Consider the following 56,960-nt stretch of genomic DNA (forward strand, 5'->3'; position numbering starts at 1 on the left):
CTAACCAAGCCCATCAAGTAGACAATGCCATTTTCGGTGACAACCTTGACGCGTAGCCCCTCAATTGACTTGTCACTTAAGAGTTTCAGTTTAACGCGGCTGGTTAGGTAGATGTCGTTACTGCGTACAATCGTCGAGCTTGGTCCTGCAATCTCAAGTTCGTTATGGATGCGTTTGACTTCACGTGTCTGCCCAACGATCTGCTCAGCCTCTTGGCGAACATTCTCATTAGGTACCTGGCCCGTTAATAGCACTTGGCCGTTAAAGCTTTTCACATTGATGTGAGATTGAGCCAGTGGTGCCGATCCTTTACTTAGGTTGACCATAACCTTTAGCTCAATGGCTTCATCTTCAATGATGTTACCCAGTGTGCGATTTCCAACGTCTTCGCGAATCGGCTCCTCACGTGATGAGCTTACGATGGTAGAACAACCCGTTACTAGAGTTGTTGTCATCACAAGAGTGGCTAGGACTTTTTTCATGGCAAGTTAAGCTCCAAAAAGTTGATATTCAATAAGATCGAGAAGGCATTGAAGAGTCAGCATCTGTGCCAGGTGGATCGCTGGATCGTCCTCTGCTGCTACGCAGATCTCAATCTCTGTTGGCTCAAGTAGCGCCGTAATATTTCCGCCGTCTCGACCCGTGATCGCGATCACCTGCATTTCGCGGTCGTGTGCCGCTTGAATTGCTTGAATGAGGTTACGATCATTACCTGAAGATGAGATTAATACTAAAACATCTCCGGGTTGACCCAATGCCTGGATTTGGCGCGCATAGGTTTGAACATAGCCAGACTCTTCTGCGGTACCGGTAGTGACACCGGAGTCAGCCCCCAGAGCGATGGCAGGCAGGCCCGGGCGCTCTTCACGAAAGCGCTGCATAAGCGTCGTTGTGAAGTAGTTAGCGATCGATTGACTCGCGCCATTACCGGCACAGATGATTTTGTGCTCTGACATTAAACAGGCTAGCAGCTGTTCAGAAGCGTCAGCAATCACCGGCGAGTAGTGCTCAATGGTTTGAGCGCTAATGCCTAAGGCGGTGTGTAACTGATTGACGATTCTCTCTTCGAGTTCCATATGACTACTAGCTATCGGGTCTAAAGGCATCTTTATACCATAGACAGTTGCTTATCTCGCCCCCTGTAGTGAGAGAAATGACATCAAATCTAAAGTTGTGGTTTGCATAACGTCTATTTTGACCGATCCAGAGATGTGCGGCTTTAATCAGTTTGCGCTTTTTGCTGGCCGTGACGCTCTCGGCGCCCGACCCATAATGGGGGTTTGATCGGACTCTTACTTCAACAAAAACAATCGTTTCGGAGTCCAGCATTACCAGATCAATCTCCCCAAAACGGTAATTCACGTTTCGGTTTAGATATTTTAGACCCTGTTTGCGAAGATACTGTTCTGCGATCTGTTCGCCCTGGTTGCCGATGGTTTTGCGGTTCATAGTCTCATCCTTGAGTCGTTATGAACTTAGTTTAGCTGAACCTCTTGAGTCTGCATGTTGATAGTCTCTGGCTGAGGCTCCTCCGCAGTGTCACTTTCTAAGAGCTTGGCTTCAGGTATCTGTGGTTCGCCCAATAAAACGGGTATACCTTGATCAAATTGAGCCCAGAGTAACTGACGATTAAATCGTCCTGATGGGTCTAGGCTCAATTGGCCTGTCTCCCCCTGCACCGTGAGCTCTGGTGAACTCTTTAGCTGACTTAGAAAGGGGTAGACTTTGACCGCGTCTGAACCCAGTGCGTAGAGGCGTCCAAGTCGACTCCCGCTGTCGGGTCTCTCGAGTGCTAATGAGAGGTTCAAAGCTGTCGTTGGCTGAAGTAACCAGGGTTGGTCTGGGAATTGGATGCGATTAAGGTCGACGTCCCTTGTCTCGTTAAAGTTTCCTTCAAAGTGGTGCGAAGTCGCATAAATGGGGTAATCACCAGCAAAATGGAATGCGAGCATTGGGGTCAGTTGGCGTGCATCCTGTGGTTGAGCGGCCAGCAGAATGGCATCAATATCGCGTCTTGGACGCTCATCAAACTCCAGCGACTCGCCTAATAGTTTTTTAATCGCGTTGTATCGCTCAGTACTTTGATCCGTATTGAGCAGTTGGCTGACCTGAGTAGAGAGATCGCCATTCAGCTCATAACTCAAATCGGCAACGGCTTCTGCGCCGCTAGATTCTAGATTTTGTCTGAAATCATCCGCTAAACGAGCGCCCCATGCCGCGGCTGGGGTGATCAGTGCAAAGCGTTTGTGTCCTTCTAGAGTGGCTCTGGTGACAACCTGTTTGATCTCTTGGTCCGAACCTAGATCGAGTTGAAATAGGTTGTCAGTCAAACGGTCAGTTCGGTTAAAAGTTATAAAAGGGACTGGAAGCTTGCCGTTGTTTCCCAGTTCATCAATCAATTTACCGCGCAAGGGTCCAATCACTAGGTCGGCTTGCTGCTCAACTGCATAGGCGACGATGCTCTCAGCACTGGCACCCTCTGTATCGATGCTTACTAACTCAGGAGCTTCAAGTCCACGTTGTGAGCGTGATTTAAGCGCAGCAATAACGCCCTCTGAAATGATTCGAGCCGGCTCAGCCAAGGGGCCGCTGAAGGGTAGGGCAATGAGGATTCGTTTGGCAGAGATGACATCGCCATCGAGAAGAGACGCGAGAGCTGCAGGTGGCGTATTACTTGCAGGGTGTTTGTCCCAGAGTGTTCGCCACTGTGAGGCGACTTCGCGTTGGGCTGTTAAATCGTTGATATTGGCAAGCTGCAGCGCGAGCTCAATCCACCCTTGGGTAACAAATCCATAGTTTGAGAAGTTGGCCGCAACCAAAGTTTCATTGTCGACTTGGTTAATCAGTGCCCAGATTTGGTCGTTGACACTCTGCTGTTGATCGAGCGAGAGCTCGTTAAGTTCACTCAGAGATAAAACAGCGCTGAGCGGGTTGTTTTGCTGTTCGAAAATGTCTGCTTTGAGCAGTGCGATCTCAACACGCTGTTCGCTGTTAAGTGTGGGAAGGTTTTGATCCGTTAAGCGGTTCAGCGCTGACCCACTATCACCCAGCTTAAGGTAGGCTTTTGCCTCTAATTGAACGACATTGAAAGCGTTATTACTGTTGATGCCTGCTAGATTGATGACTGACAGACTGTTAGCCGCCTCTTTGTAACGTTGCTGATCAAATAGCAGGTTAGCGGCTTTCAGGCGGAGTTCAGCAGCCTGATCGCCACGAGAATTGATCGCTTGCAGCAAAATGTCTGCGGCCGTGCTTGCCTGCTTTGGCGAATCCGGTGTTTTATCGACGACAGTTGGTTTTTCTAGTTGAGGAGTACAGCCTGCCACTAGTAAAGCTAATATTGCGCTTCTTCCTAACAACTTCAATGCGTTGCTCATGTTATAGTCCACACCCTGTAACTCAAATCGGATGGATATCATATGTCTTTGCCAACCCTGTATGTTGTGGCAACGCCCATTGGAAATCTTGCGGACCTTACGCCTCGTGCGCAGCAAGTGTTAACCGATGTCGACCTTGTTGCGGCTGAGGATACTCGCCATACAGGAAAGCTTCTGCAGCACTTTAACATTAAAGCGAACTTGATATCAGTACATGATCACAATGAGCGCCAACGCGCGGGATTGATTATTGATCAGTTGGCGGCTGGAAAGAGTGTTGCTCTGGTTTCTGATGCGGGAACTCCGCTCATTTCGGATCCCGGTTTTGTTCTAGTACGGGCCGTGAAGGAGGCTGGTTACTCCGTCTCACCGATTCCTGGATGTTGTGCCTTTGTTGCCGCTTTAAGTGCCTCTGGTATGCCTTCTGATCGCTTCTCATTTATCGGCTTTCTACCGGCTAAAACGGGCGCTCGAGTCAAAGCGTTAGAGCAGTTGTCTGATCGTGAAGAGACGCTGATTTTTTATGAATCGACCCACCGCATCGTCGACTCCCTAAAAGATATGCAGAGCGTCTTTGGTGATCAACGAATGGTTGGGGTGGCTCGAGAGATTACTAAAACGTTTGAGACTATTCACTCTGCCCCCGTAACAGAACTGATTGAGTGGATGTTGGCTGACGCTAACCAGCAGCGTGGCGAGTTCGTCGTGATGGTTGAAGGGGCTGTCAAAGAGGAGGGCTCTTTGAATGAAGAGACTCTTCGCGTACTCAATTTATTGGCTGCTGAATTGCCTCCTAAAAAGGCCGCTGCCATCGCTTCAGAGATTACGGGCGTTGGAAAAAAAGAGCTCTATCAGCAGCTAATTTCCTAGGGGGCAGTTTCGAAGCGTGCTATGCTTCACTCTGAGTCTTTTAGACAGTCGCCGCTCTGCTTGCAGAGGGGAGGAAAGTCCGGGCTCCATAGGGCAAAGTGCCAGATAACGTCTGGGCGGCGTGAGCCGACGGAAAGTGCAGCAGAAAGTATACCGCCTAAGCGCTTCGGCGCCGGTAAGGTTGAAAAGGTGCGGTAAGAGCGCACCGCGTGGGTGGCAACACTCCACGGCGATGGTAAACCCCACTCGGAGCAAGACCAAATAGGGACCTGTTAGGCGTGGCCCACGCTAGGTCCGGGTAGGTCGCTGGAGGTTAGGAGTGATCCTAATCCTAGATGAATGACTGTCCACGACAGAACCCGGCTTATCGAAAGACTCATCCAATACCGAAAAGGCCGCTCTCAAATAGAGCGGCCTTTTTATTGGTCACTACCGCCTAATCTTTATATTTTTTATGGCACTCTATGCACTGGTTTCTGAGGGTGTGTAGTGTGTCTTGAAAACGCTTCAGATCGTCTGGAGTCTCTTCTGATAGTTGCTCGGTGGTTGCAACAAACTCCGCCATCATCGATTGAAATTCAGAACCCTCGCTCCAGATCGATGCATTAGCATCACCCCAGGGGGCTTTAGGTTCAAACTGGGAAGGTAATGGCTGTGTCGCTTTGGCTAGATTGGCCGAATACTTCTTGATCAGCTCTGGTTGAAAAGAGATTCGTTCTTTGGCCATATCGTCCAGTGGTGAAAAGTTACGCCGTACCTCTTTAAAGCTGTCAGTACGAAGCGAATGCCACTCTCTAAAATACTTCCCATCGGTCTCTTGGGTGTAGTGTTGGTAACCCAAATCGGATAAACCGATCATTGCCAGTAAACCGATCGTGATGATGGATATTTTTCTGTTCATGTCATTTGCCTGAATTGAGCTCTATTCATAGATTACAAATTTCGCTAGGGTAGCAACCCGTTTTGCGTTTGTGCCGTATACGATACCTCATGCGTAGCCGTTCAGGCAGATAATTTAACAATAGGTGTTAGGGTTTTGGTTAACGTTGGTTTTTTGGATGGTGGTGTAGGTCAGGAGATCTTTCAGCGTGCAGGTAAGCCGCGACACGCTCTCTGGTCTGTTGAAGTTATGATGAACCAGCCTGATATTGTTCGTGAGGTGCACTCGGATTATCTTAGTGCTGGTGCGAGAACACTCTGTCTAAATACCTACACCGCGACCCCAACTCGTCTCAAGCGAGCGGGTGTCACTCACCCTATTGAGTCCATCTACAGCTTGGCCAGCAAAACGCTAGAATCCATTCGTGAATCCTCTGACACTCATTTTGATATTGCAGGTGTGTTGGCTCCGATTGAGGGGAGCTATTTACCTAATCCGCCACGCAGCTACAAAAGTCTGTTAGATGAGTTTCGATTGATCTGTGCGCTTCAGCCAGAGGTTGATCTGTTAATGATCGAAACGATGAGCAACTCCACCGAAGCGCGCGCTGCATGCCGAGCGGCACAAGAGACTGGCAAGCCTTTCACTCTTGGTATTCGTGTTGAACCGAATGGTCTGTTGAGGTCAGGGGAGTCGATAGAGGATCTCTTAACCGCTGTGAAAGAGTTTGATCCGAATGGGTACTGGATCAACTGCTCTGCACCCGAGGAGGTGCCTTCAGCATTGAAACAGATCGCTGACCATCACAAACCCTTTGGTGCCTACGCTAATGGCTTCTCATCTGTTGAGCCCCTGGCTGCTGGTAACTCGGTTGCAGAATTGATGGAACGTAAAGATCTTACCCCGCATCAGTATGCCGAACTGGCTCTGGATTGGTTTGATACTGGTGCCCGGTTAATCGGTGGTTGTTGCGCGATCTCTCCCAAGCACATGCAGCAGACAGCTGAGCTGCTCTCTCTTCAGGGTGCGCAGTTGGTGCCGGTCTCACAGATCCTAAAACCCTAATCGCTACAACGCCACTAGGCGGTCGCTAGGTGTGCACCATTATGGTGCATAACCCTGCCCATTGACTGTGCATTTTTGGTGCGCACACTAAATCTATTTATATTTTATTCAATAAAAACATAGGTTTATATTTTCTGGTACCCTGTTTGCAGTAGCTTCATAACAAATATTTAGATGAACTGTTATGAGTCGACTACTGCTCTCTACCGATCTGGATGGAACCCTTCTAGATCACTACACCTACAGCGCCGCACCCGCGGACACACTTTTTCCGCTCTTAAATCGGCTGAATATCCCTTGGATTTTCAATACCAGTAAAACAGCACCTGAGTTGATTGCGCTGCGAAGCCAGTTGGCCAACCCACACCCCTTCAGTGTAGAGAACGGTGGAGCTATTTATCTGCCCAAGGGGAGTCAGCTAGCAGCTGATTTGGAGATGCAAGAGCACCTCGGGTTTAACGTTATCAATCTTGGTCTGACACGCTCTGAAATTTTGTCACGAGTTGAGCCTTTCAGATCGCAGTTCAACTTCTATGGTCTGTCGGAGATCTCTGCTGATGAGATGGCTGCTTTGACGGGGCTTTCGCTTGAACGGGCAGAGTTAGCTCTGGATAGGAACTTCAGCGAACCCCTGGTCTGGAGAGACTCTGAAGAGCAGCTTCAACGTTTTGCGCTATCTCTAGCGAAGGTGGGTATCCAAGTCGTTAAAGGGGGGCGTTTTGTCCACCTGCAAGGTGAAGTATCAAAAGCGCTCTCTCTTGAGTGGTTGATCGATCAGTATCAAACGCTTTGGAACAGCAGTGTCGAGAGTGTTGCGCTGGGTGATGGTGAGAACGATCGCGCGATGCTTGAGATGGCGGATATTGCCATACAGGTACGATCTCCCGTTCATAGCTTTCCAGTCATTAATGCCTCAGGTGAGGTGATTCAAACAGATCTTTGCGGGCCAGAGGGTTGGTATCAAGCGGTTAAGGCTTTGATCACTGATCGATTCCCCGATGCATTTTAATTTAGGAGTATTTCATGGGCGATTTTTATCAAAACGGTATCATTACAACGCTGCATAATTTGTCAGATAGACCGGTTGAGGCGCTTGAATCAGAGTTGCTGGAGTTCTCTAAGCAGCGGCCAATGGGGTTGATCCTACCCTGTCTCTACTCGGAGTTGGAGACCGAAGCGATGCCCAATATTCTTGAGCATCTCAAGCAGGTCCCCTACCTGTCACAAATCGTGATCGGTCTAGATAGGGCCGATGAACAGCAGTACCGTGACGCCTTAAAATTCTTCTCTGATCTTCCACAAAATACCAAAGTGCTCTGGAATGATGGTCCACGTCTGCGTGCCGTTGATGAGACTTTGCAAAGTCATCAGCTATCACCCGATCAACCCGGTAAGGGGCGGAACGTTTGGTTCTGTATGGGGTATGTATTGGCATCGGGTGTTGCCGAGTCTGTGGCAATGCATGACTGTGATATTTTGACCTACGACCGTTCACTGCTGGCGCGACTTATTTACCCAGTTGCCAATCCCAACTTCAACTACGAGTTCTGTAAAGGGTTCTATGCGCGGGTAGCAGACGGCAAGATTAATGGTCGGGTCAGTCGATTGTTGGTAACCCCGTTGTTAAGGGCATTGAAGAAAGTGTGTGGGCCGCTCGATTATCTGGAGTATCTAGACAGTTATCGCTACCCCTTGGCGGGCGAGTTCTCGTTCAGACGCGATGTGATAAATGATATTCGTATCCCATCCGATTGGGGTCTGGAGATTGGCGTATTAAGTGAGATGACTCGTAACTACTCTAATAACCGCCTCTGTCAGGTTGATATTGCCGACATCTACGATCATAAACACCAGGACATCTCGCTCGATAATGAGAATGCCGGACTCTCTAAGATGTCGATCGACATTACCAAAGCGGTGTTCAGAAAGTTGGCGACCAATGGCATTGTCTTTAATCAAGAGACTTTCCGAACCATCAAAGCGACCTACTTCAGGATTGCTCTCGATTTTGTAGAGACCTACCGCAATGACGCACTGATCAACGGTTTGAAGTTAGATGTTCACCACGAGGAGCAGGCTGTTGAGTTGTTCGCTCAAAACATTATGAAGGCGGGAACTCACTTCTTGGATCATCCAATGGAGACCCCTTTTGTACCAAGTTGGAACCGCGTGATAAGCGCCTGCCCAGATGTGCAGCAGATGATTTTAGAGGCGGTCGAAGCGGATATGAGCGAATTTGGGGAGGGTTGATCATGACAACACTAAACCACACTCCGCTTGAGCAGCGCGTAGCCGCACATCTTAATGCTCTCTACCCTGATAGGGATATTCATGAGCTGACCCAGCAGTGTCTAGAGGTTATGCAGGTCTCAGTGGATACTCCCTCTCCTGAGCCACATCGCAATATATGGGATCAGTCCGATGTCATGCTGATCACTTATGCTGACTCGCTTAGGAGAGAGGCAGAGGTGCCTCTTAAGACATTGAATGACTTTGTAAAGAATCGTCTAGCAGAGAGTATCTCGGTAGTTCATCTGCTGCCCTTTTTTCCATTCAGTTCCGATGATGGTTTCAGTGTCATGGACTACACCACGGTCAATCCTAGCTGTGGAGATTGGTCTGACATTCGATCCATGACCCAATCTTTTAAGGTTATGGGTGATCTGGTCATTAATCACTGCTCAAGTCGCAGCCTATGGTTTGAGAACTACAAAAAAGGGATTGATCCAGGGGCGGGCTACTTTTTTGAAGCCGAGCCGGAATGGGATCTGTCGCAGGTGGTGCGTCCCAGAACTTCGCCTCTACTTAAAGAGGTGCGTACTGTGAATGGCGAGAAGCACGTTTGGTGCACATTCAGTCACGATCAGGTTGATCTAGACTTTACCAATCCAGATCTACTGCTAGAGATTCTCTCGATCATACATCTCTATCTGGAGCAGGGGATACGTTGGTTCCGTCTAGATGCGGTGGCTTTTTTGTGGAAGGTGCCCGGAACCAGCAGTATCAACTTGCCAGAGACGCATGAAGTTATAAGGCTGCTACGACTGCTCATAGAGCACCACTCGCCGGACGCGGTCATCATTACCGAGACCAATATTCCTAATTCGGAAAACCTTACCTACTTTGGTAACGCCAATGAAGCACATCTGATCTATAACTTTTCACTTCCTCCGTTGCTGATTAATACCCTGGTGACAGGAGATTGCACTCATCTGAAACAGTGGTTGATGACCATGCCTCCCGCCCAATATGGCACAACCTATCTCAACTTTATCGCGTCACATGATGGTGTTGGCTTGCGACCGACTGAAGGGCTGCTGAGCGAATGGGAGATCGACAACCTAATTGGCACCATGCAGAGGTTTGGTGGTCGAGTTAGTTGTCGAACGGACGCCGAAGGAAACTCCAAGCCTTATGAGATCAATATTAGCCTTTGGAACGCTATGGCGGGCACGCATCAGTCGGGTCCTGATGGGCTTCAGTTTGCACGCTTTATCTGTGCAGCAGCAGTAATGATGGCGCTTGAGGGGGTTCCGGCTTTCTACATCCACTCACTGCTAGCGACCGAGAATGATGTCGAACGCATCGAGCATACGGGCAGCTTTAGATCGATCAATCGTCATGTGTGGGATGCTGATCGTTTAGAACAACAGCTCTCTGCAGAGACCCATCACAAAAAGGTGTTCGAAGCGATGCAAGCTCTACTGAAGGTTCGTCGAAAGCAGCCAGCTTTTCACCCCAACGCGACTATGTACACCTTGCACACAGGGGAATCGCTGTTTGCCTTCTGGCGTCAAAGTATCAATCGCTCCCAGAGTATTTTTGCCGTCTATAACATCACCAATGAGCCGCAGACCTTTAATTTGTCGCAGTTGAATCTGGTGATCACCGATGAGTGGATAGATCTCGTTAGTGGAGAGGTGTTTGATGACCGACTGGCACAAGTGACACTGCGCCCCTATCAATATCTTTGGTTGACCAATAAACCAGCCTAATTCTTTCAGTTATTTGGCGCATCGCATAAGCTTGACCTATTAGGGGTTGAGTAGAGCGATGATGCCAATGAAAGCCATAGTGTTTAGTGCCAGAAAAGATGAGAAGCGTTACCTGATCAACGCCTTTGGGGCTTCAGGTCATGAGGTGATGTTTGAAGAGGTACACCTTAATCGAAAAACAGCCGAGTTGGCGGTTGGTTTCGATGCGGTTGTCGTGTTCGTCAATGATCAGTTGGATGAGTCCTGTCTTGAAAGGTTGGCAGAGCTCAGCGTAAAAACAGTGGCGCTTCGTTGCGCAGGTTATAACAACGTCAATTTAGATGCCGCTAAACGCCTTGGTTTATCAGTTGTACGAGTGCCGGCCTATTCGCCATATGCGGTGGCTGAGCATGCTTTAACGCTTCTGATGACACTCAATCGACACGTTCACAAAGCCTACAATAGAGTGCGAGAGGGTAACTTTTTGCTGGATGGCTTGGTGGGGCGTGATATTCATCGCAAGACGGTCGGGGTAGTTGGCATCGGTAATATTGGTTCGGTCTTCTGCCAAATTATGAAGGGCTTTAACTGTCGTCTATTGGCCTATGATCCTAATCCCTCTCAAGATCTAATCGAGCAGGGCGTTGAGTACGTAGAGCTTGATAGTTTGCTAGAACAATCAGATTTTATATCGTTGCACTGTCCGCTTACGACTCAGACGCATCATCTGATTAGTGAGCGTGCTTTGGCACTGATGAAACCTAAGGCTATGTTGATCAATACCTCTCGTGGAGGTCTGGTTGATACCAAGGCGGTCATTAATGCACTTAAACAGGGTGGATTGTCGGGTCTAGCTATCGATGTTTATGAGGAGGAGGCGGATCTCTTCTTTGAAGATCAGTCTAATCAAGTCATTGCGGATGACGATCTGATGCGCTTGATGACCTTTCCCAATGTCATCGTAACTGGTCATCAGGCCTTTTTGACCGAAGAGGCATTAACTAACATTGCTCAGACAACGGCGAACAATCTAACTTGTCTGGAGCAAAAAGCCTCTTGTGAGAACCAGCTTGTTTAAAGGTAACCCATGATAAAAACCGTTTTTCTTGATCGATCAACGCTTGGTCCGACGGTCTCAATAACCAAGCCAAGTTTTGCTCATGATTGGATCGAGTATGATCGTACCGCGCAGTCTGAAGTGGTCGAGCGCCTGCGTGGCGCCCAGATTGCGATCTCTAATAAGGTGCCCATTCGTGCCGAGGCTTTTGAGCAGCTGCCTGACTTAAAGTTAATTGCCGTTGCCGCGACAGGTTATGACGTGATTGATGTGGAAGCCGCTCGTGCACATGGGGTTAGTGTGGTGAATGTCCGAGGCTATGCGACTAATACCGTCCCAGAGCATGTTTTAGCCCTCATGTTTGCACTGCGTCGTTCTATTGTTGGTTATCGTCAAGATGTGATTGATGGTGAGTGGCAGAGAGCTCAGCAGTTCTGCTTTTTTAACCACCCGATCAAAGACCTTGCTGGCACAACCATGGGAATCGTCGGTCGGGGTGCTTTGGGTAGCGCTCTGGGGCGTCTCTGTTCGGCACTTGGAATGAAGGTTCTCTATGCTGGACGTAAAGGTGAACAACACCCGCCTGAGGGTTACACCCCCTTCGATCAATTTCTGGCTCAAAGTGATGTGATCTCCCTTCACTGCCCGCTGACCCCTGAAACGCGTGGATTGATTGGTGTGGATGAGTTTGCGCAGATGTCTCGACAACCTATCCTGATCAATGCTGGTCGGGGTGGTTTGGTGGATGAACAGGCGTTAGTTGAAGCGATAAACAGTCAGCAGATTGCTGCAGCGGGCTTCGACTGCTTAACCTCTGAGCCAATCAATGACGACCACCCGTTTCACGCTATCCTCACCAGGCCAAATTTCATAGTGACACCTCATGTTGCCTGGGCAAGTGAAGAGGCGATGCAGACTTTATGGGATCAGTTGATCGGTCATATCGATAATTTCCACAAAGGTGAGCCAAGCAATTTGGTGAACTGATTCTCCTCTCTGGAAGATGTTCTCATGGCGGATGTCAGGCTGAAGGCCTGACACCGTCACTCCGTAGTTATTTTCTTGCACCGGCGACTGGCTTTAGCCTGTCACCCGCTCTCTTATTACGCGCGATATTTCTACTACCGCCCCGCTTTTACACCCCTAATAGATGAATTTATATCCACTTTTTTGAAGTTGCATTGCGGCTTGTGTGGGGCTATAGTGGCGTTGAGTGGTAAAAGGTGGGTTAAAGTGGGTCATTGTGGAGAAAAGGTGGGGGAGCCGGCTCTTCACGTGAGTGGTGATTTAAGTCGCAACTCAAGAGATTCACAGATAGGAGTGGTAACGAATGTTCCGTGGGGTCAACAAAATCAATTTGGATGCGAAGGGGCGCATGGCATTGCCTGCGCGCTATCGCGACCAAATTGCTGACTGCTGCGAGAACCAGTTAGTAGTTACCATCGATACAGAAACTCGCTGTCTACTTCTTTATCCGTTACCGGAGTGGGAAATCATTGAGAAGAAGATTGAGTCTCTACCAAGCTTTAACCCCGCGGCCCGCCGCATCCAGCGTCTGTTGATAGGTCATGCTACTGATCTTGAGCTGGATGCGAACGGCCGTTTTCTATTACCACAACCCCTTCGTGAATATGCGCAGATGGACAAGAAGTTGGTACTTCTTGGTCAGGGCCGCAAATTTGAGATCTGGAGCGAAGACCAGTGGTTAGCCGCTCGAGATCAATACCTGGCTGAGACCGATGAGTCGAGCGCTCTGCCAGATGATCTTCAAACGCTTTCGCTTTAGGGGGTGACTCAATGAGTGACTCTTTCAAGCACATCACAGTCCTTCTGAACGAAGCGGTCGACGCGCTGGTGCAAGATCCAGCTGGAATTTATGTCGATTGCACCTTTGGTCGTGGCGGCCACAGTGCGTTGGTGTTAGAGAGATTGAATGAAGAGGGTCGTTTAATTGCTATCGATAAAGACCCTGAGGCGATCGCTTTTGCTCATCAACGTTTTGCGGATGAGCCGCGTTTCTCAATTGAGCATGGCTCCTTCTCACGACTTCAATCCTTTATCGAAGCGCGTGGTTTAACGGGCAAGATTTCTGGCGTTTTGATGGATCTGGGTGTTAGCTCACCGCAGCTGGACGATCCCAAGCGTGGCTTCAGCTTCCAGAATGATGGTCCATTAGATATGCGGATGGATACAACGTCTGGCGAGAGTGCCGCGGACTGGATCAATCGTGCCTCTGAAAAAGAGATCGCCGATGTTCTATTTACCTATGGCGAAGAGAAGTTTGGTCGTCGCATGGCGGCGGCGGTTGTTCGTGAGCGAGAGATAGAGCCTATAACCACAACGGCTCGTTTGTCCTCGATCATTGCAGAAGCTAACCCTAAATGGGAGAAAGGCAAGAACCCAGCGACTCGTGCCTTTCAGGGGATTCGAATTCATATCAATAAAGAGCTTGAAGATGTTGAGCAGGTTCTTGATCAATCCCTAGAGGTGCTTGCTGTTGGTGGGCGTCTTGCAGTCATCAGTTTCCACTCGTTAGAAGATCGAATTGTTAAGCGCTTTATTCGTACTTATGTGAAAGGGGATGAGCATCTTCCTGCAGGTATACCGGTTACGCAGGATATGTTGAATCAACGGCTGAAGGCGATTGGTAAGGCGGTCAAAGCGGGCAAGGATGAGGTGTCTGATAACCCACGCTCCCGAAGTGCGGTGATGAGAATAGCGGAGAAACTCAAATGATCCCATTCTCTATACCCTTCAAGGATAGGCTGGCCATAAAGCAGAAGCCAAAGCAACAAACTAAAGAGCTGCCCATGTTAGAACTTGGTCAGCTTTTTGCACCTCTGGTCTCTGGCTTTTTATTGATTGCTTTCATCTTTATCTCAGCCTTGGCGGTGATCTACACCGCTTACGACTACCGTCGTCTGTTCAATCAGCATCAGGTCCTGGTGCGTCAAAGTGACGAGCTACGCATTGAGTGGGGGCAGCTGTTGCTAGAGCAGTCGGCTTGGGGCGCAAACAACCGAGTTGAAGTGTTGGCAGAGCAGCGCTTAGGCATGAAGATGCCTAAAGCTAATGAGATTAGGCTGGCGATCGATGAGTAACGAAGAGGTGGTACAGACTCAAGCGGCAAAAGGCTGGCGGCTGTGGTTGGTCTTCATTGCGCTCGTGCTAATCTCTGGTGTGATTGTCGCTAAGATGGTGTCGCTCTATACAGCGGAGCAGGCGTTTCTGCAGAAGCAGGGTGATGCTCGATCGCTTCGCACTCGCTTAACGCCTGCGCATCGCGGCTTGATTACCGATCGCCATGGTGACCCCTTGGCGGTCAGTGCACCGGTGGCGACCATTTGGGCTGACCCTAAAGAGACTGATCTACAAAATTCAAACTTGCCTCAGTTGGCTCGTCTGTTGAGTCTTAACCCGCAATCACTACTCAACTCTCTAAAAGAGAATCCATCACGCCGCTTCATGTACCTTAAACGACAGGTGACGCCTGAATTGGCAGAGCATGTGAATGATCTCAATATTCGTGGTATCCATGTCGATCAAACCTTCCGTCGCTTCTACCCGACCGGCGAAGTGTCAACTCACTTAGTTGGGTTCACAAATGTGGACGGAAAAGGGCAAGAGGGCTTTGAGTTGGCCTTTGATGAGATGCTGCATGGCGAACCTGGTCGAGCGCTGGTTCTTCAGGATCGCAAGGGACGCACCATCAAACACCTAAAATCTCTGCAGGAGGCAGATCCAGGTGAAGATTTAGCGCTCAGTATCGATCTGCGTTTACAGTATTTAGCCTACCGTGAGCTCAAAGACGCGGTTCAGACGCATAAGGCCGATTCGGCATCGGCAGTTATTCTCGATGCTCGTACTGGTGAGGTATTGGCCCTAGTTAATCAGCCCTCTTACAACCCGAACGATCGCCGAAATTTAAACCCTAACGGGCTGCGTAATCGTGCAGTTACCGATATTTTTGAACCGGGCTCAACGATGAAGCCGATCACAGTTGCCGCCGCCTTAATGAGTGGCGATTACCAGTTTGAAGATGTGATCGATACCTCCCCAGGTTATATCCGAGTTCGAGGTTCATCCATTCGTGACCACCGTAATTACGGTGAATTGGATATGACAGGCATCATCACCAAATCGAGTAACGTCGGTGTCGTTAAGCTGGCGCTATCGATGGAGAGTGACGCGGTTCGTAACCTGATGTTTAACATGGGACTGGGTCAGCCCACCAATACCGGTTTTCCAGGCGAGCGCTCAGGTGTGCTGCCTTTCCTAAGTGAACGTCAAGAGGTAGAACGTGCGACCTTGTCCTACGGATATGGTCTATCGGTGACGCCGCTGCAGTTAGCTCAATCGTACATTCCCTTCGCGAATCGGGGCGTCAAACTGCCTGTATCACTTTACAAGTTGGACGAAAAGCCCAAGGGTGAGCGCGTGATGCCAGCCGAGGTGGCTACCCAGGTGCTTGGCATGATGGAAACGGTTGTTACGCCAATTGGTACGGCTAAACAGGCCGCAGTGACCGGCTACCGTGTTGGGGGTAAGACGGGTACAGCTCACAAAGCCGTTGCTGGCGGTTACGCAGAAGATGCCTATGTCTCAGTATTTGCCGGCATCGCACCGATCAGTGATCCTCGAATTGTCATGGTGGTGATGGTCGATAACCCTAAAGGCCAAGAGTATTACGGTGGTGCGGTGGCTGCGCCCGTCTTTTCACGAGTGATGGGCGGTGTGCTGCGCTTAATGAATATCCCACCCGATAATTGGGAAGAGGCCAGTATGCAGGTGGCTTCAAAATGACCCAGTTATCACTGCAGTGGAATCTTAATGAACTCCTAATGCCATTTGGCCTAAGGAGCTCTGATGTTTCTGTTACGCGACTATCGCAAGACAGTCGTGAAGATCAGTCCGGCTCACTGTTTGTGGCGCGTTCGGGTGCCAACTACAGTGCATGCGATTTCGCTGAGCAGGCCGTTACCAAAGGGGCTAAAGCGGTTCTGTTGCAGGGTACGGTAGCCGATGCATCACAATTAGCTGAAAAACTGAATGTTGAGGTGATTGCTTGGCAGCCTGAGATCTGCTCTTTGGCTCAGCTAGCGGATCGTTTTTACCGCTCACCCTCTCGTTCGATGACGCTGGTCGGTATTACCGGTACCAACGGTAAAACTTCCTGTGCTCACTTCCTTGTTCAACTGCTCTCACTATTGGGCCGTCGTGCCGCTATGTTGGGCACGATCGGTATTGGCTTTTTAGACGATCTTAAGGTCTCTAGTCATACCACGCTGGATCCGATAGCGTTGCAAAGAACTCTGGCAGAGTTGCTTAAAGCGGGCGCTGACAGTGTCGTGATGGAGGTGTCGAGCCACGCCATTGATCAGGGGCGAATCGATCAGCTAGCCTTTGATTTAGTGGCCTACACCAATCTGTCACGTGACCACCTGGACTACCATGGTTCGATGGAGGCTTATGCCGCCGCCAAAGCGAAGTTGTTTGACGCCTATGGGGTGCCGCTGCAATTGGTCAATGCCGATGATGAGTACGCGGCAACTTTGTTAAATAGGCCAACCGACGCAAGGCGCTTGAGTTTCTCTACGACATCGAAATCAGCGGATGTCGCTTCGTTCGACCCTAAGTTTAGTGCCAAAGGACTCTCATTTACGCTAGAGATGATGGATCAAACCATCAGGGTAGACGCACCACTGATGGGTAGCTTTAACCTCTCCAATCTGACTCTGGTGATCGGTGCAGCGGCGATGCTGGGTTATGACCTAAGTGATGTAGAGCGATCTGTCTCTAAAGTTCAGCCGGTGCCGGGTCGTATGGAAGTAGTCTCTAACGCAACCGAGCCTTGTGTCATCGTTGATTATGCCCACACGCCGGATGCGTTAGAGAAAGCGCTAACCGCCTGTCGAGAGCATTTGGCCGGTGGCGAATTGCTGACTCTGTTTGGCTGCGGCGGTGACCGTGATCGTGGAAAACGCCCAATGATGGCAGCCATTGCCGAGCAGTTGGCGGATCGGATTTGGGTGACCAGTGACAACCCTCGCACCGAAAACCCTCAAGCGATTATTGATGAAGTGATGCAAGGTTTTGCTGGCGTTAAGCCTGTCTTTGAAGTGATCGGTCGTGCCGATGCGATTGATCAGATTATTGCTCAGGCATCGGTTAACGACATCGTTTTGATCGCCGGTAAAGGTCACGAAGATTATCAAGAGATCAATGGCGAACGCCTGCCCTTCTCAGATCAAAAACAGGCTCTGTCAGCATTGAGAGGAGGTGTCACACTATGATGCGCGATTACTCTCTGATAGAGCTTGCGGCCTTATTAAACGCTGAACTTAAAGGTTCAGATACAAAGATTGAACGTGTGATTACTGACAGTCGCAAAGCCTGTTCGGGTGATCTCTTCGTCGCTCTAAAAGGAGAGCGATTTGATGCTCATGCGTTCGTTGAACAGGTTAGTCAGCAAGGTGCATCGGCCGCTGTTGTCGATCATCCACTCGAGCTGCCTATTGCTCAGCTAGTCGTAGCCGATCCCCGAATAGCATTGGGACAACTGGGTGCACTGAATCGTCAGCAATTTTCTGGTCAGTTGGTTGCTGTGACAGGAAGTGCCGGTAAAACCAGTGTTAAAGAGATGCTCGCATTGATGTTCTCCTCGCTGGCGCCCACTTTGGCTACTCAGGGCAATTTGAATAATGACATTGGTGCACCACTGACCCTGCTTGAGCTCTCACCCGAGCATCAGTTTGCAGTGATTGAATTGGGTGCTAGCGCAGTCGGTGAGATCGATTACACCGCTGCACTGACTCAGCCAAATATCGCCATTCTTAACAATGCAATGGAAGCCCATGTAGAGGGGTTCGGTAGCCTTGAGAATATCGTGCAGGCTAAGTCAGAGATCTATAACGGCCTCGTTGAGAGCGGAGTCGGAATCGTTAATTTAGATGATCCGCATGCCCAGGTTTGGACAGATAAGCTGGATCGTTTGAATAAGCGCTGGATCGGTTTTGGTTTGAATGAATCGGCAGAGTTATCCGCAACGAATCTGAGAGTGAATGACCAGGGTTGCTTTGGATTTACTCTGACATATCAAGGCAATCAATACGCTGTTCAGCTCTCTGTTATGGGGCGTCACATGGTCTTCAATGCGCTTGCAGCCCTTGCTGCTTGGGTCGCTTCGGGTCAGCCCATTGCCAGCGCAATCAAACCGCTGCAAAACTACACAGGGTTCAAGGGGCGCCTGCAGGTTCATTCACTCAAGCCCTCTCTTGCATTGATTGATGACTCCTACAACGCTAGCCCTTCCGCCGTTAAAGCCGCCATCGATACTCTGATGACTCTGGATGGCGAGCACCTGCTTGTCCTCGGAGATATGGCCGAGTTGGGTGCTGACGCGGAGGCGCTTCATTCAGAGATCGGTCGTTATGCCAAGCAGCAGGGGGTTGATCGTCTGATGGCAACGGGTCCTCTGATGGCCAATGCGGTGTCAGCTTTCGGCGAAGGGGCGAGTCATTTCGCTTCGCGTGATGAATTGATTACTGAGTTAACACATAACCTGCCTAAAGAGGGTGCTCTGCTGGTTAAAGGTTCACGAAGTGCAGCGATGGATCGTGTCGTCGATGCACTAATAGAGATGGAAAAATAGTATGTTGGTCTACTTAGCAGATTACCTTTCTCAGTTTTATAGCGGCTTCAATGTCTTCAAGTACATTACGCTGCGCGGCATTATGGGTGTGTTAACGGCCCTCGCCATGGCGCTTTGGATGGGACCTCACCTGATTAGAAAGCTTCAGATAAAACAGATAGGACAGGCTGTTCGCAACGATGGGCCAGAGTCACACCTAAGCAAAGCTGGCACACCGACTATGGGCGGTGCGCTGATTATTCTAGCGATTATCACCAGTACCTTACTCTGGTCAGACTTAACGAACCCCTATGTTTGGGTGACGCTGTTTGTACTGGTGGTGTTTGGTGCTGTTGGCTGGGTGGATGACTGGCGCAAAGTCATTGAAAAAGACTCACGAGGTCTGCCTGCAAAGTGGAAATACCTGTGGCAATCTGTGGGCGGTGCCGCGGCCGCTGTGGCGCTCTTTTGGTTGGCCGAAACACCCGCTGAAACCGATCTCTTGATTCCGTTCTTCAAAGATACCGCGCTGTCACTGGGTCTGCTTTTTATACCCTTCGCCTATTTTGTCATTGTCGGAAGTTCCAACGCAGTCAACCTAACCGATGGTTTGGACGGCTTAGCCATTCTTCCGACGGTTATGGTGGCCGGTGCACTGGCGGTTTTTGCCTACCTGACGGGTCACGTTAAGTTTGCAGAGTACCTCAATATCCCTTACATCCCTGGCGCCGGTGAGTTGATCATTCTGCTCGGCGCCATTATTGGTGCCGGTTTAGGATTCCTCTGGTTTAACACCTACCCAGCGATGGTCTTTATGGGCGATGTAGGTGCACTCGCGCTAGGCGCTGTATTGGGTGTGGTCGCGGTTATTGTTCGCCAAGAGCTGGTACTTCTCATTATGGGCGGAATTTTTGTGCTGGAAACGGTCTCAGTCATTCTGCAAGTGGCGTCGTTCAAATTGACGGGGCGTCGCATCTTTAGAATGGCTCCAATCCATCACCACTTTGAGTTGAAGGGTTGGCCTGAGCCACGAGTCATCGTCCGTTTCTGGATCATCAGTTTTGTACTGGTGTTGATCGGCTTAGCCTCATTAAAAATACGATAGGAAATAACGTGTCACTGATTACCAGCGATAAGCGCAGAATCATTATTGGCCTAGGTCAAACTGGCCAGAGCATCGCACGCTTCTTTGCAAGTCGTGGTCTGCCGTTTGCCGCTTGTGATACACGTGAGACAGCTGCTGCAATTGATGCATTCCGTCATCAGTACCCTGAAGTTGAGCTACAAACCGGTCCGCTCAATGGTGAATGGCTGAGTCAGGCAGATGAGCTAGTGATCAGTCCAGGTGTCGCTAAAGATCAGCCTGCGATTCAGGCAGCCATAGCATCGGGTGCTAAATTGATCGGTGATATTGATCTGTTTGCTCGCGAGGTAACGGCTCCGATCATTGCGATTACCGGTTCCAATGGTAAAAGTACCGTTACGACGCTAGTTTGGCAGATGGCCGTCGATGCTGGATGCCGTGCAGAGATTGGCGGTAACATTGGTATTCCGGTTCTGGATCTATTAGCCAAGCCGGCTGCCGATCTCTATGTTTTAGAGCTCTCCAGTTTTCAACTTGAAACCACACATGATCTCAAAGCATCAGCAGCGACCGTATTGAACATGTCGGCAGATCATATGGATCGTTATGACGGTATGCAGGGGTATCATGCAGCGAAACACCGCATCTATCGCCACTGTCAGCAGGCGATTTTTAATCGTGAAGATGCTCTTTCAAGACCTCTAGTACCGAACAGCACTAAACAGACCTCCTTTGGTTTGGGAGCGCCCGACCTTAATCAGTACGGCCGATTGATGGTTGAGGGTAAGCCTTGGTTAGCAAAAGGTGCTGAGGCCCTTATGCCAGTTGCCGATATGAAGATGCGTGGCGAACACAATGAGTTGAACGCATTGGCGGCTCTGGCTCTGTGCGAATCTCAGGGACTGAAACTATCGTCCCTTTTAAAGACCCTGTCTCAATTCCCGGGACTCGAACACCGCTGTCAGTGGATTGCAGAGCGAGAGGGTGTCAGCTGGTTCAACGACTCTAAAGGGACTAATCTTGGCGCTACACTGGCTGCCGTTGTGGGTCTTGGAGAGACGCAAGAACGCACACACTCATTAATCTTGATCGCGGGTGGACAAGCTAAAGGTCAGGATTTTTCGGGCCTAAAACTACCTAGCCAACGCTACTTAAAATCACTCATTCTGATCGGGGAAGATCGCCAACAGATGGCCGATGAGATCGGTTTTGAAGCAACCTGTTTTGCCGATTCATTGATGGACGCAGTGCGTTTGGCTGAGTCTCAAGCAGAGTCGGGTGATGCGGTTCTGTTATCCCCAGCTTGTGCAAGTTTCGATATGTTCACAGGGTTTGAAGATCGTGGTCATCAGTTTGTGGCGGCCGTGAGAGAGGTGTTGTCATGCGATTAACACTTCCCCATTATAGTAAGCTTTGGAATTTTAAATTGCCTGCGGAGCTGCGTGTTCCTCAGGGCACTTTACCTTTCGATCCACTGTTGATGATGAGTATGCTAGCACTGATGCTGACAGGCCTTGTCATGATCTCTTCAGCCTCTATGGATGTTGCAGCGGCTAAATTTGGTGGGCCATTCTTCTTCATTTTTAGGCACGGCCTATTTGTTGTGGCAGCGCTGTTAGTGGTTGCACTGCTGGTGAGAATTCCCATTACTGTTTGGGAGCGTTTCTCAGTCTGGCTGCTCTTCTTGGGACTGTTGTTGCTGTTGATTGTTTTAGTGCCTGGCATCGGCCGCGAGGTCAATGGTAGTCAGCGTTGGATAGGACTGGGTAGCTTCAATCTACAGGCCTCAGAGGTCGCTAAGGTCTGTATGGTGATGTTTATTGCGGGCTATCTGGTGCGCCGTCTACACGAGGTTAGATCGACTTGGAAGGGGGTTGTGAAACCTGCTATTCCACTGGCGTTCTATGTTTTTGCACTCTACCTAGAGCCGGATTACGGTGCCATCGTTGTTACAACTGCAACGGTTATGGGCATGATCTTCCTGGGTGGAATGCGACTGTTACAGTTAGTTACTGTTGTTGGCGTTGTCGGAGTGTTGGTCGGTGCGATGGCGTTGACTCAAACTTACCGTTTGAAACGTCTGCAGTCTTTCTCGGATCCTTGGGCGGATCCATACGGTGCTGGCTATCAGCTCTCTCAAGCGCAGATCGCTTTTGGTCGCGGAGAGTGGTTTGGAACCGGTCTTGGTAACAGCGTACAAAAACTCTTCTACCTACCCGAAGCCCATACAGACTTTGTCTACTCAGTTCTCGCGGAAGAGCTCGGTCTGATCGGTGCCATGGCGGTTGTTGTTTTGTATGTGGTTTTAATCGCTCGAATCTTCTTGATCGGTCGCCAGGCTGAGAAGCAGCAACGCTTTTTTATGAGCTACATCTCCTACGGTTTCGGGTTCATTCTTGCGGGTCAGGCGATGATCAATATCGGTGTGAACGTGGGCGCATTGCCAACCAAAGGTCTGACGTTGCCGCTGATGAGTTACGGTGGTTCATCGCTGATTATCTGTGCGGCGATGATCGCCATCGTGCAGCGCGTGGATTATGAGCTGAAACGTGAGCGTCTGGGGATGAAGCCCGTCGAGAGCCGTTGGAGTCGATTCTGGTCACGCTGGACACAGGAGGCCTCTCATGAGTCAGTCTAAACGCCTACTCATTATGGCCGGCGGTACCGGCGGGCATGTCTACCCAGCACTTGCCGTGGCTGATCTGTTGCGTGCTGAGGGTCACCAGGTGGAGTGGTTAGGTTCTGTTCGTGGCATTGAAAATCGAGTGGTCCCTGAAGCGGGCATTAGGTTGCATGCCATTAATGTCTCAGGCCTAAGAGGGAAAGGCAAACTGAGCCTTATTGCTGCGCCTTTCAAATTAATTAAGGCGCTATGGCAAGCCTATAAGGTAGTAAAACAGGTTCAGCCAGATGCCGTTCTGGGTATGGGTGGTTTTGCGTCGGGGCCTGGAGCCCTGGCCGCTTGGCTACTCAATAAGCCTCTAGTGATTCATGAGCAAAATGCGGTCGCTGGATTGACCAATACACAGTCTCGTCGATTTGCTAAACGTGTACTCCAAGCCTTTCCCAACGCCTTTAAATCGGGCGCACAAGGTGAAGTGGTCGGCAATCCTATTCGTGGCCCTATCTTGGATGTTGCAGCACCTTCTGAACGGTTTGCAGGGCGAAGCGGGGCCATTAATTGCCTAGTAGTGGGGGGCAGTCTTGGGGCATTAGCGATCAACGACTTGGTACCTCAAGCTGTGGCTAGGTTGTCATCTGAAGAGCGTCCCAATCTGTGGCATCAATCTGGACCGACGCACATTGAACGTTGCCAACAGGCTTATGCAGATGCCGGTGTTGAAGCTGAGGTCGTGCCCTACATTGAATCCATGGATGAGGCTTATGCCTGGGCTGATCTGGTGATCTGCCGAGCGGGGGCATTAACCGTCTCTGAAATTGCGATAGCCGGTGTGCCTGCTCTGTTTATTCCCTTCCCTCATGCGGTTGATGACCATCAAACAGCAAACGCTCAGTATTTGGTTGACGCAAAGGGTGCAGACCTAATTGCACAAAAGAATTTAACAGCCGAGGGACTCTCTCTATGGCTGAAACAACATCAATCTCGAACCGATCTGTTGGCCATGGCTAACGCTTCGCGTTCTCAGGCGAAACCAGACGCAACCCGTCAGGTCGCTGATATCTGTTTGGAGGTGGCCCTATGAGCCCAAAAGCCGGACATCGTAAAGAGTATGAAGTGCCAGAGATGCGCCGTATTAACCGAATCCACTTTGTGGGCATCGGAGGTGTGGGTATGTGTGGCATCGCCGAAGTGTTATTGAACCAGGGTTATGCTATCTCCGGTTCTGATATCCGTGAGTCGGCAGTGACCAATCGACTTCAGTCACTCGGCGCGACCATTTTTATTGGCCATGCGGCTGAGAATGTCGAGGGGATAGATGTCCTAGTCACCTCAACAGCGGTCGATCAAACCAATCCAGAAGTTGCCCGCGCCAAAGAGCAGTTAATACCGGTTGTTCGTCGTGCTGAAATGTTGGCCGAGTTGATGCGCTACCGCCATGGGATTGCAGTGGCAGGCACACACGGTAAAACAACGACGACCAGTTTGGTTGCTTCTATTCTCGCAGAAGCGCAACAGTCACCCACCTTTGTGATCGGCGGTCGTCTAACCAGTGCAGGCACCAATGCTCAGCTTGGGCGCAGTCGTTACTTAGTCGCTGAAGCGGATGAGTCTGATGCCTCATTCCTGCACCTGCAGCCGATGGTGGCGATTGTCACCAACATCGATGCTGATCATATGGATACCTACGACGGTGACTTCGGCAAGTTGAAGCAGACCTTTATCCGTTTTCTGCAGAATCTCCCATTTTACGGACTGGCCGTTATGTGTATCGATGATCCCGTCGTGCGCGAATTGATGCCAGAGGTTGGGCGCCCCATGCTCAGTTATGGCTTCTCTGAAGATGCAGACTTCCAAGCTTATGACCTAGAGCAGAATGGACTGCAGAGCCGTTTTAAGGTGAGACGTCCAGGTGGACTAAGTGATCTTTCGGTCTGTCTAAATATGCCAGGACGCCACAACGTATTGAACGCACTCGCTGCAATTGCCGTTGCAACGGATGAAGAGATCGACGATGCGGCGATCTGTCGTGCATTGGAGAAGTTCGAAGGCGTCGGACGTCGGTTCCAAGTATTGGGTGAGCTGCCACTGGAGAGCGGTAGTGTGACACTGGTCGATGATTATGGTCATCACCCACGTGAGGTTCAAGCGGTGATCAGTGCGGTTGAAGAGGGCTGGCCGGGTCGTCGCTTAGTGATGGTCTATCAGCCTCACCGCTACACACGTACGCGTGATCTCTATGAAGATTTTGTTCAGGTGTTGCAACGTCCCGATCAGCTACTGCTGCTTGAGGTCTATGCAGCCGGTGAGGAGGCGATTCCAGGCGCGGACACACGTTCCCTCTGCCGTTCTCTGCGTCAACGTGGCAAAGAGCCCATTTTTGTTGAATCAAATGAGCACATAGCCGAGATGTTGAAAGAGGTTCTGCAACCGGGTGATCTGCTTCTGACTCAGGGTGCAGGGAACATCACAACGCTGGCTCACCAGCTACGTGAACACTGGGGTGAGGTCTAAGTCTGATGGCTGAATCGATTACTAAATACTCCAAACAAGAGCTGCAAAGCCTAGGTCGTGTCGCCGTTATCATGGGTGGCAATGCGTCAGAACGTCAGGTATCTCTGAACAGTGGTAATGCGGTATTAGCGGCGCTGCAGAGTGCCGGTGTCGATGCGTTCGCACTGGATTTGACAGGTAATGGACAGAACCCATTAACTCAATTAGTGGAAACCGAATTTGATCGCGCGTTTCTGATTGTCCACGGGCCTGGTGGAGAAGATGGCCAGCTACAAGGCGCTCTTGAACTGATCAATAAGCCTTACACCGGCAGCGGCGTCGCAGCCTCTGCGGTGGGAATGGATAAGATGCGCACCAAGCAGCTCTGGTTAGGTGCCGGTCTACCCACTCCAGCCTATGCGTCGCTTTGCCCAAGCAGTGACTTTGATCAGATCGTTGAGGATCTCGGACTGCCTCTGATGGTGAAACCCGCTAATGAGGGGTCGAGTATTGGCATGAGTCGTGTCAGCAGCGCTCAAGAGTTACGTGATGCTTATGCTGTGGCGGCTCAGTTTGATAGCCGAGTGATCGCCGAACAGTGGGTCAATGGTCCTGAGTTCACCGTCGCAATTCTAAATGGCCGTGCACTGCCCATTATTCGCCTTGTGACACCCCATGAGTTTTACGACTTCGATGCTAAGTACCAAGCGAATGACACTCAATACCTGTTTGATACCGGTTTGGATAACGAGCAGATCGAAGAGATGCAAGGTCTGGTTGAGCAGGCTTTCCATGTAGTCGGTTGTAGTGGTTGGGGGCGCGTGGATTTGATGATGGATCAAGCGGGTCAGTTTCAGTTGTTAGAGGTAAATACCACACCGGGTATGACCGATCACAGTCTGGTGCCTATGGCGGCAAAACAGGCCGGAATTAGTTTTAGTGAACTCTGTGTCGAAATTGTGATGGAGGCTCGATAGTCGTGGCCTTCAGCCTACCTTGGAAAAAAACGATCCCCACTCAAGTGGCTGAGATCGTTGAGACTCAACAGTCAGCTGCGCAAGAGGCGGAGATCCTCTTTGAGCGAGCTGATCGTTTGGTTGAGTCCGAGGTGGCAAATGAGTCGGATTGGATCTGGAAGCCGGTGTTGGTACTGACCATCTGCGGGATTTTGCTGTCACTGATATTCACAGCGGTTCGCGAGTATACCCAGTGGTTGAATCGTCCTGTAGAGACCGTTGTTGTCGATGGAGCAACCCGTCACATCGATAAAACTGTCATCGCGAATCAGGTAGCAGCGGGTATCAATGGACGCATTTTGGAGCTCGACCTTGGCGCCATTCAAGAGCGACTTGTTGAGGAGCCATGGATCAATGAAGTTGAGGTGCGCCGAGCTTGGCCACCGGCTTTACAAGTGAAGTTGATTGAAGAGGTTCCTGTTGCACGTTGGGGAAATCGAGGCTTATTGAATCACCAGGGTGACATCTTCTGGCCAGAGAGGGTCGATGCTTATCAAGCCCTGCCCGAGTTGTCAGGACCGTCCCACGAGACGGTTCGAATTATGCAGCAGTTTAGGGATCTAAACTCACTGTTTATTCGATCGGGTATTACCTTGGCTGGACTGGAGTTGGAGTCTCGAGGTGCTTGGACACTGCATCTCAATAATGGAATCAAAGTGGTCGCAGGTCGAGATGACCTGATGCCCAGACTAAGGCGCTTCATACAGGTCTATGAAACGCAGCTGGTTAAGCAGCAAGAGTCAATTGAAGAGGTTGATATCCGTTACACCAATGGTGTGGCGGTTAAATGGAAAAAGGGTTCAGGAACCAAGCGTTCCTAAAACAGGTTTTCACGACTCAATCAGCAGAATTTGAGCGAGGGTATTTAAATGCTTCATCTCTATTGGGGAATAGAGTTGAAAGGGGGAGAGAAGATGTTTCAGTTAATTGATCAGGCTGCAGAAGGCGCAAAGATCAAAGTGGTCGGCATCGGGGGTGGCGGCGGTAACGCGGTTGCTCATATGCGTACACAAGCCATGGATGGGGTTCAGTTTATCTGTGTGAATACTGATGCCCAGGCGTTGAGTGATATTACTTTGAGTGAGGCGCTGCACATTGGTCGCGAAACGACCAATGGTCTTGGCGCGGGTGCTAATCCAGAGGTTGGGCGTGCCGCGGCTCAAGAGAGTCGAGCTGCGATTGCTGAACAGTTGGCGGGTGCCGATATGGTGTTCATTACGGCCGGCATGGGCGGTGGTACAGGTACCGGGGCAGCGCCAGTGGTTGCCGAGGTTGCACGTGAATTGGGTGCGCTGACGGTTGCGGTCGTGACTAAGCCGTTTAAGTTTGAAGGCAAGAGCAGAATGCGCATTGCGGATCAGGGTATCTCTGAGCTTAAAGAGGCGGTTGACTCGTTGATTATAATTCCCAACGAGAAGTTGATGAGCGCGCTTGGTAGTAAGGTGACGTTGATCAAAGCCTTTGCGGAAGCCAATAATGTTCTTAAAGGGGCGGTCGAGGGCATCTCTGATCTGATCACTCGTCCTGGTATGATCAATGTCGACTTTGCCGATGTACGTACTGTGATGACAGAGATGGGCATGTCGATGATGGGCACTGGCCGAGCATTAGGTGATGAGCGTGCTCGAATTGCGACAGAGCAGGCGGTTCAAAGTCCTCTTTTAGAAGGGGTTGATCTTAAAGGGGCTAAGGGTGTCTTGGTCAATGTAGCGGCAGGCAAAGATCTAAGCCTGGGTGAGTTTTCGGAAGTGGGTGATCTGGTTGCAGAGTACGCCGCTGAAGATGCCACTATCGTGGTCGGCACGGTAGTCGATGAAACTCTGGGAGACGAGATTAAGGTTACGGTTGTAGCAACAGGGTTAAGTTCTACTCAGCAGAGCGTTATACCGGAACCTGTGTTGGTTGTTGAAAACAGAGAGCCTAAAGCGAAATTGGACATCAATACGTTCGAGCTTCCGGAGATTCTGAAGCGAACTAATCTTGAAGCTCTGCTGGATAAGCCGGAGCCTGAAGATCCCTACGCGGATCTCGATTACTTAGATGTTCCGACCTATCTTCGTCGCTGAACGGAACCTGAATATTTTTTGAGTAAACGCTAGGAAGCGGGGTGGCTTTCCTTTATGATGTGCTGTTAATACGTCATAACTGGATTGGTTGCCCCCGCGGATGATTAAACAGCGCACACTCAAAAACAGCATTAAAGCGACAGGTATCGGCCTGCATTCAGGTCAAAAAGTCTACCTGACCTTGCGCCCAGCCCCTGTTAATACGGGTATTATCTTCCGTCGTGTGGATCTTGATCCCGTGGTTGAAATCCCTGCTGTTGCGCACAATGTCTCTGACACCACGCTGTCTACCAACATCTCTATGGGCGGCGCTCGTGTCGCGACGATTGAGCACCTTCTATCTGCTCTGGCGGGACTTGGTATCGATAATGCCTACATCGAGTTGAGTGCTGAAGAAGTCCCTATTATGGATGGCAGTGCCGCTCCTTTTGTTTTCTTGGTTCAGTCTGCCGGTATTGAAGAGCAGAACGCGCCTAAACAGTTCATCCGTATCCTTAAAGAGGTTCAGGTTGAACACGAAGGTAAGATTGCTAAATTCCTTCCGTTCAATGGATTTAAAGTCGGCTTTCAGATTGAGTTCGATCACCCAGTATTTGAAAACCGTACTCAGCATGCTGCCCTCGATTTTTCGAGCACCTCCTTTGTTAAAGAGGTGGCACGTGCGCGTACTTTTGGTTTTATGCGTGATATCGAATACCTACGTTCTCAAAACTTGGCGTTGGGTGGCAGCTTTGATAACGCAATCGTTGTTGATGACTACCGTATCCTCAATGAAGATGGCCTTCGTTACGAAGATGAGTTCGTTAAGCACAAGATTCTTGATGCAGTCGGTGATCTCTACCTACTCGGTAAGAGCTTGATCGGTGAGTTCTACGGCGATAAATCAGGTCACTTCCTGAATAACCGTCTGCTTCGTACGCTTCTAGAAGATGAATCTGCATGGGAAGTGGTGACCTTCGAAACTGACGATCACAAAGCCCCCATTTCATATCAGCGTCCAGCAGCTGCTGTCTGATTGAACAAAACATGTTATAAAACAGGGCCGACTTAGATCGGCCCTATTTTTTTGCAAAATAGCTAAGGGTTTACTCAGTAAAAGGTTGTTTTTAGGCTGAGTGCCCCCATAAAAAACTTAATTAATAATGACTCACTAGTTGACCCAATCATGCTTACCTCTTTCCTCTCTAAAATTTTCGGCAGTAAAAACGATCGTGAACTTAAACGTATGGGCCGCATCGTTAAACAAATTAACGAACTAGAACCCGAGTTTGAATCACTCAGTGACGAGGGGATCAAAGAGAAAACGGCTCAATTTAGAGAGCGACTCGAACAGGGAGAGTCTCTAGATAAGCTCCTACCTGAAGCCTTTGCCAACTGTCGAGAAGCGTCAAAACGCGTGATGGGTATGCGCCACTTCGACGTTCAGTTGATCGGTGGTATGACACTGCATGATGGCAAAGTGGCTGAGATGCGCACCGGTGAAGGTAAAACTCTGGTCGCTACGCTTGCGGTCTATCTAAACGCAATCTCTGCCAAAGGTGTTCACGTCGTAACCGTCAACGACTATCTTGCAAGTCGTGATGCAGAGTGGATGCGTCCACTCTACGAAGCACTGGGTCTATCAGTGGGTGTCGTTGTGTCAAGTCAGGATGGTGAGACCAAACGCGCTGCCTATGCCTGTGATATCACCTACGGTACCAATAACGAATTTGGTTTTGACTACCTGCGCGACAACATGGCGTTCAATCTGACCGATAAGGTTCAGCGTGATTTCAACTTTGCCGTGGTCGATGAGGTGGACTCGATTCTGATCGATGAAGCACGTACCCCGTTGATCATCTCAGGTCCTGCTGAAGACAGTTCAGAAACCTACAAAGCGATCAACACACTGATTCCACATCTGACTCAATTTGAAGGTGAGATTGATGTCAAAGATGAGACGCAGGTGATCAATGAAGATTTCCACGTCGATGAGAAGAACCGTACCGTTGAGTTGACCGAAGCGGGTCATGAAAAAGTTGAAGGCATGTTGATCGAAGCGGGTCTTCTTGCGGAAGGCGATAGTCTCTATGCTCCGCAGAACCTAACCCTGCTGCACCATGTCCTAGCGGCACTTCGCGCACACCACCTGTTTGTTAAAGATCGTGACTACATCGTTCAGGGTGGTCAGGTTGTCATCGTCGATGAGCATACCGGTCGTATCATGGCGGGCCGTCGTTGGTCAGAAGGTCTTCACCAAGCTGTTGAAGCGAAAGAGGGTGTTGAGATCCAGATGGAGAGCCAAACCCTAGCGTCGACCACCTTCCAGAACTACTTCCGTCTCTACAACAAGCTATCGGGTATGACCGGTACAGCGGATACGGAAGCGTTCGAGCTACGTCAAATTTATGGTCTGGACGTAGTGGTCATTCCGACTAACCGTCCGATTCAACGTATCGATTACAACGATCTGGTCTACTTGTCGATCGAGGATAAGTTCGAAGCGATCGTTAAAGAGGTTAAGCACTGCCAAGAGCAGCAACGCCCAATTCTAGTGGGTACTGCGTCAGTCAGCTCTTCTGAACTTCTTTCGCAGATGCTTGATAAAGCAGGCATCAAACATAACGTACTGAACGCCAAGCAACACGACCGAGAAGCGGGTGTCATCGCTGAAGCGGGTCGTCCAGGTGCAGTCACCATTGCAACCAATATGGCCGGTCGTGGTACCGATATCATGCTTGGCGGTAAGCTTGAAGTTGAACTTGAAGCACTAGGTGAAAATGCTACAGAAGAGCAGATCGAAGCCGCTAAAGCGGATTGGTCTAAGCGTCATGAAGCGGTGCTTGAGGCGGGTGGTCTACACATCATCGGTACTGAGCGTCACGAGTCTCGTCGTATCGATAATCAGTTGCGTGGTCGTGCTGGCCGCCAAGGTGACCCAGGTTCGTCACGTTTCTTCCTGTCACTTGAAGATGACTTGATGCGTATCTTCGCTTCCGATCGTGTTCGTAACATGATGAAAGCGCTAGGTATGGAGAAAGGTGAAGCGATTGAGCATAAGATGGTCTCCAATGCCATTGAGAAAGCTCAGCGCAAAGTGGAAGGCCGAAACTTCGATATTCGTAAGCAGCTTCTTGAGTATGATGATGTTGCTAACGACCAGCGTACCGTCATCTACGATCAGCGCAATGAGTTGATGTCGAGCGATGATATTTCTGAAACCATCGATGCGATCCGTGAAGAGGTGGTTAACGACACCATCAGCACCTTTATTCCACCTGAGTCACTCTCTGAACAGTGGGATATCCCGGGTCTGGAAGAGGAGATCAAAACACGCTTTGCCGTTGAGATGCCGATTCAGCAGTGGCTAGATGAGGACGATAACCTCTACGAAGAGACACTGCGCACACGCATTCTTGATCAGATCGTTGAAGTGTATCGCCAGAAAGAGGCGTTGGTCGGAACCGAATCCTTCCGTAATTTCGAGAAGCAAGTGATGCTTCAAGTGCTGGACCAGCTTTGGAAAGAGCACCTGCAGACGATGGATCTACTTCGTCGTGGCATTCACTTACGTGGTTATGCTCAGAAAAACCCGAAACAGGAGTACAAACGTGAGTCGTTTGAACTGTTCCAGGGGCTTCTAGAGAACATCAAAGCCGACGTTGTTCGTATCATCAGCCACGTTCAAGTGCGTGCTCCTGAAGATGTTGAAGAGATGGAGCGTCAGCGTCGTGAAGCGGCTGAGAAACAGGCCATGGACTTCAAACACGATGCTGCGACGGGAATGCAGGGTGAAGAGACTGATAGCGGTATTGAAGGCGAAGAACAACCAGCAACCTTCAAACGTGATGATCGTAAAGTAGGGCGTAACGAACCTTGTCCTTGTGGATCAGGCAAGAAATACAAAGCCTGTCACGGTAAGATCTCTTAAGCAAAATCGATCATTAAAGGCTGCTCATTGAGCGGCCTTTTTTGTGCGCGTTACTTTCGATCGGTTATTTTCTAGCCGTTATTTTGAAGGGTTAAGCAGAGAGAGTCGACAATCTCTCAATCTGTCTGCGACGCAACTCAGATCCTAGCTCGGCACCCGAGAATCCATCAGCCATCACCTGTTTTGGCTGAACAGCTGCGACTGACTCAACGGCTGTCGCTAAGTCAGCAGAGTTGAATCGGTTATCCTGCTGCAGTGCGTCGTGAATATGGATCAGAGGCTCAGCGGCGGTGGGTTGCTTGATCAATTTAAGATCGTTGATTAACTGAAGTTTTTGTTCGGCATCAGCTGTTGGGAAATTCGACAGAGTCGCTGAGTGTCTAGAGAAGGCAATAGCTAGCGATTTGAAACGGTTGGGGACTTTGAGTTTGAGCGCTAAGGCGTCAACCTCCTCGGTGCTCAGATTCGCAAGGTGGCACAACAGAGCAAATCGCTCCTCAGCCGCTTCAAGTAGTGGACTATCGACGCTATGCAAATCCTGCAACGCAATCCTGTCCAGTGGTGCCAGCAGGTAGTTGGCATGACTCTTTGCTAAGGTAGTTAAGAACTGACTGGGTGTCTTAGTATTTAGCGCTCGCTCAAACTCCTGCCAAACCCGCTCTGTGGTCAGATGGTCCAGCTCACCCGAGGCGCTCATACCCTGCATTAATGCTAGGGTCTCAGGTGCGACTTTGAAACCAAGGTGGGCAAAACGCGCATGGAAACGGGCCACACGAAGTACGCGGAGGGGATCCTCTAAAAAGGCGTCAGAGACGTGCCTGAGTAGGCGAGCATTTAGATCTTTTTGGCCGTTGAATGGGTCGGTAATGACGCCAGTATCACTCTTGGCCATCGCATTAATCGTCAGGTCTCTCCTGAGTAGATCCTCATCCAGGGTGACGCTTGGATCAGTATGGAAGGTGAACCCTTTGTAGCCGCGGCCACTTTTGCGTTCGGTTCTGGCTAAGGCATACTCTTCGTGCGTTTCAGGATGGAGGAAGACGGGAAAGTCACTGCCAACCGGCCTATAACCCGCTTCAAGCATCGCTTCTGGTGTGGCACCGACGACGACCCAATCTCGGTCTTTAACCTCAAGACCGAGTAGTTCGTCACGCACAGCACCACCCACCAGATAGATCTGCATGGTTAACCTTTTTCGCAGTGCTCAGGGAAGGCCAATACCCAGCGTTCAAAACCGCCATCAATGCTGTAGACCTCTTCAAAGCCACGCTCACAAAGGAAAGCGGCTGCAGATTGGCTGCTCATACCGTGGTAACAGCAGACAAGAATGGGCGAATCGAATTCGTGGCTATCGATGAACTCTTGTAGGTTGTCATTGGTTAGATTAACAGCGCCTTTGATGTGATTGTTGGCAAAGCTCTGTCCATCACGAATGTCGGCTACAACGGCGCCTTTCTCAATGAGCTCTAGGGCATCTTTTGCAACGACGTGTTTAAATTGATTCATTTAGTATCCTTAGTCATTCTTAACGATTTAACTCTTGGCTTGAGATCGAGAAGATCGATCCATCCTCTAGTCTCAAAGCCGTTAACTCTCCGCCCCAAACACATCCGGTGTCGAGAGCGTAATGATTGGGTGCCACTCGCAGCCCTAATGCCGCCCAGTGACCGGTAATCTGTTTGTGAGAACTGACCTGTGTCGGTAGTTCAAACCAGGGGAGGAAACCCTCAGGCTGTTCGTCTAATCCACCGTTTGCGTCAAAGTCCAATTTACCAGAGGGTTTAATATAGCGCATGCGGGTGAAGTAGTTAGTGATCGTTCGCAATCGATCGAAGCCAATGATCTCATCTTTCCATTTGGCGGGTTTATTGCCATACATCTGTTCGAAATAGTGGACGGACAGGGTGCTGTTTAAGCAATCAGTCACCTCTTTCGCCAGTTGCTCAGCTTGTTCTAAGGACCAGATGTGGGGAATGCCTGCATGGGTCATCACATAGCCTAAGGCGTCACAGCGTTGAATCAGTGGTTGTTGTATAAGCCAACTCAGTAACTCATTGCGATCTTGCGCCTGCATGATCGGTTTTAATGTTTTTCCTACCTTTCGATCGACACCTGAGGCAAGTGCTAACAGGTGCAGGTCATGATTGCCAAGAACAATGCGCGCGCGAGGTCCAAGTGATTTTATAAATCGCAAAACCTCTAAGGAGTCAGGACCTCGATTAACCAGATCGCCAGCAATCCATAGCTGGTCATCTTCACTGAATTGGAGTGAATCAAGTAGGGCGATCAGTGTTCGATAGCACCCTTGAATATCTCCGATGGCATAGGTCGACATTGCGTTGTTAAAACCGCTTAGTTAGGCTGAAAGGCCATAGCATATAGGAATTCTTCAGTGGACCCAAAAGGATGATTGATCACTCGTTTAGCGCAGTCTGCAATACGAGCACTAAACTGCTAATCCTAGGCTCACTGCCTGGTAAAAAATCGATCGCTGAGCAGCAGTACTATGCCCACCCTAGAAATGCGCTTTGGCCTATTCTGTGTGACTGGCTGCAGATGCCAAATTCAATGAGTTACGAACAGAAGTTGGCCGCAGCCTTGGAAGGTGGGATTGGGTTTTGGGACGTCGTTGCTGAAGCCGAACGGCCGGGATCACTGGATTCAGATATCAAGTCATCGACTGTTCACTACAATCCAATTGATCAACTCATCGAGAGCTTGCCCAAGTTGAAGTGCATTGTTTTAAATGGCGGGGCAGCGATGAGGCTATTCAAACGAGCTGGGTTTGATCAGTTTGCTAAAGCAAAGGGGATAGACTTTTTTCAGCTGCCGTCGACCAGTCCGGCGCATGCATCGATGACCTTAGATGAAAAAAGAGTTGCGTGGCACTCTGTGCTGATCGACACTCTGAAAGAGTAACGTACATCCATTCGATATTATTGGAGGTGTTTGTATGGCATTAGCTACATTTGCTGCAGGTTGTTTTTGGGGTGTTGAACTGCGATTTTCCGATTTGACGGGTGTGACCGGCACTCAAGTGGGTTACATGGGCGGTGCTCTCGATCAGCCGAGCTACCAGGATGTCTGTACTGGCCAGACGGGTCATGCCGAGGTGGTGCAGATCGAATTTGATGAACACCTTATCGCGTATGAAGCCCTTTTAGACTCTTTTTGGCAATGGCATGATCCCACCACGCTGAATCGACAGGGACCTGATGTTGGCACGCAATATCGTTCAGCGATCTTTTATCAAGATGATACGCAACGCATCTTAGCGGAGCAGTCAAAAGCGGTTCTTGGAACCAGTGGCGTGTTTGCGAACCCTATCGTGACTGAGATTGTGCCGGCTCAAACCTTCTGGCCTGCAGAAGAGTACCATCAACAATATCTTAAAAAACGAGGCGCCTCTGCATGTGGAATTTAGCCACATCCAACCAATCCGCTCTTAAGTTGATTATTGGTAACCACAACTACTCAAGCTGGTCACTGCGTGCTTGGTTTTTTATGAAGCGATCAGGCCTCTATTTTGATCTGGAACGTTTAGCCCTGTTTGAGTCGGACTTCCATGAAAAACTCTCCCAATACAGTGATGCAGGGCGTGTGCCGGTGCTGATCGATTCTGAGCTTCAGGTTTGGGATTCCCTAGCAATCTGTGAATACCTCAGTGAAGCGCATCTAGCAGGATTAGGTTGGCCAGAATCCCTGCAAGATCGTGCTAAAACGAGATCCATAGTCTCTGAGGTCCACTCTGGTTTTGCCAATCTAAGGCATGCGCTACCGATGAACTGCCGTGCACAGCGATCGATCAGTGTGTCTGAGACGGTGCGATCAGAGATTGAGCGTATTGATCAGATCTGGAGTGATCCTTGGTTCATTAATGCTCGCGAGAAGGGAGTCGACTTAGGTATACTAGATGCATTCTTTGCACCGATTGCTTCTCGTTTTCATACCTATCAGATCGAACTGACAGAGCCTGCCTCACAATACCGAGATTGGCTGCTGCAGACCCCAGAGTTGATGGAGTGGTATCAACTAGCCTCAGAAGAGACTGAGGTGATTGAAGACGAAGAGGTAGGTACACCTCTTTAACTCGATTGATGCCACGCGCGTCATTTGGAATGGTATGAACACCAAATCTCCCATTAAGCCAGAGTTTTTGCTCTTGATGGCCGCTTTGCAATGTCTAATGGCGCTCTATGTCGATGCGATGTTGCCTGCCCTGCATGAAATTGGATCTGATCTTAACGCCCTCGACAACAACCGTTATCAGTTTGTTATTACTAGCGTTATGTTGGGTCTGGCTGTAGGGCAGTTTTTCTATGGCCCCCTTGCCGATGCCTGGGGTCGAAAGCCTGCGGTCTATCTTGGCTTTACACTGATGCTGATCGGCACCCTGATCTCTCTGTTTGCAGAGACCTTTGAGGTCATGTTGGTGGGACGAGTGTTACAGGGGTTAGGTGCAGCGGGTCCGCGTGTTGTTACCATGGCGATTGTGCGTGATAAATACGTTGGGCGCGACATGGCGCGTGTGATGTCACTGATCATGACCATCTTTATATTCAGTCCCGTTGTGGTCCCTATGCTGGGCCAACTGGTATTGCTTGTCGCCGATTGGCGAGCAGTGTTTGGCATGCTGTTGGTGCTGACAACGGCGGCCTGGATCTGGTTTTCTCTACGCCAAGAGGAGACGCTTAATCCAGAGCATCAATCGACTCTCTCCTTTAAACCAGTGATGAAGGCGATGCGTCAGGTTGTGACGACCCGCGAAGGGTTTATCTACACCTTTGCCGGCGGCTTGGTACATGGATCATTGATTGGCTTTTTGGTCTCCGTACAGGGGATACTTCAAGGCATCTACGATACTGGCGCACTCTTTCCGGTCTACTTTGCAATGATGGCGCTTGGGGTTGGGATATCCTCTTTCATGAACTCAAAGCTGGTCTACCGCTTTGAGCTCAGAAAGTTGGTCATCTTTGTCATGGCGTTATCGGGTCTAATTTCATTGCTAGAGGCGATCGTCATTGGTGCTTGGCAGCTGACGGTTCCTCTACAGGTGTTTATCCTGATGATGATTGTTACGACCTTCTTTTTTGGCTTGTTGTTCGGCAACCTCAACGCGTTGGCAATGGCGCCCTTCGGTAAAATCGCAGGTGTCGCTTCAGGCACTATTGGGGCCTTTACCATGTTGCTGGGTGTCTTGGTTGGCTCGCTGATCGGCATGCAGTTTGATGGCACTGTTCTGCCTCTACTGATCGGATTCGCGGTTACAACCCTATCAGGCTTAATGTTAGTGATTCTCTTTTCAAAACCCAGAGTGCAACGTGTTGAGGTGCCACACTGATCATGAGTGATCAAACATCAGCTCTGCTCTCACCCGGCCAGGAAGATCTCTGGTTTTTGCCCTTAGGGGGTTCAGGCGAGATCGGTATGAACATGAATCTTCTCGGTCACGCCGGTGACTGGATCATGATCGACTGTGGTGTCACCTTTGACGAGGTGGTTGATCCTGAATCGCACCGCACTGCAGCTGTAGTGTCAGCCGACCCCAAGTTCATCTCGCGTCAAAAAGAGAACCTTAAGGGAATTGTCATAACCCATGCCCATGAGGATCACTTGGGAGCTCTGCCGTTCCTCTGGCCACGCTTGAAAGCACCCGTATACGCTTCGCCTTTCGCGGCAGAGGTGCTAAGAAGAAAACTGGCACAGCATGGCTTAGATGGCCGAGTACCTATTCATGTGATCAACCAACGGGAGCGATTTACTCTCGGTAACTTCACCCTTGAATTTCTACCTATTACGCACTCGATTCCAGAAGCACAGTCTCTGCTTATTGAAACGGCTGTTGGTACGGTACTGCACACCGCCGACTGGAAAATCGATTATGACCCAGTCATTGGTGAGCCGTTCGATGAGTCACTCTATAAAGGGCTCTCTAAACTGAATATTCGTGCACTGCTTTGTGATTCGACCAATGCGCTGAAACCGGGAATGTCGAAATCAGAGTCGATCTGTTATCGCGGCATTTTGAAACAGCTGGAGTCGGTTCAAGGTCGAATTGTGGTCAGTTGCTTTAGCTCCAATTTGGCCCGCCTTGTCACAGTTGCCCGTGTAGCAGATGCTTTAGGTCGACGCTTTGCTCTGATTGGTCGTTCTCTAAAAAACATCTACTCCATCGCCAAAATGACCGGTTACTGGCCTGATGAGCTAGAACCCATTGATGAGTCTCATTTGGGTTATCTTCCAGCCGAAGAAGTGTTCGCGATTGCGACCGGTAGCCAGGGAGAAGAGCGTGCAGCACTGAATCGCTTAGCGCTAGACTCCTATCCTCATTTTTCAATGGAGGAGGGCGATCTGGTGTTGATGAGTTCGTTCCTTATTCCCGGAAATGAGCGGTTGGTAGAGCGGATGTTGGATCGTTTTAAAGCGCGCAAAGTTAAAGTGGTTGAATCGGCCACCAGCTCGACGCCGATTCATGCATCTGGCCACCCTTGTCAGGCTGAATTAGCCGATATGTACTCTTGGGTACAACCGATTATTGCGGTGCCATTGCATGGTGAGCCTGAGCACATCAAAGCGAATGCCGAGATTGCTCGTAAGTACTCCGTACCGGTTCAACTGATCGGTGAGAATGGCGATCTCTACGAGTTGGCGCCAGGTCATCGTATTCACTATGCCAAGGTGCCCGCCGGCCGTCTTGCTCTCGTTCAATAGCGGTCTGATTTTTGCAATGTGTCTGTTAGCTTTCAACTGGCGTCCTAACCACACTACCCCGTTACTCTTGGTAGCCAATCGAGATGAGTTCCATGACAGGCCAGCTCTGCCTATGCACTGGTGGCCTGTTCATCGAAGTGACTCTTCAGAGGTGTTGGCCGGCCAAGATTTAAAAGCCAAAGGAACTTGGTTGGGGTTCAATCGCTCTGGTCGATTCGCATTTTTGACGAACATTCGCCCTGGTTATATTGGCGTAGAGGGCGCTCGCAGTCGGGGTGAGATTCCACTGCTGTTCTTAAACTCAAACGAATCAATCCAGAAGATTGCTCAAGCGTTAAAAGAGAATAGAGATCAATATGCCGGCTTTAATTTGATTGTTGGTGAGCCTGGGGCGTTGTTTTGGATGAGTTCAAACAGTCCTGACCTTCAGCCAATAGAACCCGGAGTACATGCTCTGAGTAATGATGCACTTGATACTCCATGGCCTAAAGTGACACTGGCACGCCAACAGATCTCCGAACAGGGTGTGTTGCTAGAGACTCAACTGAACGGATCTGGTCTATTAATGGACCCTAACCTAGCGAATGACGCTGAACTTCCAGATACCGGTATCCCTGCCGATTGGGAGCGCTTACTCTCTTCTCAGTTGATTATCAGTGAAACCTACGGCACTCGATCTCGCTGCTTGTTCCGACTATCTGGTGGTCAGTATGATGTTGTTGATCAGCAGTTAGATAAAACCGGTGCTGTCGTGTCAGAACAGCCGTTTAGTTGGTTTGTCGGGGAGTAACAGATGTTTGGAATAGTGGATTTCTACACCTATCTTATTGGGACAATCATTATTATTTTGCTGCCCGGTCCCAACTCTATGTACGTCGCTACGGTAGCAGGGCGCCGTGGCGCTCTCGCAGGGTTTCAAGGCGCGGCGGGTATTTTTGTAGGGGATCTGACGTTGATGACACTGTCAGTCGCCGGTGTGGCGAGCCTGATTCAAACCACCCCAATTCTCTTTACGCTGCTTAAATATGCCGGTGGACTCTATCTGATGTGGCTCGGTTTTGGTCTGCTAAGATCGCTTTTCACTAAACCTCAAAACAGTGATTCGGACATCGATTTGCCCAAGGACTCTAAACACCCGTTTAGAGTAGCGCTGACGATCAGCCTTCTTAACCCCAAGGCAATACTCTTTTTTGTCTCGTTCTTCATTCAATTTGTCGATCCAAGCTACGACAACCCCTGGCTCTCTTTCGCCATTTTGGGTCTGGTTGTTCAACTCTGTTCACAGATCTATCTTGCGGTGTTGATTCTTATGACGATCTATTTCAAGTCTCTTCTAGCAGAGGGGGGGAAACTTTCAGGCTTTGCGAAAGGGTTAGCGGGATCACTGTTTATGGGGTATGGTCTTAAACTAGCACTATCAACTAACTAGTGTTCAGTTTTTGTATTAATAACCCGATCCTTTGGTCCAGGTATGAAGCTTATATTGAAAATAGCTCTATTGTTAGCGTTAACACTACAGGCTCCCCGGATCGCTGCTTCTGATGCCGAATTACTCTCTCAACTGAGTCAACAAGAGCGTGACTATCTCGAGAATAAACAGACCATAAGAATGCCCACCTATAGCAATTGGCGCCCCTTTAACTATGTTGATGCGGGTCAGCCGAAAGGCTATCTAATTGACTTAACTCGACAAATTAGCCAAAAGCTAGGTCTTGAACTGCGCTTTGTTAATGGGTTTGAGTGGTCGCAGCATATGGAAAAATTGGCCGATGGCCAGTTAGATGTTGTCGGTAATATGGTGCTGACTGAAGAGCGCCAACAGCGCTATCTTTTCAGTGAAAAGCAGACACTAGAACTGTTGACTGGGCTAGTCAGTTTAAAAGGGTACACGCGCTTTTCCGATCTGGATGGTCAGATTGTTGGTATTCAGAAAGACTCAATTTTTGAGAGCTATTTTAAGAAGCATTATCCTCAGGTTCGCTATAAAGAGTACTTATCATTTGATGAGATGATGGCCGCTCTGTTGAACGGTAAGGTTGATCTCTTTGTAGAGAACTATTCGATTGCCAACTATCTGATCAACCATACCCACCTCTTTAATGAGGATCTGCAAGTTAGACTGCTAGAGTCTGAATCGGGACTGCAGTTAAATATGCATTTTGCGTTTAACCCGCAAGATAGAATGCTGAAAACCCTTTTTGATAAAGCCTACGATAGCTTCAGCCCTGATGAAATCAGGGCGCTACAAGAGCTGTGGGGCATGGTGCCAAACAGTGAATTGAGCCCTTTCACTAAAGAGAGCTTACAAAAGCTGCTCTATCTCTTTTTCGCCACACTGGGCGTCATATTTCTGCTGCTTTACCGCTATCTACTTCTATCGAAACAGAGCTCAAAAATAGCGCAGATTAACAAACAGTTAGAGCAAGAGCGTTCTGAACTAGAGCGTTTGAATCAAGCTTACGCGGAACAGGCGGCAAAAGTTCAAACCTCTGAAAAACTCTCAAAAGATTATCTCAATGCCTTAACTAAGATGGGTAATATGTTTGCCGTCATAGGTGTTGAGAGCCTGAAGGTGATCGATGCTGACGATAAGACCGCTCAGTGGTGGGGATATCATTCTGCTAAAGAGGTTATCGGTAAAACGATACCTGATTTGATGGATATCACTCCAGAGTTTGCCCGCCAATTTCACCTTGAAGCTAAACGCCAAGGTGCCGTAATCCGATTTCAAAAACAGCTGCGCCCAGCACCAGGTTCTGAGGCTAAAATGGGTGAAATCTGCTTGATCTATCAGCCGGCTAAAGATGGAGTCGAGGCTCATACCATCCGTTTAATGCGCGATGTTTCGGAAGAGCAGGCACTCCGTCAAGCATTAACTGATAAGGCAGAAGAGGCTGAAAGACTCTCGCGGGTTAAAAGCGAGTTTTTGGCCAATATGAGTCATGAGATTAGGACACCCATGAATGCGGTACTGACCTTGGCTCAAACCTTAGCGCGTGCTGAAAACGCCAATAAACCCGTGCTCGAACAAGCGAAAAAAATCCTAAGAGCGGGGCAGTCATTACAAAAGCTGATCGACGATATTCTGGATTTTTCTAAGATAGAGAGCGGTAAGCTGAAACTGGTAACGACCGAATTCTATCTGGCTGAACTGCTTGAAACCCTTGCTCTACTCATGTCCAGCTCAGTTAAAAGTAAGAACGTTCACCTGGCGATTACACCGAGCTATCAGGGTAACATCAAAATATCAGGCGACCAGCAACGCCTGGAACAGATTTTGATCAATCTGATCAGTAACGCGATCAAGTTCACTTCGAGGGGCTATGTTGAGTTGACGGTTGATGTGATCAATGCAGACTCTGTACCCCGTCTTCGCTTTGCGATTCGTGATACTGGCATCGGCATGAGTGATGAGGTTTTAGCTAAAATTCTAAGGCCTTTTGAGCAGGGCGATGGTTCGATAACGCGTAAATTTGGGGGGACTGGTCTAGGGCTTAGCATTACCCAGCAACTTCTCTCATTAATGGGAAGTGAGTTAAGTTTTGAGTCCCAGCAGTTCCGAGGCACTACCGTCTCCTTCGAATTGACTCTGCCTGTGAAGGTTATTGAACCTGATCCTATAACAGAGGCTAGAGTTCTTATTGCCTGTAAAAACCCCTTTACACGTAACTCTCTTGTGGCCGTTGCCAAAGCCATGGGTCTAGATCATGAAGTTGGACAGACGCAGAGTTATCTGATCTATCAACTCGTTTCAGCCATAAAGGCGGATCGCTCCTTTGACTCTGTCATTGTCGATGAAGAGATGTCCGGTAAAAACTTGCAGCGTCTAGAAGCAGAGATCCAGAGTGAGTTACAGAGCAAGGGCGTTGATTGGTCTGGAAAACTGGCCACTGTAACCAGTCCTGTCAGTCATATTGAAGAGTTTGAGAACAGCCCCTATGACTGTTTAATGGAGCCTGTTACCAGTTCTACATTAAAACGCATCATCAATTCTGATACCCAGCCTGAGACAGAACAGATTCCCAGTCAGCGGCTTTTGAACCGAACACTGTTAGTGGTCGATGATAATCTTTTCAACCGTGATTCTGCTCGCGAATTTCTTGAAGCTGAAGGGGCCTCAGTGCTTCTTGCCAATGATGGTAGTGAGGCGATCAAACTCTTAAGAGAGGCAGAGTCATCGATAGATTTGGTATTGATGGATGTGCAAATGCCAGTCATGGACGGTCTTGAGGCGACTCAAAGGATTCGTGCCCTGCGGCGGTTTGAAAACTTACCCATAATCGGTTTGTCGGCAGGCGCCTATGCTGAGGATATTGAAAAGGCTTTAGAGTCCGGCATGAATAACTACATCACTAAACCGGTCGATATTGATAAAGCCGTTGTCGCTATTGCAGAACTGATTGCTCCTGAAGCACTGACGGAAAATGCGATCTCAACAAACACCAATCATTGCGATATAGATAGGCCTCGAAGCTACTTTGATATAGCACTGGCTAGAGATTATTGGAGCAGTGATAAAACGGCTAAAAAGTATGTTGCACAATTCATTGATAAATATGCCCAAACTCTTGAGTCGTTGCAGCAAGAGTCCGAAGAGCTAAATGTTGAGTTTATCCATAAAATTACGGGCGCTAGCAGTATTTTAGGAATGCCACAGCTCACCGAAAATCTACTGCTTCTTGAAGCCCATCTTCGCAATGGAAAGAATTTATCGGCTGAACAGCTCGCCACATTGGTGGCTGTTTGGGCAGAGACAAAGCGCGAAGCTTTGACAAGTTTGGAATCATAAATAACCGATGAGTAAGCAAGAACAGGGTATCTCTAAGGTCGTGACAACCAATCAGGCCGGTTTGCATGAGCGTCTCGATGAAATTGTATTGCGTAACTTAAATAACCCATTTCGCAAACCCATTGCCGACCATACTCAGGTCGCCTTTGATCAGGTGACCGATTGGCTCAAAGGTCGTTCCGGAGAGCTTATCTTGGACTCTTGCTGTGGTATCGGTGAAAGTTCACGTCATCTTGCCAATCGATACCCAGACGCCAATGTCATAGCGGTTGATCGTTCTGCTCATCGTCTTAGTAAGCACGAAAACTGCTTCACGGGTGAGCTTGATAACCTACTCTTTGTGCGAGCGGATCTAATCGACTTTTGGCGCCTTGCTACCGCTTCAGAGTGGCGCCTAGCCAAGCATTTTATTCTCTACCCCAATCCTTATCCTAAATCAGCTCAGGTTCAGAGGCGTTGGCATGCCAGTCCTGTATTCAGTGATCTATTGACCTTGGGTGGGGAGTTAACCGTTAGAAGCAACTGGAGACTCTACATCGAGGAGTTCGTCAGGGCACTGGCGTTGGCGGGTCATGAAACTAGCGTACAGTTATACAGCGCTGACCAACCGATGAGTGCATTTGAACGGAAATATTGGGAGAGCGGTCAGCAGAGCTGGCAGTGCCTAGCGCAGCTTTCAGAGTCTGGTGCAGCTTTATAACCCTAAGATCCTAAGAGCCTCTTCATCCTGTATGCGTCTGTTGAACGCTTGAACCAGCCCCGCCTTGGCCGTCGACTCAGAGGCTGATGAAGCCGATTTAATCGACAGAGTTGTGGCTTGCTCAACGTTAGATTGATCACCCAAAAAGCGGAGTGATAAATTGGCCTTGGCAATGTGAATGCCATAGGCGCTACTGATATCTTCATTGACCTGGCACTCGACGGTTATAACACCAGATGAGGGATTGATCTCAAAACCGGCCTCTAGGATTAGACGCTCCAGTGAGTCTTCAAAACTCATGCAGCTTTGATCGGTTTTTAGCATTACAGGGTGGTTGGTTTGGTAATCTTTAATGGCAGATTCAGTGTCTGCAACCTGGTTGCTGTACTTTTCCGCAATCCCCGATTCACCCAGCTGTTTCAGAAGAGATATTAATGGCTGTTGAGTCTTTAGATCGGTTAGCTGTTGTCGAGCACTTGCCCAGTCAGAGAGAGTCTTGATTGGCAGTGCAGAGGAGGTGGTTAATCTGGGGCCTATTTCGTTAATGAGGTTATTAATTAAGGCCGTTTTTTTCAACGCTAGCAGGGTCGCCGTTCGTTGCGGTGCAATCACATCCTGTTTAAGGATCTCATATCCACCCAAAGGCAAACGCTCGGTTCTGCTTTTAATTAATGACTCCACCTCTCGCTCAGTGTATTCACGACTATCGCTAACCGACGAAAGGCGCTGCTCTTGTGTGCTGGATAGTTGAACCAGCAGTCTCTCGGCAAGATGTGCTAATGCAGCCTGCTCAGAGGCTTGTGCGCTGCCTCCTTCACCGACACCGTAAAATTGATCACCACTGTTGACGGGCGGGCTCATCAACCAATCAGGGGTCTTAAGTTCAGCGACAAGGATGACGGGTTCTCTGCTTGCACACCCAGTCGTTACAAAACTGGTCAACACCAGAATAGCGAGGATGAATCTGCGGGTCATAGCTGGTTCTCTAAACGCGCCTGTTCACTCTTCTGACGTTCAACACGCAAAATGGCTTGGTTAATGATCTTGTTGGGCTCTTTTACCAACTGATCGGCTAACCGGTAGAGCTGCTCAGCTTGGCTAGTTTTACCGAGCTGCTCTTTAACAACGGCTAAATTGTAAGCCGCCACATAGCATTGGTCACCTGTACTGGTTAGAAGCTCGGAGAAGAGCACTTCAGCTTTGTCGATGCGGTGATCCTCAACGTACTCGATACCATACTCCAAAAGGTCCTCTTGCTCGCTGCTGTAGTCGATCTCTGGATCATCGAGCAGTTGCACTATGACAGTTGCCTCATAGGGAGCTATGTAAGTCATGAACTGATCGGTGATCTCATCAGCTAGGTTGCTTAGGACACTCTCGGGTGTTGGAAGAGAGTAGGCGCTGTCACGACAAGCATCGTGACTCTCTTTTGCCGTGAAGCGTTCAGAGAGAATCAGGTCCCCGCGTTCAGTATCAACGAGTCGGATGGTAGCGTGCAGGTTGGAGTGCATCTCATCACAAGGGATGTAGCGCTCACGAGTTTTTTTGCACTTCTGATCGGCACACTCAACACGAGTAACGTAGTAGAGCGAGTAGTCGGTGGTCTGAATCTCCACCTCACCAGTAATCAGTCCTTTCGCACCGATCAGCTGACCGATCTCAACAGACGTCTGTTCATCGACTAGCCCAGAGTGTTGAAGTTTTTGCTCGTCTAAAATTGATTCAAGATCCTTACGGTTGACCACGGTAAAAAAGGTCTCACCTGCCACCCTATGGTTGGTGACTCGAGATTCAATGCTGTTCGCCACACCGGAGTAGTCATTCTCAAATGGAAGCACCGCAACGACTTTGGTGGCGGCAGCCCGATCACTGATGGCTGGATTGATCAGGGTAATCTTAGCGGTCGATGAGCAGGCCGTAAGAAATAAAGCGGTGACCGCTAGGCCAAGGCTTTTTAATTTACAGTTTGTTAAGTTCACGCTCGGCACTCTGTTGTTGCGCTTGAGGAGAGGGGTCTTGCATCACCTCGTTAGAGGAGCAAGCCGAAAGTGATAAAGCTATCAGTAGTAGAGTAAATAGAGGTTTCATCAACAACTCACTTATCTAGTTGATCAATCTGAGAGTCGATCGCGTTATTGATCGTCGCTTTTTCAACGCCCAGCAAAATGAAGATGACCTCTGTTTCAGGGTGCTGCCAGTAGCTCACTTGTTGTGAGTTATTAATTGTCAATTCGGAGGTTTGTCTTGCGACTTGAGTGACGACGCGTTCAGCCGTCATCTCATCGGCACCCGTTGAACGTTGATAGGAGTCTAGTTTGCTTTTAATCTGAGCCTCGACCTGTTGTGCGATATCAGCACGAGCATTAATGGCTGCCTCTTTACGAGAAAAATCATACCCTAGCTTGCTCAATGGAGCAGATCCTACGCCGACATAACGATCAGCCTCCATGTAGCCACCACAAGCCCAAATAGGTGCTTGTTCACCATGGATGACGCATTCGCCACCTTCGACTAGATCGGGTTTAGGCAGTTCACTGCTGCAGCCGGCAAGGGTTGTTAAAAGTGTCGCAGTCATCAGTAACTTGGTGCGTAGGTTCATGATCATTATCCATTAGAAATTACTCATATGATGGTCACATATTTCCATAGAAATGTCAGGGTTATTTTTAGATGAAAATTGACACTCAACGGAATAAAACTCACCCGTGTGATTACCCCTTTACGGACAGATCACGTAAAATAACCAAAATCACAAATCAGAGTCTGTCATGGATAACCGCAGAAAAATTCGCGCTGCCGTCTCTCTTCTCTCGTTCATTGGGATTGTTGCCCCATTTATGTTTTTAATGGGTGCCGAAAATACCGAAGAGGCCTTTAATGAAAATGCCAGTTGGGTGATTAAAAATACGCTGGTGTGGATTGTTGTGATGTCTCTGCTGTTGATCAAGAATCCTAAGTTTTTTGGCGACGAAACCCCCTTCGATATACTGCTTCGTTACGCTAAACGTCTGTTTAAATCGAACGCTTCTGACCGATAGTGAGCCGTTGATCAATGCTTAAACTGAACGCACTATCTCTCTCTAATCTTCGCGGTGATCTGCTCGGTGGTTTAACCGCTGCGGTGGTCTCACTCCCTTTGGCGCTCACATTTGGTGTCGCCTCTGGCGCTGGCGCAGAGGCGGGACTCTATGGTGCGATCCTAATCGGTCTCTTTACCGCGCTGTTTGGTGGAACCTCTACGCTGATCTCTGAGCCTACTGGGCCTATGACCGTGGTGATGACCGCTGTGATCAGCACTCTAGTGGCTGCGAACCCTGAAAATGGTCTGTCTATGGCGTTTACCGTGGTGATCATGGCAGGGATATTCCAGATCGTGTTTGGTTATCTCAGGTTGGGCAAATACATCACCCTGATGCCCTATGCGGTGGTTTCTGGCTTTATGTCAGGCATCGGATTCATACTGATTATTCTGCAGATAGCCCCTGCGTTAGGGCAATCTCCACCGGCGGGCGGGGTGGTTGGTACCGTAACTCATCTGCCAGAGTTGATCATGAACGTGCACTTCAGTGAGTTGTTGCTGTTCTTGGTGACACTGGGTGTGTTGTTTAAAACGCCTGAAAAATACAAAAAGTTCGTGCCGCCTCAGTTGATTGCACTGGTTCTTATTACTCTGGTCTCTGTGATCATCTTTAGCAGTGATGGAGTCCAACGCATTGGTGAGATCGATGTGTCACTGCCTTCAATGACCTTGCCCTATTTCACCTATGATCAGCTTCAGATTATGTTGGTCGATGCGATGGTGTTGGGCATGCTTGGTTGTATCGATTCAATGCTTACCTCGGTCGTGGCGGACAACCTGACCCGAACAGAGCATGACTCCAACAAAGAGCTGTTTGGACAGGGGTTAGGCAATATCATGTCTGGTCTGTTCGGTGGTCTACCAGGTGCCGGTGCCACTATGGGCACCGTGGTCAATATTCAGTCCGGAGGGCGAACACCACTCTCAGGTGTTATAAGGGTTCTAGCACTGGCAATAGCTGTGTTTGGAGCAGGTTCATTGATCGAAAATATCCCTTTAGCGGTGCTGGCTGGTATTGCGGTAAAAGTGGGTGTCGATATTCTGGACTGGTCGTTCATTAAACGGGTTCACCTAGTCTCTAAATACAGTACGATGATCATGTATGCCGTCCTACTGTTAACGGTCTTTGTCGATCTGATCGTTGCGGTGGGTGTCGGTGTCTTTGTCGCGAACGTCATCATCATCCGTAAGTTATCCGATGTTGAGGCTGAGAAGGTTCGCTCTATGTCCGATGTCGATGATGAGATTCCTCTGACCCCTGAACAGCAGTCTCTGTTGAATGAGGCGAATGGTCGTATCCTACTGGTCTATCTTTCGGGAGCGATGATTTTTGGTGTCTCTAAAGCCTTAGCCCGTGAGCGAAAAGACATTGCTAAACACGATGCGGTTATTTTTGATCTCAGTGACGTCAGTTATTTAGATGACACCATGACGCTCTCCATTGAGAACGTCATACTCGAAGCCTTAGATCTTGGTAAAGAGGTGCGTCTAGTGATGGCACCGGGCGCTGAGAAAGATCGATTGATTCGCCTTGGCCTTGATCAGCGCCTACCGGCTGATCGTATAACAGAATCAAGAACCGAGGCATTGAGGCAGTCACTTTCCAGTTTATAAGCTAAGCTGAAGCAAAAGAGATTGAGAGGTCTACTATGTTCAGTTTGATGTTTAAGACAGTACGTCACCTGTTACTCAGGGTATTGCTTCCGCTATGTGTGCTCTTTTCAGGCGCGGCCTCAGCTAAAACGGTTAAAGAGATCCTTGCACTTGAAGAAGCGCCACCAGGAGTGGTGTTTGAAATTTTGGCGCCTAATCCACAACAGTGGCAACGGATTCAACCTCGTTTGATGGATGCCATAGACTCTTTGCGATCAGCTTTTCCAGATCTCGATATTGCGGTGGTTAGCCACGGCAATGAACAGTTCGCTCTGACCACTGAGAATGAGAGTAAGTTCCCACTTCTGCATCAAGGGGTTCGTGATCTAGGTGAATCTGGCGTGGATGTGCATGTGTGTGAAACCTTTGCAAGTTGGAGCAACGTCACTGCAGAGGCTTTTCCAGACTACGTTGACGTAGCCCCTTCCGGTCCCGCGCAGATCAATAACTACGTTGCGATGGGGTATTTGTTGGTGGATCAGTTCGCGTTTTAATGTGCTCTCTGATTTAACATCTCTTTAATCTCAGCCAACTGTTTTTGAAGATCAGCGATGGTTGGCTCATTGGCCTCGATCGCTTCCTCTTTAAGGATGCGCTCATGCTCCTCATTCATCACGTTGACGACAATACCGATCACCATGTTCAAGAAGGCGAAAGCCGTTAAGAATATGAAGGATAGGTAGTAGATCCAGCTTAGACTGTAGACCGTCATCGTTTCGTACATCACATCGGTCCAATCCTCAAAGGTCATCACCCTAAAGAGTGTCAACATCGACACCGCGACATCGCCCCAAAGGTCGGGGTTAATCGCAGCAAACAGCGTCGCACCAATGGCAGCATAGACGTAGAAGATAATGAACATCAGCAGAAGGACGTACCCTAGCTGAGGCAGTGCTTTGATCAACGAGTTCAGCAGCATCCGAAGCTCTGGAATGATGCTGACCATTCGGAAGACACGGAACACGCGTACAAGACGTGCGACCAGAGCGGTATCGGCCTGACTGACAGGGATCAGGCTGATCACAACCACTAAGGTGTCGAATAGGTTCCAGGGATCCTTAAAGAAGGTGCGCTTGTTCTCATCGGCAATGAAACGAACCGTGATCTCGACCAGAAAGAAGACGGTAACAGCGATATCTAGCCAACCAACAATCATCTCAGCGGTGTCAGAAAGGTCAAAGGTCTTGGCACCAATAAGGAGCGCCGAGCCAATAATCACCGCAATTACGGTGAGCTCGAAGACTTTGTTAGAGCGGATTTTAACGAGTGTCGATAGTAAAGCGTTGCTGTTCATTGGCTAAGATATTCATTACAAAAAATGGATGCTGATAGTAATTGAAAATACTGGGGTTGTGGAGAGGGTAGCTCTTTAGCTCTGTGTGAAAATTAATGAAGATCTATGCTGTACCGTTTAAGCGTCTCGAAACTGATAATCTCCAGTGTTTTTGCATTAGTTGCGGATAGATTAACTCTCGGAGCGCACCCTGCAGCCTCAGCTTCCTCCCATCGTTGAGCACATAGGCACCAAGAGTCGCCTGGCTTTAAACCGGGGAACTGATATTCAGGCCGAGCGGTAATGAGGTCGTTCCCTTTGCGAAGTGAGAAGAGCAGAAACTCTTCGGTCATCACTGCGCAGACCGTGTGGGTTCCGCGATCATACTTATCTGTGTTGCAACATCCGTCTCTGTAATAGCCAGTTAGCGGATCACTGCTACACGTTTCAAGTGGCGTGCCTAATACGTTTAACTGTTGGTTGTTCATCTGTTTTACCTTAACGATTTATCGACTAATCCTATATAGGCCACCATTGGGTGCGTCACTCAATACTAAAATTGAGCCATCATTGGCCTGTTCAACGTCTCTCACTCTTCCCATCTCACCATTGAATAATCTCTCCTCGGAAACGGGCAGATTGCTATCAGGATCTATAACGATGCGGTAGATACTGGTGAACTTCAAAGCGCCAATCAAAAGATTGCCCTGCCATTCGGGAAACATCTCTCCGGTATAGAAGGTCATTCCCGATGGTGCAATGCTTGGATTCCAGACCCAAAGTGGATCGGTATAGCCATCGGGTGATGAGTTAAGACCTATATCCCCACCTATGTACTCCTTACCGTAAGAGACGGTTGGCCAACCGTAGTTGTTATTTTGCTCAATGAGATTGATCTCATCACCACCGCGTGGACCATGTTCATGAGACCATAAATGTCCAGTATTAGGCTGTAGTGCAAGGCCTTGTGGGTTTCGATGACCCATCGAGTAGATCTCAGGCAACCAATCTTGCTGAGTATTGGCTGGCTCTGGCTCAATAAGGTTCAGTCGAATAATTGATCCAGCATGATTGAAGCGATTTTGAGCGTTACTGCGATCACCACGGTCGCCCAAAGAGGCAAACAGGTAGTTGCCGTCAATGACTATCCGACAGCCGAAGTGTGCACCTGAGGGAGAGCGATGGTTGGAGACGAAAATATCCTTGGGTGTTAAAAGCTGATACCCATCCAATTTGGCCGATACAATCGCTAAGCCTGTGCCACCTTCTAACGGTTTGCTGTAGCAAAGATGTACCCTATTTGATCGTTCATCATAGGCGACATCGAGAAGCCCGCCTTGCCTAAAACTTGCTACAAACGGGGTGGGTAAAACAGCTCTTTGCTGCCCGGTTGTAAGGTTAATGCGCAAAAGGGCACCGGCTCTTGCTGTAACCAGGACCTCTTCATCGTTAAGGACAGCGATACCCCAAGGGTGAGAAATGTCTGAACCTATTTTTTCGATGGTGAAGGCAAATGAAGCCTGGCCTAGTAGTAAGGCTGATAGGAGAGTGATGACTTTCATTTCAGATACCGTTGGTTTTTATGTAGTTACGGTATTTGGGCTGGGGTGGATTTTTGGCCAGATTTATGAAAACACCTCCTGTGTTTTCACCCTTCGGGCCGTCGCACCTTTGGTGCTCCTTTCAAGGCCAGATTTGCGATTACACATCCTGTGCAATCGTCCTTCGGACTGCCTTCGGCATCCCAAAATGCTATCCATGCATTTTGGTGAACTGAGTTGTTACTTCACATCCTGTGAAGTAATCCTGCGGACTAGCTTTCAGCTATCCAAATAATGCTGTCCTGCATTATTTGTCGTCAGTTCTGCATCTGGCCCATCCGCCAGACGAAAAAAAAGGTATAAACCCTGCGGGCCTATACCTTTTTTTACGTTGGTAGCGGGGGTGAGGTTTGAACTGGTGACCTTCACCGCGGAGCTAATAAGAGTGAGCCCGACGTGGTTTTTTGGGTCGTAGATTCAAGCCAGATTTATGAAAACACTTCCTGTGTTTTCACCCTTCGGGCCGTCGCACCTTTGGTGCTTCGTTCAAGGCCAGATTTGCTATTACACATCCTGTGCAATCGTCCTTCGGACTGCCTTTGGCATCCCAAAATGCTATCCATGCATTTTGGTGAACTGACTTCGTCAGTGCTCATATATTCGCCCCCACCAACGAAAAAAGGGAAGTGCACTTTGAAGTACACTTCCCTTTTTTACGTTGGTAGCGGGGGCCAGATTTGAACTGACGACCTTCGGGTTATGAGCCCGACGAGCTACCGGGCTGCTCCACCCCGCATCAACGTGGGGCGTATTATACATAGGTTTAAGGTTGCTACAAGCCTGTTTCTAAAATATTACGATATTCTTCCACTATTTTTTTAGTTTGGTACTCTTTGTAGCCTATTTTAAGGAGTATGGCGTTGCACGATTACTATTTAGGCTTACCTCAGTGGCAACATCCTGTTTGGGAGGGCGGCTGTTTGGCAGGGGGTGGGACTGCGCTACAACGTTATGCTCGTCAATTTTCATCGGTTGAGGGAAACACGACTTTTTATGGTTTGCCTAAACCGGATACGGTGAAGCGTTGGCGGGATGAGACGCCTGATGACTTTCGATTCTGTTTTAAGTTCCACCAAGATCTTTCTCATCGCAGTGCTTTAGAGGTGGCTAATCCTAAAGTGGCCGAGCAGTTTGAAGTGTTGGAGCCGCTGGCTCATAAAATCGGGCTGCTCAACTTGCAGCTACCAAAAAGCTTTAACAGTGAGGGGATTGAGTATATCCATCGATTTCTGTTGGCTCTACCTAAAGCCTTCAACTACTCGGTTGAAGTTCGTCACCCTGAGTTCTTTGCGAAAGGGGATGAGGAGAGGGCGTTTAATCAGATGCTGCTGGAGACAGGCGTCAATCGTGTGATGTTCGACACCCGTCCCATTTTTGCAGTAAACGCCATGGACTCGGCTACCTTAGATGCTCAGCAGAAGAAGCCAAAGGTACCCTTACATGTCATTGCAACCGGTCAGCATCCGCAGGTTCGTTTCATATCGACCATGCAGTGGCAGGAGTCTGATCGCTATTTAGATCAGTGGGTCACTAAGGTGTTGCAGTGGATCGATGAGGGGCGAGTACCTTATCTCTTCTTTCATACGCCAGATTGTGCTGAAGCACCGGAACTGGCTGCGCGTTTTGTCGATAAGTTGAAAGAGGCAAAACCCTCTGTGCAGGGGGCAACGCCTGAGCTGCTCGCGTCGGAACAGAGCTCTCTATTTTAGAGAGTCCGTTCTCCTAGTGTAACGCGTGAGTTTGTGCCAGTGTGAAGGGGGCAATGGTCGCTTGAAAGGTCTCATTTTCGTCGGTGATCATGTCGTAGTGACCCTGCATGGCACCCACCTCAGTCGCTAAGACCGTGCCGCTGGTGTAGCTGTAGCTTTTGCCCGGTTCAATGGTGGGCTGTTCACCGACAACTCCTTCCCCTAATACCTCTTGTGTCTTCTCATTACCATCGGTAATCAGCCAGCGGCGGCTCAGTAGCTGGATAGGCATAGGGTTATGGTTGGTGATGGTGATGTGGTACGAAAAGACGTAGCGATGTGTCTCTGGATCCGATTGGTCGGTCAGATAGTCGGTTGTCACATCGATCGCTACGTTTCGGCTCAGTTCATAATCTTGCATGTATAGACAGTCTCGTCGTGCAGTGCTTATTCAGCGCTGTTTCGTAAATCATAGATCGCGTCAGCGATGGCGACAAATTCAGCGAGAGAGAGGCGCTCAGGGCGTAATCCAGGATCAATACCCAAGGCTTCAAGTTGCTCGCCGGTAATCCAACCCTTCATATTGTTACGCAGAGTTTTACGTCGCTGACTGAAACCGGTTCTGACAACGTCAGCCAACAGCTCAGCACTTTTTGCTTGTATGGGTAGCGTTTTGTGCGGAATCAATCTAACAATGGCGGAATCGACCTTCGGTGCCGGATTAAAGGCGCCGGGTGGTACGATAAAGAGCTTCTCTACCTGACAGTAGTACTGCGCCATTATGCCAAGGCGGCCGTAGTGATTTTCCCCCGGCTGTGCAGCTAGACGTTCCACCACCTCTTTCTGCAGCATGAAGTGCATGTCGCTGATCAATCCTGAAAAACTCAAGAGATGGAAAATCAGCGGCGTTGAGATGTTGTAGGGCAGGTTGCCGATCACGCGAAGTGGGCGCTCATCTTGTTGCAGTGACGAGAAGTCAAACTTGAGAGCATCCGCCTCGTGAATCTTAAACTTATCTTCATACCTAAAAAACTTGGTACGCAGGACTGGGACGAGATCACGGTCTAACTCTACCGCTTCCAGCGCACCGGCGAGCTCTAGAATCTCTGCTGTAAGTGCACCTAAACCGGGACCAATCTCAACGAGGTGCTCTTCAGGTTTTGGATTAATCGCAGAGATGATACGACCAATAATAGTAGGGTCGTGCAGAAAGTTCTGACCGAAACGTTTGCGGGCCACGTGCCCAGGGTTTTTACTGCTCATATCAACCTATGATTGTTTACGGTTAGAAGCCATCTCGGCAGCATAACTAAGGGCGGTCTGCAAAGAGCCTGCATCGGCTCTGCCTGTGCCGGCAAGATCCAACGCGGTGCCGTGATCGACTGAGGTGCGCACAATAGGCAGACCCAAGGTGATGTTCACTGCTTGGCCAAACCCTTTGTACTTGAGAACCGGCAGCCCTTGGTCGTGGTACATCGCAAGCACCGCATCAGCGTCTTTTAGATGATGTTCGGTGAAGAGCGTATCGGCAGGGAGTGGGCCAATCAGGTTAACACCCTGTTCCCGGTAGCTATTCAATACCGGTTCGATCGTGTCGATCTCTTCACGTCCCATATGGCCGCCTTCGCCAGCATGGGGGTTTAAGCCTGCAACCAAGACGCTGGGTTTGTCACAACCAAAGTAGTGCTTCAGATCATCCAACAGAATATCGATGACCGAACGAAGTAGCGGTTGCGTTACCGCTTGAGGCACTTCAGATAATGGCAGGTGTGTCGTTGTAAGAGCAACTCGTAGCCCTTCGGTCGCCAACATCATAACAACCTGATCGACGTCACAACGCGATTGTAGAAACTCTGTATGGCCTGTGAAGGGGTAACCGGCATCATTGATAACACCCTTATGAACCGGTGCTGTGCAGATGGCATCAAACATGCCACCCAAAGCCCCGTCTACAGCTAAACGAAGGGTATTCAGAACATAGACGCTATTGAGCGGATCCAGTTGGCCTGGAATAACATCGGCATTCGATGGGGTGCCAATGTAAAAGAGCTCTCCAGGCTGACAGCCAACGGCAGGCTGGTCTGGATCAAACTCATGCAGTTTGATCGGCAAGCCTAAGAGTTTTGCGCGATCGACAATAATGTCAGGGTCACAGATGATGACCAGTTGGTGCTCAGAGCCTTGCTGGGCAATCTGAACACAAAGGTCTGGACCGATGCCGGCCGGCTCGCCCGGGGTCAGTGCAATTCGAAGAGCCACTACTTCACCTTAATGTCGACGTAGGCTTCTGAGCGAAGTTCACGTAACCAAGTGGAGAGTGCTTCATCGTACTTACGTTTACGGATTTCTGAGCGGGCTTGGTTTTCACGCATCTCAGTGGTGAAGTCCTGTTGGCGACGCTCTTGTACTTGTACAATGTGCCAGCCAAAGCGGGATTCGAAAGGCTCGCTCACCTCATTAATAGCCAGTTTGTCCATCTGCTGTTCAAACTCAACAACCATCTTGCCCGGTTGTATCCAGCCCAGTTCACCACCCAATGAGCCGCTGCCCGGGTCATCGCTGTAGCGGCGCGCCAACTCTTCAAATGGCTCGCCCTCTTTGTATCGTGAGTAGAGCTCTTCAGCGAAGGCTTGAGCCTGTGCTGATGTGCGAATCTCTGAAGGGGCTACCAAAATGTGGCGTGCTCGAGTTTCTGTTACCAGTGTGGCTTGATCGCCACGACGCTCGCGCAACTGCAGTAGGTTAAAGCCTGAAGGGGTTCTAACCACTTTAGAGACTTCGCCATTTGATAGACCCGACACAGCAGAGAATATTTGGGTCGGTAGCTCTTGTGCTTTACGCCAACCCAGGTCACCGCCATTCAGCGCATTGGGTGCGTCCGAGCTGCGTACTGCTAGATCCGCAAAATTAGCGCCTTGATCCAGTTCGGCTTTGAGTTGGTTGGCGCGCTCTTGAGCAGATTTAATCTGTTCTGGTGACGCAGGTGAAGGGAGAGCCACTAGAATGTTGCTCAGTAGATATTCACTGCGGTCTTGGTTCTTCGCCAAATCTGAATTGAGGTAGTTCTGAACCTCTTGGTCCGTTACGGTAACTCGACGGTTGACGTTGCTCTGCTGAACACGGCTAATGATCAGTTCACGACGAATCTGATCACGCACCTGCTGATAGTCACGCCCTTCGTTGATCAACGCTTTACGGAAATCACTCAGGGATAGGTTGTTCTGCTGAGCGATGCGGTTCATCGTACTGTTCAGCTCACTATCACTGACGCGAATGCCTTGGCGCTCTGCCAGTTGCAGTTGAATACTCTCAATGATCAGCTGCTCTTTGACTTGATTAGCCAAAACCTCAGCGGGTGGTAGCTGAGCTTTACGTGCCGTTAATTGAGCACGGATATCACGAATTCGCTGATCCACTTCGGAGC

Annotated in this window: 55 protein-coding genes, 1 tRNA gene and 1 other RNA gene (2 of these 57 cut by a window edge); 37 read left to right on the top strand and 20 right to left on the bottom strand. The window is 49.4% G+C overall.

Annotation, left to right across the window (positions count from 1 at the left end):
• The 4 genes in view from XMG59_RS06460 to XMG59_RS06475 are tightly spaced (at most 26 nt apart) and all read right to left on the bottom strand, a layout consistent with a single transcriptional unit that may run on beyond the window.
• Positions 1–482: the 5' portion of a BON domain-containing protein gene (locus tag XMG59_RS06460; RefSeq protein ID WP_173481294.1), read on the bottom strand. Its footprint begins 94 nt before the window's first position; the window shows 482 of its 576 coding nt (coding positions 1–482); its start codon is at positions 480–482; the stop codon falls past the left edge of the window.
• Positions 483–488: 6 nt separating this feature from the next.
• Positions 489–1,076, bottom strand: coding sequence for an SIS domain-containing protein (locus tag XMG59_RS06465; RefSeq protein WP_173481293.1), 588 nt, complete (start codon positions 1,074–1,076; stop codon positions 489–491).
• Between the two features lie 7 nt (positions 1,077–1,083).
• A complete protein-coding gene (locus tag XMG59_RS06470) occupies positions 1,084–1,449 on the bottom strand; it encodes a YraN family protein (protein ID WP_173481292.1) in 366 nt (121 codons plus the stop codon).
• Positions 1,450–1,475: 26 nt separating this feature from the next.
• Positions 1,476–3,377, bottom strand: a complete 1,902-nt coding sequence (locus tag XMG59_RS06475) for a penicillin-binding protein activator (protein WP_173498399.1) — start codon at positions 3,375–3,377, stop codon at positions 1,476–1,478.
• A 42-nt stretch (positions 3,378–3,419) separates the two neighbouring features.
• Between XMG59_RS06475 and rsmI the strand changes: the two genes are divergently transcribed.
• Entirely contained in the window at positions 3,420–4,247 is an 828-nt protein-coding gene (rsmI, locus tag XMG59_RS06480) for a 16S rRNA (cytidine(1402)-2'-O)-methyltransferase (RefSeq protein WP_173498400.1), read from the top strand.
• A gap of 32 nt (positions 4,248–4,279) precedes the next feature.
• An RNA gene (gene rnpB, locus XMG59_RS06485) (RNase P RNA component class A) lies at positions 4,280–4,630 on the top strand.
• Positions 4,631–4,683: 53 nt separating this feature from the next.
• Here rnpB and XMG59_RS06490 read toward each other — a convergent pair.
• Positions 4,684–5,148 carry a cytochrome c gene (locus tag XMG59_RS06490; RefSeq protein WP_173498401.1) on the bottom strand — a complete coding sequence of 155 codons (465 nt, stop codon included), beginning with the start codon at positions 5,146–5,148 and terminating at the stop codon, positions 4,684–4,686.
• 135 nt (positions 5,149–5,283) lie between these two features.
• On the opposite strand from XMG59_RS06490, the gene XMG59_RS06495 reads away from it, so the two are divergent.
• The 22 genes from XMG59_RS06495 (at position 5,284) to secA (ending at position 32,042) form a co-directional block, all read left to right on the top strand.
• The gene (locus tag XMG59_RS06495; protein ID WP_173498402.1) at positions 5,284–6,192 is read left to right on the top strand and encodes a homocysteine S-methyltransferase family protein; all 909 of its coding nucleotides are present in this window, start codon (positions 5,284–5,286) and stop codon (positions 6,190–6,192) included.
• Between the two features lie 184 nt (positions 6,193–6,376).
• Positions 6,377–7,201, top strand: coding sequence for a mannosyl-3-phosphoglycerate phosphatase (locus XMG59_RS06500; protein WP_173498403.1), 825 nt, complete (start codon positions 6,377–6,379; stop codon positions 7,199–7,201).
• 14 nt (positions 7,202–7,215) lie between these two features.
• Positions 7,216–8,442 (top strand): glycosyl transferase, encoded by a 1,227-nt coding sequence (locus XMG59_RS06505; RefSeq protein WP_173498404.1) that lies wholly within the window; start codon positions 7,216–7,218, stop codon positions 8,440–8,442.
• A gap of 2 nt (positions 8,443–8,444) precedes the next feature.
• Positions 8,445–10,187, top strand: a complete 1,743-nt coding sequence (locus XMG59_RS06510) for an alpha-amylase family glycosyl hydrolase (protein WP_173498405.1) — start codon at positions 8,445–8,447, stop codon at positions 10,185–10,187.
• Positions 10,188–10,245: 58 nt separating this feature from the next.
• Positions 10,246–11,244: a 2-hydroxyacid dehydrogenase gene (locus tag XMG59_RS06515; protein WP_371743732.1), complete on the top strand. Its 999-nt coding sequence runs from the start codon at positions 10,246–10,248 to the stop codon at positions 11,242–11,244.
• A gap of 9 nt (positions 11,245–11,253) precedes the next feature.
• Complete coding sequence (locus XMG59_RS06520; RefSeq protein ID WP_173498406.1) at positions 11,254–12,210, top strand: D-2-hydroxyacid dehydrogenase; 957 nt, start codon at positions 11,254–11,256, stop codon at positions 12,208–12,210.
• 343 nt (positions 12,211–12,553) lie between these two features.
• Positions 12,554–13,009 (top strand): division/cell wall cluster transcriptional repressor MraZ, encoded by a 456-nt coding sequence (gene mraZ, locus XMG59_RS06525; protein ID WP_173498407.1) that lies wholly within the window; start codon positions 12,554–12,556, stop codon positions 13,007–13,009.
• A gap of 11 nt (positions 13,010–13,020) precedes the next feature.
• Positions 13,021–13,959: a 16S rRNA (cytosine(1402)-N(4))-methyltransferase RsmH gene (gene rsmH / locus XMG59_RS06530; RefSeq protein ID WP_173481282.1), complete on the top strand. Its 939-nt coding sequence runs from the start codon at positions 13,021–13,023 to the stop codon at positions 13,957–13,959.
• A gap of 74 nt (positions 13,960–14,033) precedes the next feature.
• On the top strand, positions 14,034–14,324 hold the full coding sequence (gene ftsL / locus XMG59_RS06535) for a cell division protein FtsL (RefSeq protein WP_173481281.1): 291 nt from the start codon (positions 14,034–14,036) through the stop codon (positions 14,322–14,324).
• Positions 14,317–16,026 carry a penicillin-binding protein 2 gene (locus XMG59_RS06540; RefSeq protein WP_173494854.1) on the top strand — a complete coding sequence of 570 codons (1,710 nt, stop codon included), beginning with the start codon at positions 14,317–14,319 and terminating at the stop codon, positions 16,024–16,026. Before ftsL ends, XMG59_RS06540 begins: the two co-directional genes overlap by 8 nt.
• Positions 16,023–17,516 (top strand): UDP-N-acetylmuramoyl-L-alanyl-D-glutamate--2,6-diaminopimelate ligase, encoded by a 1,494-nt coding sequence (locus tag XMG59_RS06545; protein WP_254447073.1) that lies wholly within the window; start codon positions 16,023–16,025, stop codon positions 17,514–17,516. Before XMG59_RS06540 ends, XMG59_RS06545 begins: the two co-directional genes overlap by 4 nt.
• Positions 17,513–18,874, top strand: coding sequence for a UDP-N-acetylmuramoyl-tripeptide--D-alanyl-D-alanine ligase (gene murF / locus XMG59_RS06550; RefSeq protein WP_173498408.1), 1,362 nt, complete (start codon positions 17,513–17,515; stop codon positions 18,872–18,874). The genes XMG59_RS06545 and murF overlap by 4 nt, the downstream gene beginning before the upstream one ends.
• A gap of 1 nt (position 18,875) precedes the next feature.
• Complete coding sequence (gene mraY, locus XMG59_RS06555; RefSeq protein WP_173481278.1) at positions 18,876–19,958, top strand: phospho-N-acetylmuramoyl-pentapeptide-transferase; 1,083 nt, start codon at positions 18,876–18,878, stop codon at positions 19,956–19,958.
• A gap of 8 nt (positions 19,959–19,966) precedes the next feature.
• A complete protein-coding gene (murD, locus tag XMG59_RS06560) occupies positions 19,967–21,328 on the top strand; it encodes a UDP-N-acetylmuramoyl-L-alanine--D-glutamate ligase (RefSeq protein ID WP_173481277.1) in 1,362 nt (453 codons plus the stop codon).
• 89 nt (positions 21,329–21,417) lie between these two features.
• Entirely contained in the window at positions 21,418–22,575 is a 1,158-nt protein-coding gene (ftsW, locus tag XMG59_RS06565; RefSeq protein ID WP_371740266.1) for a putative lipid II flippase FtsW, read from the top strand.
• Positions 22,562–23,641 (top strand): undecaprenyldiphospho-muramoylpentapeptide beta-N-acetylglucosaminyltransferase, encoded by a 1,080-nt coding sequence (murG, locus tag XMG59_RS06570; RefSeq protein WP_173484338.1) that lies wholly within the window; start codon positions 22,562–22,564, stop codon positions 23,639–23,641. The genes ftsW and murG overlap by 14 nt, the downstream gene beginning before the upstream one ends.
• Positions 23,638–25,071 carry a UDP-N-acetylmuramate--L-alanine ligase gene (gene murC / locus XMG59_RS06575; RefSeq protein WP_173484339.1) on the top strand — a complete coding sequence of 478 codons (1,434 nt, stop codon included), beginning with the start codon at positions 23,638–23,640 and terminating at the stop codon, positions 25,069–25,071. Before murG ends, murC begins: the two co-directional genes overlap by 4 nt.
• A gap of 5 nt (positions 25,072–25,076) precedes the next feature.
• Positions 25,077–26,027: a D-alanine--D-alanine ligase gene (locus tag XMG59_RS06580; RefSeq protein ID WP_173484340.1), complete on the top strand. Its 951-nt coding sequence runs from the start codon at positions 25,077–25,079 to the stop codon at positions 26,025–26,027.
• 2 nt (positions 26,028–26,029) lie between these two features.
• Positions 26,030–26,887 (top strand): cell division protein FtsQ/DivIB, encoded by an 858-nt coding sequence (locus XMG59_RS06585; RefSeq protein ID WP_371731526.1) that lies wholly within the window; start codon positions 26,030–26,032, stop codon positions 26,885–26,887.
• A gap of 93 nt (positions 26,888–26,980) precedes the next feature.
• Positions 26,981–28,132: a cell division protein FtsZ gene (gene ftsZ, locus XMG59_RS06590; RefSeq protein WP_173483061.1), complete on the top strand. Its 1,152-nt coding sequence runs from the start codon at positions 26,981–26,983 to the stop codon at positions 28,130–28,132.
• 100 nt (positions 28,133–28,232) lie between these two features.
• On the top strand, positions 28,233–29,147 hold the full coding sequence (gene lpxC, locus XMG59_RS06595; RefSeq protein WP_173481271.1) for a UDP-3-O-acyl-N-acetylglucosamine deacetylase: 915 nt from the start codon (positions 28,233–28,235) through the stop codon (positions 29,145–29,147).
• A gap of 150 nt (positions 29,148–29,297) precedes the next feature.
• The gene (gene secA, locus XMG59_RS06600) at positions 29,298–32,042 is read left to right on the top strand and encodes a preprotein translocase subunit SecA (RefSeq protein ID WP_173498410.1); all 2,745 of its coding nucleotides are present in this window, start codon (positions 29,298–29,300) and stop codon (positions 32,040–32,042) included.
• 91 nt (positions 32,043–32,133) lie between these two features.
• Here the strand turns inward: secA and XMG59_RS06605 are convergent, their stop codons facing one another.
• The 3 genes from XMG59_RS06605 to XMG59_RS06615 are packed head-to-tail and all read right to left on the bottom strand — an operon-like array spanning position 32,134 to position 34,377.
• Positions 32,134–33,225, bottom strand: a complete 1,092-nt coding sequence (locus tag XMG59_RS06605) for a hypothetical protein (protein ID WP_173481269.1) — start codon at positions 33,223–33,225, stop codon at positions 32,134–32,136.
• Between the two features lie 2 nt (positions 33,226–33,227).
• Complete coding sequence (gene glpE / locus XMG59_RS06610; protein ID WP_173481268.1) at positions 33,228–33,548, bottom strand: thiosulfate sulfurtransferase GlpE; 321 nt, start codon at positions 33,546–33,548, stop codon at positions 33,228–33,230.
• 19 nt (positions 33,549–33,567) lie between these two features.
• Positions 33,568–34,377, bottom strand: coding sequence for a symmetrical bis(5'-nucleosyl)-tetraphosphatase (locus tag XMG59_RS06615; protein WP_173481267.1), 810 nt, complete (start codon positions 34,375–34,377; stop codon positions 33,568–33,570).
• A gap of 71 nt (positions 34,378–34,448) precedes the next feature.
• Between XMG59_RS06615 and XMG59_RS06620 the strand changes: the two genes are divergently transcribed.
• The 9 genes from XMG59_RS06620 to XMG59_RS06660 are packed head-to-tail and all read left to right on the top strand — an operon-like array spanning position 34,449 to position 44,242.
• On the top strand, positions 34,449–34,961 hold the full coding sequence (locus XMG59_RS06620) for a DNA-deoxyinosine glycosylase (protein WP_173483060.1): 513 nt from the start codon (positions 34,449–34,451) through the stop codon (positions 34,959–34,961).
• Between the two features lie 34 nt (positions 34,962–34,995).
• Entirely contained in the window at positions 34,996–35,466 is a 471-nt protein-coding gene (msrA, locus tag XMG59_RS06625) for a peptide-methionine (S)-S-oxide reductase MsrA (protein WP_173481265.1), read from the top strand.
• Entirely contained in the window at positions 35,454–36,131 is a 678-nt protein-coding gene (locus XMG59_RS06630) for a glutathione S-transferase (protein ID WP_173481264.1), read from the top strand. The genes msrA and XMG59_RS06630 overlap by 13 nt, the downstream gene beginning before the upstream one ends.
• A 34-nt stretch (positions 36,132–36,165) precedes the next feature.
• Complete coding sequence (locus XMG59_RS06635) at positions 36,166–37,383, top strand: multidrug effflux MFS transporter (RefSeq protein WP_173483059.1); 1,218 nt, start codon at positions 36,166–36,168, stop codon at positions 37,381–37,383.
• Between the two features lie 2 nt (positions 37,384–37,385).
• A complete protein-coding gene (locus XMG59_RS06640) occupies positions 37,386–38,753 on the top strand; it encodes a ribonuclease J (RefSeq protein ID WP_173481262.1) in 1,368 nt (455 codons plus the stop codon).
• A gap of 16 nt (positions 38,754–38,769) precedes the next feature.
• Positions 38,770–39,543, top strand: a complete 774-nt coding sequence (locus XMG59_RS06645) for an NRDE family protein (RefSeq protein ID WP_173481261.1) — start codon at positions 38,770–38,772, stop codon at positions 39,541–39,543.
• 3 nt (positions 39,544–39,546) lie between these two features.
• Complete coding sequence (leuE, locus tag XMG59_RS06650; protein WP_173481260.1) at positions 39,547–40,182, top strand: leucine efflux protein LeuE; 636 nt, start codon at positions 39,547–39,549, stop codon at positions 40,180–40,182.
• Between the two features lie 42 nt (positions 40,183–40,224).
• On the top strand, positions 40,225–43,542 hold the full coding sequence (locus XMG59_RS06655) for a response regulator (protein WP_173483058.1): 3,318 nt from the start codon (positions 40,225–40,227) through the stop codon (positions 43,540–43,542).
• Between the two features lie 7 nt (positions 43,543–43,549).
• The gene (locus XMG59_RS06660) at positions 43,550–44,242 is read left to right on the top strand and encodes a tRNA (guanosine(46)-N(7))-methyltransferase TrmB (RefSeq protein WP_173483057.1); all 693 of its coding nucleotides are present in this window, start codon (positions 43,550–43,552) and stop codon (positions 44,240–44,242) included.
• Here XMG59_RS06660 and XMG59_RS06665 read toward each other — a convergent pair.
• The 4 genes from XMG59_RS06665 to XMG59_RS06675 are packed head-to-tail and all read right to left on the bottom strand — an operon-like array spanning position 44,237 to position 46,841.
• Positions 44,237–45,217: an LPP20 family lipoprotein gene (locus XMG59_RS06665; RefSeq protein ID WP_173483056.1), complete on the bottom strand. Its 981-nt coding sequence runs from the start codon at positions 45,215–45,217 to the stop codon at positions 44,237–44,239. The genes XMG59_RS06660 and XMG59_RS06665 overlap by 6 nt on opposite strands.
• Positions 45,214–46,221: a CsgG/HfaB family protein gene (locus XMG59_RS06670; RefSeq protein WP_173481256.1), complete on the bottom strand. Its 1,008-nt coding sequence runs from the start codon at positions 46,219–46,221 to the stop codon at positions 45,214–45,216. Before XMG59_RS06670 ends, XMG59_RS06665 begins: the two co-directional genes overlap by 4 nt.
• Positions 46,202–46,330, bottom strand: a complete 129-nt coding sequence (locus XMG59_RS12190; RefSeq protein ID WP_256368157.1) for a hypothetical protein — start codon at positions 46,328–46,330, stop codon at positions 46,202–46,204. The genes XMG59_RS06670 and XMG59_RS12190 overlap by 20 nt, the downstream gene beginning before the upstream one ends.
• A gap of 7 nt (positions 46,331–46,337) precedes the next feature.
• Positions 46,338–46,841, bottom strand: a complete 504-nt coding sequence (locus XMG59_RS06675; RefSeq protein WP_173483055.1) for an LPP20 family lipoprotein — start codon at positions 46,839–46,841, stop codon at positions 46,338–46,340.
• A 169-nt stretch (positions 46,842–47,010) separates the two neighbouring features.
• On the opposite strand from XMG59_RS06675, the gene XMG59_RS06680 reads away from it, so the two are divergent.
• Genes XMG59_RS06680 through XMG59_RS06690 form a run of 3 tightly spaced genes read left to right on the top strand, consistent with a single transcriptional unit; the run spans position 47,011 to position 49,468 of the window.
• Positions 47,011–47,280, top strand: a complete 270-nt coding sequence (locus XMG59_RS06680) for a hypothetical protein (protein ID WP_173483054.1) — start codon at positions 47,011–47,013, stop codon at positions 47,278–47,280.
• Positions 47,281–47,294: 14 nt separating this feature from the next.
• Positions 47,295–48,935 (top strand): SulP family inorganic anion transporter, encoded by a 1,641-nt coding sequence (locus XMG59_RS06685; RefSeq protein WP_173494868.1) that lies wholly within the window; start codon positions 47,295–47,297, stop codon positions 48,933–48,935.
• Between the two features lie 35 nt (positions 48,936–48,970).
• Positions 48,971–49,468, top strand: coding sequence for a DsrE family protein (locus tag XMG59_RS06690; RefSeq protein WP_173498411.1), 498 nt, complete (start codon positions 48,971–48,973; stop codon positions 49,466–49,468).
• Here XMG59_RS06690 and XMG59_RS06695 read toward each other — a convergent pair.
• The 4 genes from XMG59_RS06695 to XMG59_RS06710 all read right to left on the bottom strand — a co-directional run bounded on the left by XMG59_RS06695 (position 49,465) and on the right by XMG59_RS06710 (position 52,584).
• Positions 49,465–50,268 carry an ion transporter gene (locus XMG59_RS06695; RefSeq protein WP_173498412.1) on the bottom strand — a complete coding sequence of 268 codons (804 nt, stop codon included), beginning with the start codon at positions 50,266–50,268 and terminating at the stop codon, positions 49,465–49,467. The two genes, XMG59_RS06690 and XMG59_RS06695, sit on opposite strands and share 4 nt — an antisense overlap.
• Positions 50,269–50,360: 92 nt before the next feature.
• A complete protein-coding gene (locus XMG59_RS06700; RefSeq protein ID WP_173484352.1) occupies positions 50,361–50,735 on the bottom strand; it encodes a DUF2237 family protein in 375 nt (124 codons plus the stop codon).
• 18 nt (positions 50,736–50,753) lie between these two features.
• Positions 50,754–51,809, bottom strand: a complete 1,056-nt coding sequence (locus XMG59_RS06705; protein WP_173498413.1) for a PQQ-dependent sugar dehydrogenase — start codon at positions 51,807–51,809, stop codon at positions 50,754–50,756.
• Between the two features lie 698 nt (positions 51,810–52,507).
• A tRNA-Met gene (locus XMG59_RS06710) sits at positions 52,508–52,584 on the bottom strand.
• A gap of 124 nt (positions 52,585–52,708) precedes the next feature.
• Between XMG59_RS06710 and XMG59_RS06715 the strand changes: the two genes are divergently transcribed.
• Positions 52,709–53,557 carry a DUF72 domain-containing protein gene (locus XMG59_RS06715; protein WP_217363705.1) on the top strand — a complete coding sequence of 283 codons (849 nt, stop codon included), beginning with the start codon at positions 52,709–52,711 and terminating at the stop codon, positions 53,555–53,557.
• A gap of 13 nt (positions 53,558–53,570) precedes the next feature.
• On the opposite strand, the gene apaG is transcribed toward XMG59_RS06715, so the two are convergent.
• The 4 genes in view from apaG to XMG59_RS06735 are tightly spaced (at most 26 nt apart) and all read right to left on the bottom strand, a layout consistent with a single transcriptional unit that may run on beyond the window.
• Positions 53,571–53,957 (bottom strand): Co2+/Mg2+ efflux protein ApaG, encoded by a 387-nt coding sequence (gene apaG, locus XMG59_RS06720; protein WP_173481247.1) that lies wholly within the window; start codon positions 53,955–53,957, stop codon positions 53,571–53,573.
• A gap of 26 nt (positions 53,958–53,983) precedes the next feature.
• The gene (gene rsmA, locus XMG59_RS06725) at positions 53,984–54,799 is read right to left on the bottom strand and encodes a 16S rRNA (adenine(1518)-N(6)/adenine(1519)-N(6))-dimethyltransferase RsmA (protein WP_173498414.1); all 816 of its coding nucleotides are present in this window, start codon (positions 54,797–54,799) and stop codon (positions 53,984–53,986) included.
• A 6-nt stretch (positions 54,800–54,805) separates the two neighbouring features.
• Positions 54,806–55,795 carry a 4-hydroxythreonine-4-phosphate dehydrogenase PdxA gene (pdxA, locus tag XMG59_RS06730; RefSeq protein WP_173483049.1) on the bottom strand — a complete coding sequence of 330 codons (990 nt, stop codon included), beginning with the start codon at positions 55,793–55,795 and terminating at the stop codon, positions 54,806–54,808.
• Positions 55,795–56,960, bottom strand: the 3' portion of a protein-coding gene (locus tag XMG59_RS06735; protein WP_371743733.1) for a peptidylprolyl isomerase. 121 nt of this gene lie beyond the right edge of the window; the window shows 1,166 of its 1,287 coding nt (coding positions 122–1,287); its start codon lies beyond the right edge, outside the window — the gene reads right to left on this strand; its stop codon occupies positions 55,795–55,797. Before XMG59_RS06735 ends, pdxA begins: the two co-directional genes overlap by 1 nt.

This window comes from Marinobacterium sp. xm-g-59 (genome assembly GCF_013283315.1).
GTDB lineage: Bacteria > Pseudomonadota > Gammaproteobacteria > Pseudomonadales > Balneatricaceae > Marinobacterium_E.

Bases quoted from the DNA above. Each gene is read 5' to 3' on its own strand.
- XMG59_RS06660 (WP_173483057.1), top strand. From the start codon at position 43,550: ATGAGTAAGCAAGAACAGGGTATCTCTAAGGTCGTGACAACCAATCAG.
- XMG59_RS06490 (WP_173498401.1), bottom strand. From the start codon at position 5,148: ATGAACAGAAAAATATCCATCATCACGATCGGTTTACTGGCAATGATC.
- rsmI (WP_173498400.1), top strand. From the start codon at position 3,420: ATGTCTTTGCCAACCCTGTATGTTGTGGCAACGCCCATTGGAAATCTT.
- XMG59_RS06620 (WP_173483060.1), top strand. From the start codon at position 34,449: ATGATTGATCACTCGTTTAGCGCAGTCTGCAATACGAGCACTAAACTG.
- ftsZ (WP_173483061.1), top strand. From the start codon at position 26,981: ATGTTTCAGTTAATTGATCAGGCTGCAGAAGGCGCAAAGATCAAAGTG.
- XMG59_RS06500 (WP_173498403.1), top strand. From the start codon at position 6,377: ATGAGTCGACTACTGCTCTCTACCGATCTGGATGGAACCCTTCTAGAT.
- XMG59_RS06675 (WP_173483055.1), bottom strand. From the start codon at position 46,841: ATGAACCTACGCACCAAGTTACTGATGACTGCGACACTTTTAACAACC.
- XMG59_RS06665 (WP_173483056.1), bottom strand. From the start codon at position 45,217: ATGACCCGCAGATTCATCCTCGCTATTCTGGTGTTGACCAGTTTTGTA.
- rsmA (WP_173498414.1), bottom strand. From the start codon at position 54,799: ATGAGCAGTAAAAACCCTGGGCACGTGGCCCGCAAACGTTTCGGTCAG.
- XMG59_RS06505 (WP_173498404.1), top strand. From the start codon at position 7,216: ATGGGCGATTTTTATCAAAACGGTATCATTACAACGCTGCATAATTTG.
- apaG (WP_173481247.1), bottom strand. From the start codon at position 53,957: ATGCAAGATTATGAACTGAGCCGAAACGTAGCGATCGATGTGACAACC.
- XMG59_RS06685 (WP_173494868.1), top strand. From the start codon at position 47,295: ATGCTTAAACTGAACGCACTATCTCTCTCTAATCTTCGCGGTGATCTG.
- XMG59_RS06580 (WP_173484340.1), top strand. From the start codon at position 25,077: ATGGCTGAATCGATTACTAAATACTCCAAACAAGAGCTGCAAAGCCTA.
- XMG59_RS06615 (WP_173481267.1), bottom strand. From the start codon at position 34,377: ATGTCGACCTATGCCATCGGAGATATTCAAGGGTGCTATCGAACACTG.
- XMG59_RS06540 (WP_173494854.1), top strand. From the start codon at position 14,317: ATGAGTAACGAAGAGGTGGTACAGACTCAAGCGGCAAAAGGCTGGCGG.
- glpE (WP_173481268.1), bottom strand. From the start codon at position 33,548: ATGAATCAATTTAAACACGTCGTTGCAAAAGATGCCCTAGAGCTCATT.
- secA (WP_173498410.1), top strand. From the start codon at position 29,298: ATGCTTACCTCTTTCCTCTCTAAAATTTTCGGCAGTAAAAACGATCGT.
- leuE (WP_173481260.1), top strand. From the start codon at position 39,547: ATGTTTGGAATAGTGGATTTCTACACCTATCTTATTGGGACAATCATT.
- XMG59_RS06690 (WP_173498411.1), top strand. From the start codon at position 48,971: ATGTTCAGTTTGATGTTTAAGACAGTACGTCACCTGTTACTCAGGGTA.
- mraZ (WP_173498407.1), top strand. From the start codon at position 12,554: ATGTTCCGTGGGGTCAACAAAATCAATTTGGATGCGAAGGGGCGCATG.
- XMG59_RS06680 (WP_173483054.1), top strand. From the start codon at position 47,011: ATGGATAACCGCAGAAAAATTCGCGCTGCCGTCTCTCTTCTCTCGTTC.
- XMG59_RS06705 (WP_173498413.1), bottom strand. From the start codon at position 51,809: ATGAAAGTCATCACTCTCCTATCAGCCTTACTACTAGGCCAGGCTTCA.
- XMG59_RS06515 (WP_371743732.1), top strand. From the start codon at position 10,246: ATGATGCCAATGAAAGCCATAGTGTTTAGTGCCAGAAAAGATGAGAAG.
- XMG59_RS06520 (WP_173498406.1), top strand. From the start codon at position 11,254: ATGATAAAAACCGTTTTTCTTGATCGATCAACGCTTGGTCCGACGGTC.
- murF (WP_173498408.1), top strand. From the start codon at position 17,513: ATGATGCGCGATTACTCTCTGATAGAGCTTGCGGCCTTATTAAACGCT.
- murC (WP_173484339.1), top strand. From the start codon at position 23,638: ATGAGCCCAAAAGCCGGACATCGTAAAGAGTATGAAGTGCCAGAGATG.
- XMG59_RS06695 (WP_173498412.1), bottom strand. From the start codon at position 50,268: ATGAACAGCAACGCTTTACTATCGACACTCGTTAAAATCCGCTCTAAC.
- msrA (WP_173481265.1), top strand. From the start codon at position 34,996: ATGGCATTAGCTACATTTGCTGCAGGTTGTTTTTGGGGTGTTGAACTG.
- XMG59_RS12190 (WP_256368157.1), bottom strand. From the start codon at position 46,330: ATGAAACCTCTATTTACTCTACTACTGATAGCTTTATCACTTTCGGCT.
- XMG59_RS06465 (WP_173481293.1), bottom strand. From the start codon at position 1,076: ATGGAACTCGAAGAGAGAATCGTCAATCAGTTACACACCGCCTTAGGC.
- XMG59_RS06630 (WP_173481264.1), top strand. From the start codon at position 35,454: ATGTGGAATTTAGCCACATCCAACCAATCCGCTCTTAAGTTGATTATT.
- XMG59_RS06655 (WP_173483058.1), top strand. From the start codon at position 40,225: ATGAAGCTTATATTGAAAATAGCTCTATTGTTAGCGTTAACACTACAG.
- XMG59_RS06545 (WP_254447073.1), top strand. From the start codon at position 16,023: ATGACCCAGTTATCACTGCAGTGGAATCTTAATGAACTCCTAATGCCA.
- XMG59_RS06645 (WP_173481261.1), top strand. From the start codon at position 38,770: ATGTGTCTGTTAGCTTTCAACTGGCGTCCTAACCACACTACCCCGTTA.
- XMG59_RS06470 (WP_173481292.1), bottom strand. From the start codon at position 1,449: ATGAACCGCAAAACCATCGGCAACCAGGGCGAACAGATCGCAGAACAG.
- XMG59_RS06510 (WP_173498405.1), top strand. From the start codon at position 8,445: ATGACAACACTAAACCACACTCCGCTTGAGCAGCGCGTAGCCGCACAT.
- murG (WP_173484338.1), top strand. From the start codon at position 22,562: ATGAGTCAGTCTAAACGCCTACTCATTATGGCCGGCGGTACCGGCGGG.
- XMG59_RS06640 (WP_173481262.1), top strand. From the start codon at position 37,386: ATGAGTGATCAAACATCAGCTCTGCTCTCACCCGGCCAGGAAGATCTC.
- mraY (WP_173481278.1), top strand. From the start codon at position 18,876: ATGTTGGTCTACTTAGCAGATTACCTTTCTCAGTTTTATAGCGGCTTC.
- XMG59_RS06700 (WP_173484352.1), bottom strand. From the start codon at position 50,735: ATGAACAACCAACAGTTAAACGTATTAGGCACGCCACTTGAAACGTGT.
- XMG59_RS06475 (WP_173498399.1), bottom strand. From the start codon at position 3,377: ATGAGCAACGCATTGAAGTTGTTAGGAAGAAGCGCAATATTAGCTTTA.
- lpxC (WP_173481271.1), top strand. From the start codon at position 28,233: ATGATTAAACAGCGCACACTCAAAAACAGCATTAAAGCGACAGGTATC.
- XMG59_RS06635 (WP_173483059.1), top strand. From the start codon at position 36,166: ATGAACACCAAATCTCCCATTAAGCCAGAGTTTTTGCTCTTGATGGCC.
- rsmH (WP_173481282.1), top strand. From the start codon at position 13,021: ATGAGTGACTCTTTCAAGCACATCACAGTCCTTCTGAACGAAGCGGTC.
- ftsW (WP_371740266.1), top strand. From the start codon at position 21,418: ATGATGAGTATGCTAGCACTGATGCTGACAGGCCTTGTCATGATCTCT.
- ftsL (WP_173481281.1), top strand. From the start codon at position 14,034: ATGTTAGAACTTGGTCAGCTTTTTGCACCTCTGGTCTCTGGCTTTTTA.
- XMG59_RS06605 (WP_173481269.1), bottom strand. From the start codon at position 33,225: ATGCAGATCTATCTGGTGGGTGGTGCTGTGCGTGACGAACTACTCGGT.